51 protein-coding genes and 1 pseudogene (1 of these 52 running past the window's edge) are annotated in these 57,671 nt (G+C 43.0%); 41 read left to right on the top strand and 11 right to left on the bottom strand.

Annotation, left to right across the window (positions count from 1 at the left end; all coding sequences use genetic code 11):
• Positions 1-123 precede the first annotated feature (123 nt).
• The 8 genes and pseudogenes from SWH54_06530 to SWH54_06565 all read left to right on the top strand — a co-directional run bounded on the left by SWH54_06530 (position 124) and on the right by SWH54_06565 (position 6,466).
• Positions 124-1,020 carry a diaminopropionate ammonia-lyase gene (locus SWH54_06530; GenBank protein ID MDY6790908.1) on the top strand — a complete coding sequence of 299 codons (897 nt, stop codon included), beginning with the start codon at positions 124-126 and terminating at the stop codon, positions 1,018-1,020.
• Positions 1,021-1,086: 66 nt separating this feature from the next.
• On the top strand, positions 1,087-1,476 hold the full coding sequence (locus tag SWH54_06535) for a YajD family HNH nuclease (GenBank protein ID MDY6790909.1): 390 nt from the start codon (positions 1,087-1,089) through the stop codon (positions 1,474-1,476).
• Between the two features lie 30 nt (positions 1,477-1,506).
• Positions 1,507-2,256: a lysophospholipid acyltransferase family protein gene (locus SWH54_06540; GenBank protein ID MDY6790910.1), complete on the top strand. Its 750-nt coding sequence runs from the start codon at positions 1,507-1,509 to the stop codon at positions 2,254-2,256.
• 17 nt (positions 2,257-2,273) lie between these two features.
• Positions 2,274-2,411: pseudogene (locus tag SWH54_06545) on the top strand (zinc ribbon domain-containing protein).
• Between the two features lie 30 nt (positions 2,412-2,441).
• A complete protein-coding gene (locus tag SWH54_06550) occupies positions 2,442-2,768 on the top strand; it encodes a hypothetical protein (protein MDY6790911.1) in 327 nt (108 codons plus the stop codon).
• A 38-nt stretch (positions 2,769-2,806) separates the two neighbouring features.
• Positions 2,807-3,328 carry an O-acetyl-ADP-ribose deacetylase gene (locus SWH54_06555; GenBank protein MDY6790912.1) on the top strand — a complete coding sequence of 174 codons (522 nt, stop codon included), beginning with the start codon at positions 2,807-2,809 and terminating at the stop codon, positions 3,326-3,328.
• Positions 3,329-3,443: 115 nt separating this feature from the next.
• A complete protein-coding gene (locus SWH54_06560) occupies positions 3,444-3,758 on the top strand; it encodes an IscA/HesB family protein (GenBank protein MDY6790913.1) in 315 nt (104 codons plus the stop codon).
• Between the two features lie 377 nt (positions 3,759-4,135).
• Positions 4,136-6,466, top strand: coding sequence for a DUF294 nucleotidyltransferase-like domain-containing protein (locus SWH54_06565; protein ID MDY6790914.1), 2,331 nt, complete (start codon positions 4,136-4,138; stop codon positions 6,464-6,466).
• A 131-nt stretch (positions 6,467-6,597) separates the two neighbouring features.
• Here the strand turns inward: SWH54_06565 and SWH54_06570 are convergent, their stop codons facing one another.
• Both SWH54_06570 and SWH54_06575 read right to left on the bottom strand, forming a co-directional pair.
• A complete protein-coding gene (locus SWH54_06570; GenBank protein MDY6790915.1) occupies positions 6,598-7,752 on the bottom strand; it encodes a diadenylate cyclase in 1,155 nt (384 codons plus the stop codon).
• A 175-nt stretch (positions 7,753-7,927) separates the two neighbouring features.
• Positions 7,928-8,272, bottom strand: a complete 345-nt coding sequence (locus SWH54_06575; GenBank protein MDY6790916.1) for a hypothetical protein — start codon at positions 8,270-8,272, stop codon at positions 7,928-7,930.
• A 257-nt stretch (positions 8,273-8,529) separates the two neighbouring features.
• Here SWH54_06575 and SWH54_06580 point away from each other — a divergent pair, with 257 nt between their 5' ends.
• The 6 genes from SWH54_06580 (at position 8,530) to SWH54_06605 (ending at position 14,290) form a co-directional block, all read left to right on the top strand.
• Positions 8,530-8,745 (top strand): hypothetical protein, encoded by a 216-nt coding sequence (locus SWH54_06580; protein MDY6790917.1) that lies wholly within the window; start codon positions 8,530-8,532, stop codon positions 8,743-8,745.
• Between the two features lie 82 nt (positions 8,746-8,827).
• On the top strand, positions 8,828-9,697 hold the full coding sequence (locus SWH54_06585; GenBank protein ID MDY6790918.1) for a radical SAM protein: 870 nt from the start codon (positions 8,828-8,830) through the stop codon (positions 9,695-9,697).
• 179 nt (positions 9,698-9,876) lie between these two features.
• Positions 9,877-11,901: a transketolase gene (gene tkt / locus SWH54_06590; GenBank protein ID MDY6790919.1), complete on the top strand. Its 2,025-nt coding sequence runs from the start codon at positions 9,877-9,879 to the stop codon at positions 11,899-11,901.
• A 264-nt stretch (positions 11,902-12,165) separates the two neighbouring features.
• The gene (locus SWH54_06595; GenBank protein ID MDY6790920.1) at positions 12,166-12,453 is read left to right on the top strand and encodes a TMEM165/GDT1 family protein; all 288 of its coding nucleotides are present in this window, start codon (positions 12,166-12,168) and stop codon (positions 12,451-12,453) included.
• Positions 12,454-12,890: 437 nt separating this feature from the next.
• Complete coding sequence (locus SWH54_06600) at positions 12,891-14,006, top strand: transglycosylase SLT domain-containing protein (protein MDY6790921.1); 1,116 nt, start codon at positions 12,891-12,893, stop codon at positions 14,004-14,006.
• A complete protein-coding gene (locus SWH54_06605; GenBank protein ID MDY6790922.1) occupies positions 14,006-14,290 on the top strand; it encodes an HNH endonuclease in 285 nt (94 codons plus the stop codon). The genes SWH54_06600 and SWH54_06605 overlap by 1 nt, the downstream gene beginning before the upstream one ends.
• Before the next feature lie 408 nt (positions 14,291-14,698).
• Here SWH54_06605 and SWH54_06610 read toward each other — a convergent pair whose 3' ends face one another.
• The 5 genes from SWH54_06610 to SWH54_06630 form a co-directional block, all read right to left on the bottom strand.
• Positions 14,699-15,475 carry an enoyl-CoA hydratase gene (locus SWH54_06610; protein MDY6790923.1) on the bottom strand — a complete coding sequence of 259 codons (777 nt, stop codon included), beginning with the start codon at positions 15,473-15,475 and terminating at the stop codon, positions 14,699-14,701.
• A gap of 845 nt (positions 15,476-16,320) precedes the next feature.
• Positions 16,321-17,409, bottom strand: a complete 1,089-nt coding sequence (locus tag SWH54_06615) for a hypothetical protein (protein ID MDY6790924.1) — start codon at positions 17,407-17,409, stop codon at positions 16,321-16,323.
• A gap of 245 nt (positions 17,410-17,654) precedes the next feature.
• Positions 17,655-18,320: a lysoplasmalogenase gene (locus SWH54_06620; protein ID MDY6790925.1), complete on the bottom strand. Its 666-nt coding sequence runs from the start codon at positions 18,318-18,320 to the stop codon at positions 17,655-17,657.
• A 90-nt stretch (positions 18,321-18,410) separates the two neighbouring features.
• Positions 18,411-20,366 (bottom strand): ASKHA domain-containing protein, encoded by a 1,956-nt coding sequence (locus SWH54_06625; GenBank protein ID MDY6790926.1) that lies wholly within the window; start codon positions 20,364-20,366, stop codon positions 18,411-18,413.
• Between the two features lie 40 nt (positions 20,367-20,406).
• The gene (locus SWH54_06630; protein MDY6790927.1) at positions 20,407-21,156 is read right to left on the bottom strand and encodes a lysophospholipid acyltransferase family protein; all 750 of its coding nucleotides are present in this window, start codon (positions 21,154-21,156) and stop codon (positions 20,407-20,409) included.
• Between the two features lie 417 nt (positions 21,157-21,573).
• On the opposite strand from SWH54_06630, the gene SWH54_06635 reads away from it, so the two are divergent.
• Together SWH54_06635 and SWH54_06640 are read left to right on the top strand one after the other, a co-directional pair.
• Entirely contained in the window at positions 21,574-22,917 is a 1,344-nt protein-coding gene (locus tag SWH54_06635; protein MDY6790928.1) for a glycosyltransferase family 4 protein, read from the top strand.
• 173 nt (positions 22,918-23,090) lie between these two features.
• Positions 23,091-23,870 carry an EcsC family protein gene (locus SWH54_06640; protein ID MDY6790929.1) on the top strand — a complete coding sequence of 260 codons (780 nt, stop codon included), beginning with the start codon at positions 23,091-23,093 and terminating at the stop codon, positions 23,868-23,870.
• A 35-nt stretch (positions 23,871-23,905) separates the two neighbouring features.
• On the opposite strand, the gene SWH54_06645 is transcribed toward SWH54_06640, so the two are convergent.
• Positions 23,906-25,588: an ATP-binding protein gene (locus SWH54_06645; protein ID MDY6790930.1), complete on the bottom strand. Its 1,683-nt coding sequence runs from the start codon at positions 25,586-25,588 to the stop codon at positions 23,906-23,908.
• Between the two features lie 680 nt (positions 25,589-26,268).
• Here SWH54_06645 and SWH54_06650 point away from each other — a divergent pair.
• Positions 26,269-26,877, top strand: coding sequence for a hypothetical protein (locus tag SWH54_06650; protein MDY6790931.1), 609 nt, complete (start codon positions 26,269-26,271; stop codon positions 26,875-26,877).
• A gap of 174 nt (positions 26,878-27,051) precedes the next feature.
• On the opposite strand, the gene SWH54_06655 is transcribed toward SWH54_06650, so the two are convergent.
• Genes SWH54_06655 through SWH54_06665 form a run of 3 tightly spaced genes read right to left on the bottom strand, consistent with a single transcriptional unit; the run spans position 27,052 to position 28,650 of the window.
• The gene (locus tag SWH54_06655; GenBank protein MDY6790932.1) at positions 27,052-27,732 is read right to left on the bottom strand and encodes a hypothetical protein; all 681 of its coding nucleotides are present in this window, start codon (positions 27,730-27,732) and stop codon (positions 27,052-27,054) included.
• A 5-nt stretch (positions 27,733-27,737) separates the two neighbouring features.
• The gene (locus SWH54_06660; GenBank protein MDY6790933.1) at positions 27,738-28,403 is read right to left on the bottom strand and encodes an HD domain-containing protein; all 666 of its coding nucleotides are present in this window, start codon (positions 28,401-28,403) and stop codon (positions 27,738-27,740) included.
• Positions 28,372-28,650 carry a cupin domain-containing protein gene (locus SWH54_06665; protein MDY6790934.1) on the bottom strand — a complete coding sequence of 93 codons (279 nt, stop codon included), beginning with the start codon at positions 28,648-28,650 and terminating at the stop codon, positions 28,372-28,374. Before SWH54_06665 ends, SWH54_06660 begins: the two co-directional genes overlap by 32 nt.
• A gap of 412 nt (positions 28,651-29,062) precedes the next feature.
• Between SWH54_06665 and mraZ the strand changes: the two genes are divergently transcribed.
• The 24 genes from mraZ to SWH54_06785 form a co-directional block, all read left to right on the top strand.
• A complete protein-coding gene (mraZ, locus tag SWH54_06670; GenBank protein MDY6790935.1) occupies positions 29,063-29,509 on the top strand; it encodes a division/cell wall cluster transcriptional repressor MraZ in 447 nt (148 codons plus the stop codon).
• A 4-nt stretch (positions 29,510-29,513) separates the two neighbouring features.
• Positions 29,514-30,452: a 16S rRNA (cytosine(1402)-N(4))-methyltransferase RsmH gene (gene rsmH / locus SWH54_06675; protein MDY6790936.1), complete on the top strand. Its 939-nt coding sequence runs from the start codon at positions 29,514-29,516 to the stop codon at positions 30,450-30,452.
• A 15-nt stretch (positions 30,453-30,467) separates the two neighbouring features.
• Positions 30,468-30,752 (top strand): cell division protein FtsL, encoded by a 285-nt coding sequence (ftsL, locus tag SWH54_06680; GenBank protein MDY6790937.1) that lies wholly within the window; start codon positions 30,468-30,470, stop codon positions 30,750-30,752.
• Complete coding sequence (locus tag SWH54_06685) at positions 30,749-32,503, top strand: penicillin-binding protein 2 (GenBank protein ID MDY6790938.1); 1,755 nt, start codon at positions 30,749-30,751, stop codon at positions 32,501-32,503. Before ftsL ends, SWH54_06685 begins: the two co-directional genes overlap by 4 nt.
• Complete coding sequence (locus SWH54_06690) at positions 32,481-34,079, top strand: UDP-N-acetylmuramoyl-L-alanyl-D-glutamate--2,6-diaminopimelate ligase (protein MDY6790939.1); 1,599 nt, start codon at positions 32,481-32,483, stop codon at positions 34,077-34,079. The genes SWH54_06685 and SWH54_06690 overlap by 23 nt, the downstream gene beginning before the upstream one ends.
• Complete coding sequence (murF, locus tag SWH54_06695) at positions 34,069-35,544, top strand: UDP-N-acetylmuramoyl-tripeptide--D-alanyl-D-alanine ligase (GenBank protein MDY6790940.1); 1,476 nt, start codon at positions 34,069-34,071, stop codon at positions 35,542-35,544. Before SWH54_06690 ends, murF begins: the two co-directional genes overlap by 11 nt.
• An 84-nt stretch (positions 35,545-35,628) precedes the next feature.
• Complete coding sequence (mraY, locus tag SWH54_06700) at positions 35,629-36,708, top strand: phospho-N-acetylmuramoyl-pentapeptide-transferase (GenBank protein MDY6790941.1); 1,080 nt, start codon at positions 35,629-35,631, stop codon at positions 36,706-36,708.
• A complete protein-coding gene (murD, locus tag SWH54_06705; GenBank protein MDY6790942.1) occupies positions 36,708-38,099 on the top strand; it encodes a UDP-N-acetylmuramoyl-L-alanine--D-glutamate ligase in 1,392 nt (463 codons plus the stop codon). The genes mraY and murD overlap by 1 nt, the downstream gene beginning before the upstream one ends.
• Positions 38,086-39,204, top strand: coding sequence for a putative lipid II flippase FtsW (gene ftsW, locus SWH54_06710; GenBank protein ID MDY6790943.1), 1,119 nt, complete (start codon positions 38,086-38,088; stop codon positions 39,202-39,204). The genes murD and ftsW overlap by 14 nt, the downstream gene beginning before the upstream one ends.
• A gap of 176 nt (positions 39,205-39,380) precedes the next feature.
• Positions 39,381-40,526 carry an undecaprenyldiphospho-muramoylpentapeptide beta-N-acetylglucosaminyltransferase gene (murG, locus tag SWH54_06715; GenBank protein MDY6790944.1) on the top strand — a complete coding sequence of 382 codons (1,146 nt, stop codon included), beginning with the start codon at positions 39,381-39,383 and terminating at the stop codon, positions 40,524-40,526.
• 148 nt (positions 40,527-40,674) lie between these two features.
• Positions 40,675-42,042, top strand: coding sequence for a UDP-N-acetylmuramate--L-alanine ligase (murC, locus tag SWH54_06720; protein ID MDY6790945.1), 1,368 nt, complete (start codon positions 40,675-40,677; stop codon positions 42,040-42,042).
• Between the two features lie 83 nt (positions 42,043-42,125).
• The gene (murB, locus tag SWH54_06725) at positions 42,126-43,073 is read left to right on the top strand and encodes a UDP-N-acetylmuramate dehydrogenase (GenBank protein MDY6790946.1); all 948 of its coding nucleotides are present in this window, start codon (positions 42,126-42,128) and stop codon (positions 43,071-43,073) included.
• Positions 43,063-43,929 carry an FtsQ-type POTRA domain-containing protein gene (locus SWH54_06730; GenBank protein MDY6790947.1) on the top strand — a complete coding sequence of 289 codons (867 nt, stop codon included), beginning with the start codon at positions 43,063-43,065 and terminating at the stop codon, positions 43,927-43,929. The genes murB and SWH54_06730 overlap by 11 nt, the downstream gene beginning before the upstream one ends.
• 67 nt (positions 43,930-43,996) lie before the next feature.
• Positions 43,997-45,223, top strand: a complete 1,227-nt coding sequence (ftsA, locus tag SWH54_06735) for a cell division protein FtsA (protein MDY6790948.1) — start codon at positions 43,997-43,999, stop codon at positions 45,221-45,223.
• Between the two features lie 263 nt (positions 45,224-45,486).
• Positions 45,487-46,665, top strand: coding sequence for a cell division protein FtsZ (gene ftsZ / locus SWH54_06740; GenBank protein ID MDY6790949.1), 1,179 nt, complete (start codon positions 45,487-45,489; stop codon positions 46,663-46,665).
• An 88-nt stretch (positions 46,666-46,753) separates the two neighbouring features.
• Positions 46,754-48,490, top strand: a complete 1,737-nt coding sequence (locus SWH54_06745) for a TIGR03960 family B12-binding radical SAM protein (protein MDY6790950.1) — start codon at positions 46,754-46,756, stop codon at positions 48,488-48,490.
• Positions 48,491-48,776: 286 nt separating this feature from the next.
• Positions 48,777-51,785, top strand: coding sequence for a response regulator (locus SWH54_06750; GenBank protein ID MDY6790951.1), 3,009 nt, complete (start codon positions 48,777-48,779; stop codon positions 51,783-51,785).
• Between the two features lie 38 nt (positions 51,786-51,823).
• The gene (locus SWH54_06755) at positions 51,824-52,153 is read left to right on the top strand and encodes an Hpt domain-containing protein (protein MDY6790952.1); all 330 of its coding nucleotides are present in this window, start codon (positions 51,824-51,826) and stop codon (positions 52,151-52,153) included.
• Between the two features lie 48 nt (positions 52,154-52,201).
• Positions 52,202-53,407 (top strand): response regulator, encoded by a 1,206-nt coding sequence (locus tag SWH54_06760; GenBank protein MDY6790953.1) that lies wholly within the window; start codon positions 52,202-52,204, stop codon positions 53,405-53,407.
• A 54-nt stretch (positions 53,408-53,461) separates the two neighbouring features.
• A complete protein-coding gene (locus SWH54_06765) occupies positions 53,462-54,322 on the top strand; it encodes an HDOD domain-containing protein (GenBank protein MDY6790954.1) in 861 nt (286 codons plus the stop codon).
• A 23-nt stretch (positions 54,323-54,345) separates the two neighbouring features.
• Positions 54,346-55,176 (top strand): response regulator, encoded by an 831-nt coding sequence (locus SWH54_06770; protein MDY6790955.1) that lies wholly within the window; start codon positions 54,346-54,348, stop codon positions 55,174-55,176.
• A gap of 110 nt (positions 55,177-55,286) precedes the next feature.
• The gene (locus tag SWH54_06775) at positions 55,287-55,655 is read left to right on the top strand and encodes a hypothetical protein (protein MDY6790956.1); all 369 of its coding nucleotides are present in this window, start codon (positions 55,287-55,289) and stop codon (positions 55,653-55,655) included.
• 411 nt (positions 55,656-56,066) lie between these two features.
• Positions 56,067-56,507 carry a cytochrome c3 family protein gene (locus SWH54_06780; protein MDY6790957.1) on the top strand — a complete coding sequence of 147 codons (441 nt, stop codon included), beginning with the start codon at positions 56,067-56,069 and terminating at the stop codon, positions 56,505-56,507.
• Between the two features lie 82 nt (positions 56,508-56,589).
• Positions 56,590-57,671 carry the 5' portion of a 4Fe-4S dicluster domain-containing protein gene (locus SWH54_06785; GenBank protein ID MDY6790958.1) on the top strand. 202 nt of this gene lie beyond the right edge of the window, so only the first 1,082 of its 1,284 coding nucleotides appear in the window; the start codon lies at positions 56,590-56,592; its stop codon lies beyond the right edge, outside the window.

The raw sequence follows: 57,671 nt of genomic DNA on the forward strand, positions 1-57,671 counted from the left end.
CTTGGATTTTGGTCACAGAATCAGCGCTGTTACCTTTAATCCAAAAGGAGCATTTTTTAAATACTCAGCATAGCTTTTGCCATTCTCCCCAGCTTAGCTGGGGGTTTAGCTCTGTAATTAGGGTTGGATGCACATAAATTTGCCTTTGAACAAATCGCATCACAGTCCTCAAAGTTCCGAAATTTGACCTTGGTTACAGCTACCGATGGCAATCACGGACGGGCAGTTGCCTGGACTGCCAACAGGCTGGGCTGTCACGCAGTTATTTATCTGCCGAAAGGTTCATCAACAATACGCCTTGAAGCCATACGTCACTATGGAGCGAAAGCATCCATCATTGAGGGTAATTATGATGATGCGGTGAAATTAGCTGCAAAACAGTCCAATGAAAAAGGCTGGATTTTAATTCAGGACACATCCTGGCCGGGAAATGAGAAAATCCCCATTAATATTATGCAGGGCTATATTACTTTGCTCACAGAAGCGTTTGATCAATTGGATGAAAGATGGCCTTCCCATATTTTTGTGCAGGCCGGAGTTGGATCCCTTGCCGCAGCACTTCAAGCATTTTTATGCAATTGTCATGATAAACCCAGGCCTTTTTTTACGGTGGTTGAACCGACGGAAGCACCCTGTTTTTATAAATCCATGGACATAGGTAACGGAAAACCGCATATTGTTCATGGAGATCTGGACACAATCATGGCGGGCCTGGCATGTGGTGAACCGAGTAAAATTGCCTGGGACATCCTAAGTCAAAATGCAGATGCATTTATCGCCTGCTCGGATCATGTCGCCATAAAAGGCATGCGTATACTCGGCAACCCGCTTCAAGGAGATGAGCGTGTCGTATCCGGTGAGTCCGGAGCCGTAACCACCGGTCTTGTTTATGAAATCATGAGCAATTCCAGGTGGAATAAATTGACTGAGCAACTTGGATTGGGAGAGGATTCCAGGGTATTGTTAATTTCCACTGAAGGTGATACAGATCCTGAATATTATCGTAAAGTTGTATGGTAATCACTCTGTTGGATTATTTATGAGTTTATCAGTCGCTTATCCTAAACCGGAATAGAGACCAAACACATGTCATCGAAGAAGGCAAAAACAGAGATTAGCAGGGTGGATCAGGTGGTTGCCGCTGCCCGACGCGATCAGGAACGTTTGGAAAAGACCTATCGTGAGAAAGCACTTAAGATGTTCCCCTGGATCTGTGCACGGTGTGGGAGGGAATTCACCTGGAAGAAACTTCGGGAGCTCACGGTTCATCACAAAGATCACAATCACAACTACAATCCCCCTGACGGAAGCAACTGGGAACTGCTGTGCATCTACTGTCATGACAATGAACACTCGCGACATCTGGATGAACAATGTCATGGTATGTCGACACCGGAGGACGATCAAAAACTGTCTTCCACCCACCGGCCGTTCGCTGGTCTGGATGCCCTGCTAAAAGGCAAAAACAACAGCTGATCAGTCCGGGGTAAGGTAGGTTATAAATTTATGATCAATCGTATCATTGCCGCCAGTTTACTTGTATTCATAGCATTAAGTTCAGTTTTATTTTATGTAATGGCCGTTTTACTATGGCTTTGTACGGTCTGGTTTGACCGACGTCTGGTTGCCCTGCACTTTTTTACATCGTTCTGGGCATCTGTATATTTATGGGTAATGCCAGCCTGGTCGGTTTCGGCCAAAGGTCGAAAAAAAGTTAAAAAGGGGAAAACATATATGGTGGTATCCAACCATCAGTCCCAGCTTGATATCCTGATCGCCTTCAGATTGTTTTTTCCTTTTAAATGGGTTTCTAAGGCCGAAGTGTTCAAGCTTCCCCTTATCGGATGGAACATGGTTCTTAACCGATATATTAAATTGAAACGGGGTAATAAGGAGAGCGTTGAGCAAATGATGATTGACTGTGAGAAAAACCTTTCAAATGGGAGCTCGGTCTATTTTTTCCCTGAAGGAACCCGGTCATATAACGGAATAGTAAAAGAATTCAAGACAGGGGCCTTTATCCTGGCTCACAAAATGAAAATACCTATTTTGCCAATTGTAATCAATGGGTCTAAAAATGCGCTTCCCAAGCACAGCCTGAACTTTCATGGCAAGCATCGTATCAGGATCGAAGTTTTGGATGAGCTACCCTATGAATCTTTTGCGCAACTATCGGTGGAAAAAACCGCACGGAAAGTCAGAAAAATAATTACTCAGCATGTTTATGAGCACAGAGAAGCGCCTCTGTCCGCATAATAATAAAAGGACCACCCATGCCCATATATGAATTTTATTGCAAAAATTGTAACACCATATTTAACTTTTTCTCTAAAACCATCAATACCCATAAAAGGCCGAAATGTCCTAAATGTAAAACTGCCACGCTTTCAAGGCAGATGTCGGCTTTTGCCTTCACCGGGAAAGCGACTGAGGACAGCGATATGGAAGACCTGCCTTTTGACGAAAGTAAAATGGAACAAGCAATGAATATGCTTGCCGGTGAAGCTGATAAAATCAATGAAGATGATCCCGGACAGGCTGCAAATCTTATGCGGAAACTTACCGATATGACGGGAATGCAACTCGGACCTGGAATGGAAGAGGCGCTCAGCCGAATGGAAAAAGGCGAGGACTCTGAAAAAATCGAAGCGGAAATGGGCGATATCTTGGAAGGGGAAGAACCCTTCTTGTTTCCAGGTAAAACAGGTTCTGGGAAAAAGAAAAAACATCTCAAACCACTTGTAGATGAGACGCTTTATGACCTGTAACCGAACAGGGAAGATTATCGATTAACGGATGGAAACCTTTGAAAAAAGAACTTTTACAAAAAATAGAGGTCAAACAAGGAGATATCACTAAACTCAAGGTCGATGCCATTGTGAACGCCGCTAACCAATCTCTTCTTGGAGGCGGCGGTGTCGATGGAGCAATCCATCGAGCGGCAGGGCCTGAGCTGCTGAAAGAATGCAGGATTATTGGAAGATGCCCAATAGGAGAGGCAAGGATAACGAGCGGGTATGATCTTTTTGCCAGATATGTGATCCATACCGTTGGCCCGGTTTACAGCGGAAAGCCTAAAGACAGCCGCCTGCTGGCACAATGCTACCTAAACAGTTTGAAGCTTGGAGTAGATCATCATGTTAGATCCATTGCATTTCCGGCCATCAGTTGTGGAGTATATGGCTATCCGGTAAAAGATGCATGCCGGATTGCAGTGGATACCACATCCGGCTTTCTCGATAAAAACAGGTCCATTGAAAAGGTCATGTTTGTCCTTTTTTCCGCGGAAAATTTAAAAATTTATGAGGCTTACCTGTCGAAAGCCTAAAAACGACGTATTTTCTTTATTGACAAACACGACGCCCGCCATTACCTTTAGCGAAACCCAAATAAACCGAAGACAGCTTTCATGATGGAGGGCTTATCTTAAAAAGGAGGATAAAATGGTTGAGGTAACAGAATCGGCTACGAAACAGATTGCCGAGTATTTTGATGGGAAGGAAATATCCCCCATACGGATTTTCTTGAACGAAGGCGGTTGAGGGGGGCCTTCTCTGGCAATGGCTCTGGATGAGCCAAAAGACAGTGATGAAGTTTATGAAATTGAAGGATTCAAATATATTGCTGATAAAGATTTCATGGAAAAAGCAAAACCGGTAAAAATTGATTTTACCTCATACGGCTTTAAACTTTCCAGCAATATCGATTTTGGTTCAAGCTGTTCAGGCTGTTCTACTAGCGGTTCCTGCTGCAGCTAGAGCATAGATTTATTTAATTTCGATGAAGACGTAAAAAAATATCATCGATGTCACCAATAAAATACAAAGGGCAATACTCACAGGGTATTGCCCTTTGTTGTTGTTGACTGTTTTTCTCAGTAATGTTAGTGAGTGATTTGGTAAAAATTTAAACCTCCCGCTAAAAAGCTGATAGACCGGAAAGACATACAAAATGTTTATTGTTACGGCTTTATCGTATGTTGACTAGGTACGAAATGCATCACCAAATCCCGCTGTACTGAAACGGGAATGTTGTTACCAAACCACCATATTTGAAATGATGCCACTGGCAACCCTCCATAAATGAAGCGTGTAAGCCCAACCATACTGAATAGACCGATACTTAAGGTGAACCTATGAATGAGCAAGCTTTTAATTATCTGTCAGGTATGCCCCATTTTTCTTTTTTGCCTAAAAGTGAATTAAAAAAAATTTCCGATAAGTCATCCTTCCAAAGCTATCCCAAAGATACTCTCTATGCAGTTCAAAATAAGACAAAGATAGACAGTATCTTTGTGGTGGAAAAGGGTTCCTTCTCTCTTTATGAAGAAAAACAGGGAGAAAAAAAATTAATCGGTCATATTAAGCCGGGAGAAGTGTTTGGAGGAATTACCCTGTTGATGAATGGAGGAATATCCTTAAGAACGGTCATCGTTGACAATGACTGCTCCGGCTACTTGATTCCCCAAGAGGATTTTATAGATCATTGCACCCGCAACAAAGACTTCTACGAATATTTTGTTAAAAACTTCAGTAAACACATTTTTGATGACTCCCTAAGTTCAATTATTGAAACAGGTCAGGCAAAACATTTCCTGTCACGCCTGGATCCGTTTTCCTTTCTTCCCTCAGAAGAAACTGCTCAACTAGCCGAAAAACTTACCATGGTACAGCATCCTAAAAATACGGTTTTATTCGTTCAGGAACGATCCAGAGTGGGATATCTGTATATTCTCCAAAAAGGTTCGGCGGAAAGATATTACGAAGAAAACTATAACAAAACCATGCGTGAGATGTTAAGCGAGGGAGACACTTACGGCGGGATATCCATGCTGGTAAATGACGGCATCTCGGTTAGAACTTTCAGGGTTATCGAAAAATCGTATTTTTATCTTCTGCCCAAAAAGATCTTTTTAGACATTTGCTCACGCTACAAAGCATTCACCGAATATTTTACCGATACTTTCGGTAAACGGATGCTGGAAAAATCGTATGCTTGCATTATTGCAAAAACAATGCAGCCTGAAGAAGAAGGCCTGCAATTTTTCAATCGCACTGTGGCAAGCCTTCATATGAAAAAGCCTGTTTTTGGGAACACAACTTTGTCGATTCGCGATGCAGCTGAAATGATGAGCCGGAATAAAATCAGTTCTCTTTTTATCAATACACCGAATGGCGATTGCACTGGAGTACTCACTGAAAAAGACCTGGCAAAAAAGGTGGTTGCCACTGGATATGATACCTCAAAGCCTGTTTCAGATATCATGTCCACCCCAGTGCGAACAATACCGGACCAGTCGCTTATTTTTGAAGCCCTTATGAAGATGATGCAGGAAGATATTCGGCATCTTGCGGTTACCGATGCTGATGAAAAAGTTACCGGAATTATTACCAACCGTGACCTGTTGACCGCCCAGGGCCAATCTCCTGTTTTCCTTATCCGGGAAATTTCAGCAGCAGGCAGCATGGAGGAAATCATCAACAGGCATAACAAGCTTCCCCAGCAAATCCGGAGCCTGATTACCGGAGGAGCGAAGGCGGAAAACTTAACCCGATTTATCACCACAGTGTCCAGCACAATTCTCGACAAACTGATAGAATTCACCATCGATGCACTGGGACCGCCGCCTGTTGAATTTGTGTTTATGATTTTAGGAAGCGAGGGCAGAAGGGAACAAACCCTTAAAACCGATCAGGATAACGCGATTATTTATGAAGATGTTCCCCAAAAGAATGAACAGGAGGTAAAACAGTATTTTCTTAAATTCGGTGAAAAAGTATGTGGTCTGCTCGACCAGGCGGGATATGCATTTTGCCTGGGTGGTGTAATGGCAAAAAACCCCAAATGGTGCCAGCCTTTGTCTACCTGGAAAAATTATTTTTCAAACTGGATCCATGCTGCCGAAGCTGAAGATTTGCTCCAGGCCAGTATTTTTTTTGACTTTCGCACAGGATACGGAAATAAGTACTTCATCGATTCGTTACACCGGCATCTTTTTGATTCTTTAGAGGGATGGTCGGGGTTTTTTCGCCATCTGACGGAGAACGCATTATTCTTCAAACCACCGCTTGGTTTTTTTAAAAGCTTTGTCGTTGAATCTAAAGGAAAACACCGCAATGCGTTGGATATTAAAAGCGCCATGACGCCCATCGTCGACTTTGCCAGAATTTATGCATTGAAAAATAAGATCGAAGAAACAAATACTTTTGAAAGACTGCGTCAGCTATACATGAAAAAGATTCTATCCAGGGAGGAATATGAAGAACTTGAAAGGGCGTACAGTTTTCTCCTGCAGCTCCGGTTAGCCCGCCAGATCACATCGGTCATTGATGAAAAGGCTGAACCCGACAACTATATAAAACCGAAAGCCCTAACCCATATTGAACAGAAGATGTTAAAGGAAATCTTCGTAAGAATCGAAAAATTTCAGTCAAAGCTGAATTTTGAGTTCATCGGCATTGCCTAAGGATAATTTCAAATGTCAATAATTATGAATATCCGGCATACGGTTAAATTTTTTCAACATAGCCAGGCGGGATGCACCGATAAGAGAGAGGTGAAATCGTTTTCTGCATCTATTTTTATTTGGGTAAGCCATTAATGAATTTTCTCTTGCTGGCGATTTAAAATAACCCTGATATTTTTAGGCGTTACATGATTAATATTCACACCCAGAGGCAAATCAATATTTTTTGCAAACAACCTGATCTGGTGAGTCCCGGAAGATAATTTTTTAAGATCTACATAAACCCGGACATCCTGTTCCTTAAGCGACTTTATGCTGTTCCTGCTTCCGGAAAGACCCAGGCTGACTGTTTTAGCAGAGTGTTTATCCAGAACAAGTTCAGAAGGGATATTCACATGCTTTACCTGAGCGGTAATACTGATTTTAACTTCCTGCTGACTTGCAAGAATCAGCCATGCGATTGACACCATAGCCATGGCGCCAAGTTTCGCCCTCCAGTTTTTGATAAAAACCGCACTTAAAATTTCTTTTGGCGTCACCGAGGGGCTTTTAGTAATCCCCAGCCAATCTTTAAGCTTTTCAGCCAAAAGCTCCGGCTTTTGCCAAGTTTGGATTTCACCATCCGCCACTGTAGACACTTCGGACCGTTCTTCGGACACCACCAGGCAAACCACATCTGTCTTTTCTGAAAGGCCCAGCGCAGCTCGATGACGGGTGCCATATTGTTCCGGAATCCCCTTTTTTTCCGACAAGGGAAGAATACAGCCCATTTTTGTAAGTCGATCTTGAGAAATGACCGCAGCGCCATCATGTGCGGGAGAAAGATGGCTGAAGATACTTTTAATTAATGAAGGCTCTGGAAGAGCCATTATGGTATGGCCCGCATGAAGAAATTCATCAGGGTTGTCATTCCTGACCAGCACGATCAGGGCACCTGTTTTTTCATCGGCCAGTTCAAAAACTGTTCCAACAAGATCCTTTAAAAAAACACCGTGAAAGTTGCGTTTTCTGGATCTAAGATAACGAAGGGGGCTGACCTTTTCTAATACCTGCCTAATTTCGGACTGAAACAGTATCAGTAAAAGGATTAACAGTACCTGCCATAGAACTTGAAAAACACGGGTGGTGAGAAAAAACCCCCACATCTTTGCCAGGGAATAAATCGCTCCAAGTACCAAGAGACCGATAAGGACTCGAAGTGCACGAGTTTCTTTAAACCAGATATACAGATGGTAAGCAACAAAGGTAAGAAAAAGAATGTCTGCGAAATCACGTAACGTTGGCACTGGAATTAAATCTAACAAAAACATGATTATTTTATCGGATTATTAATACGAAACTTGAGTAACTAATACATATGTATTCATTCAGTTCAATGCAAACTAGGCCCAAATGAGTCCGGTCCTCAGGATAAGCTTAAGATCGAACAGCTTTGCAAAATTCTAAAATGTGACACGCATATTACTCGCTTTCAAATGGTTTACCACACTCTTTGCAGCGCCCGTCAGGACCAATAACTCCGATACAACTCCCGTCACTGCACAGCCTGCGGTTCTCCCATTCTATATCCGCCGGTGATTTTTCTTCTTCATTATTTCCTGATTGCATGGAGACGTCATCATCTTCTTTTGCCACAGGTTCTTCGTCAAAATCCGCTTTCAGATTTGAAATCTCTTTGGGCAGCTCACCTTCATAAGGCTTGCCGCATTCCTTGCAGCGCCCGTCAGAACCAATGACTCCGATACAATTTCCGTCACTGCACAGTCTGCGGTTCTCCCATTCTATATCTGCTCGACTTTTACTCATTTATCATGCTCCATAACATTGATGAACTCGAAAAAATTCGAATTCATAAAATTTTAATTGCTATACTCCTGCAGAACAGTTGATGGAAAAGGTTCGAGGATTTCACTCGAACCCTGAATCCCTAACTCCGTATGATCCTAAAAGATTCATTTCCAAATATCATCATAAACGAATAAACTCAACACCATTTTTTGTTTGCATATTTAAAAAAAGCCATTAATTTAGATAATACATCAATTAAAAAAAGGAGAAGCTCAATGAAATTTTTTATTGAAGAAGGAAATATAGGCAATGACGCAACCAAAGAACAGACATTGGAATTGATAAAGATGTTAAAAAAAATGGGTTGGGATGTTGAGTATGGAAGGGGAAAAAACAAAGCAACCGATATTTCTGAGTTTGGTCAGGAGGAAACTGTTTCGGATTCCTTTTCCAAAGATTTTATGGACTGTATTGCCAAACTTGGGCTATGAAATCCCTTGTGTTCTTTGCTGCTTTATGTTTGAAGGAAGAACTACGGTTTAAAATTTACTTTTAGAGGAAATCTAACAAACCATGCATTATGAAGGAAACATTATAAGGCCGCCCAGCGAGGCAAACAGCATTTTGTTGCAGGTGACTGTGGGGTGCTCACGTAATAAGTGTACATTTTGCGGAACCTACAGAGGTGAACGCTTTAAAATAAAACCCGACTCTCTTATTATGCAAGATATTGCTTTTGCGGCCAATTATTCCAAGCGTCAACGCAGGGTCTTTCTGTGCGATGGAGATGTGCTGATCATCCCCCAAAAAAGACTGATTAAAATTCTTAAGGAAATTGAAAAGCAGCTTCCCTGGGTCACCCGGGTCGGTGTTTATGCCAATGCAAAAAGCTTGAATATGAAAAGCCCTGATGAACTAAAGGAGCTTAAAGCACACGGGCTTGGTATCGCTTATATGGGTCTTGAAACAGGCGATGACGTCACCTTAAAAAATATAAACAAAGGTGCGACCTCACAGCATATGATTGATATGGGGAAAAAGGCCAGAGCAGCCGGAATCAAGCTTTCAATTACAGTTCTTCTGGGAATTGCAGGGAAAGAGCGCTCTAAGGTACATGCCAGAGAAACCGGAAGGGTTCTTTCAGCCATAGATCCTGAATATGTGGGTGCCTTAAGTTTAATGCTCATACCCGGCACCCCTTTATGCAATGACTATGAATCCGGCAAGTTTTTACTCCCTGATCCCGATCAAATGCTTGAAGAGCTGAGAATCATGATTGCGCATACCAACCTTTCAAGGGGACTATTCCATGCGAACCACGCTTCGAATTACCTTCCCATACGGGCGAGACTGCCAAAGGATAAAGAAGCTACGTTGGAACTGATCGACGAAGCCCTTGCAGGCAGGATAGAGCTGAAACCCGAATATTTAAGAGCGCTTTAATCCTGATGACATGCTAAACAGGCTCATCTAATGCATGGGTAAGGTTATACAGAAAATCGACATGATTATATGCATAGCTTTTCCCTGAAAAATCGTTACGCCTTACTTATGAGCCTTTTTGTACGACCATCAGGTACTTATTAACCATTTTAACATCTTAACAAAAGGAGATTTAAATCATGAATGAAGGCTTGTCAGCCGGCCAGGAAAAAATAGACCAACTCTGCATAAATACGATCCGTACCCTTTCCATTGATGCGGTACAAACAGCCAACTCCGGACATCCCGGAGCGCCAATGGGGCTTGCTCCTGCTGCGTATGTCCTGTGGACCAAGATTTTAAGGCACAATCCACAAAATCCCGACTGGCCGGACAGGGATCGATTTGTCCTCTCAGGGGGGCATGCCTCCATGCTTCTTTACAGCCTTCTGCATCTTACCGGATATGATCTCAACCTTGATGATTTGAAAAATTTCAGGCAATGGGAAAGCAAAACCCCGGGACACCCGGAATATGCGCATACTCCAGGAGTGGAAACCACCACCGGACCCCTTGGACAGGGATTTGCCAATGCGGTGGGTATGGCGTTGGCCGAACAGTACCTTGCAACCTTTTTCAACCGAGAAGATGCTGAAATCATAGACCACTATACCTATATGTTTTGTGGAGACGGAGATATGATGGAAGGAATCTCATCCGAGGCCGCATCCCTGGCCGGACACCTGGGGCTGTCCAAGCTGATTTGTATTTACGATAACAATAAGATTTCCATTGAAGGTGGTACGAACATCGCCTTTACGGAAGATGTGGCCCTTCGATTTAAAGCTTACAACTGGCATGTGCTAAAGGTCGATGACGGCAATGACATTGTTTCCATTAAAAATGCTCTCGAAGAATCAAAGGCGGAAACAAAAAGGCCTTCCCTAATTTTGCTTAGCACCCAGATCGCTTTTGGCAGTCCCAACAAACAGGGCTCGGCCGATGCCCACGGCGCTCCGCTGGGTGAAGAAGAGGTCCGTCTGACTAAGGAACGCCTGGGATTTCCCGTTGATGATTCTTTCCATGTGCCAGAGGAAGTTTACGCTTTCTGTCGAAAGAGTGTAGAAAGGGGAAAGGCGACCCAGGCACAATGGCAGAAGAAATTTAATGCCTATCAAACCGAGTATCCCGACCTTGCCGCCCAATGGACCCATGCAATAAAAGGTAACCTCCCTGCGCAATGGGACTCTGTTTTGCCTCAATTTAAACCTGCTGACGGCCCAATTGCCACCCGAGCTGCATCGGGCAAAGTATTAAATGCAATTGCCGAAAAAATGCCTCTCCTTTTGGGAGGCTCAGCTGATCTCGCCCCGTCTAACAAGACCGTTATCGATTCTTCCTCCGATTTTCAAAAAAATAACTACAATGGACGAAACATCCGCTTTGGTGTACGTGAACATGCAATGGGCGGAATCATGAACGGTATCAGCCTTCATGGGAGCCTTAAGCCTTACGGGGGTACTTTTCTCGTCTTTGCCGATTACATGCGTTCTCCCATACGCCTTGCCGCGCTTATGAAGCTTCCCGTGATCTATGTATTTACCCACGACAGTATCGCAGTGGGGGAAGACGGGCCGACCCACCAACCAGTTGAACAGATAGCCTCCCTGCGTGCCATACCGGGACTGACGGTTATCCGCCCGGCAGATGCTCCTGAAACAGCCGAAGCCTGGCGGCTGGCTGTCAAAAATTCGGACGGCCCCGTTGCACTGATCTTAAGTCGTCAAAAACTTCCCATACTGGACAGAAGCAAATATGCTGCTGCTGACGGGCTGGCAAAAGGCGCCTATATTCTGACCGATTCGGCCCAAAAACCTGAAATTATCCTCCTCGCCACCGGATCAGAAGTGTCGATCACCCTTGAAGCAGGGAAGGAGCTTATGGGAAAGGGCATTCAGACCCGGGTGGTGAGTATGCCAAGCTGGGAATTGTTTGAAAAAACATCGCAGGAATACAAAGACATGGTTCTCCTGCCCGATGTCACTGCTCGAATTGGTGTAGAAGCAGGTATTTCCATGGGATGGGAACGATATGTCACCGGCGCAGGGAAAACCATCGATATGGCTGGATTTGGCGCTTCAGCACCCGGAGGAACTCTGTTGGAAAAATTCGGCTTTACATCAGAAAATATCGTGCAAACAGCTAGGAAACTTTTGGATCGCTAAATATCGCAGTCAGGATGACCGCTCAGGTGAATAGCCTGAAGGTTGAAGACTTTTAGGGGCAAACCATGCACAATCATTATTTGTCTCCACTTGAAGCAAAGATTATCGAAACAGAGAAAATCTTGAATGGTTTAATTCGATCATTGCAAAATGATTGATATACTTCAGCCTTCAACCTAAACACCTGAACGATTACCTCTTTTCAACAACATAATTTCAATTTTTGAAATTTGGTGCAGCTGAATAATAAAACGGAGATATACCATGGATTATAAAATAATGTTAACCACCTTCGGTATGGTCTTTTTAGCCGAACTGGGAGATAAAACTCAGCTTGCCACCTTCTGTCTTTCAGCAGATCACAGTGCAAAATTTTCAGTGTTTTTTGGTTCTGCGGGTGCACTGGTTTTAAGCTCTCTTATTGCTGTGCTTTGCGGTGTAGCGTTCCGCAGTTTTGCGCCAACAACTTACATCAAAATTGGCGCCGGCCTCTTTTTTATAACTGTTGGGATATGGACACTCTATTCTGCGGTTAAAGCTTGTTCAGTATAAATATAACTCAGGAACCGGGGAGTTTTTCAATCTCCACACTGGCTATCAGGTGAATCATCCCATAGCGACTGTAGGCTTTAACAATATTCTGGAAAATTTTTCGTTCGGCAGCTATCTCGCTGAGATTGGATTTGAACCAGCCCCAGCAAATAAGTTCCCACGGCGAAAATGATCGTCTCTGCCGGTATGGATATAACTGAGAAGATAGGGGCGCGTACAGAGTGTTGGACTTATTTGTTAAGGCTGATACGGGCAAATGACCGCTTCTCCGGATGAACCACTAACAAATATTAAAGCTCAAACGGTTCACAAAAAAGGCTATTGATAAGAAACTTCCCGATAACTCATATAACTGTGGTTTATTGATTTAGTAAAAAGTTAACCCCTGAATCTTGTATAAAAATGAATAAGAAACTATACTTACTATGGAGTGCTCTATGCGAAAAGTAATACTTGTTTTTTCTGTTTTCCTTATCAGTACTTCCTTTGTGCTTGCCGAAACGAGCCTTGAACCCTCTTATTTTCCTTCACTGATTTCCAGTATCCGAATCAAGACCCCTTTATCTTTCTGCGATGAAGAGGTTCCGCTGGATAACAGGGAGGTCCTGGAGCGACTTGAAAAAGAAATTTTAATTACACTTTCCGACCGGACTCAGGTCATTCTTTGGATAAAGCGATCCAACAGATATATGCCGTATATCGAAGAAATATTGAAGGAAAATAATTTGCCTGGCGATCTTAAATATGTCGCTATTATTGAGAGCGCCTTAAGACCCCATGCCGGTTCACGGAAAGGGGCTATCGGATTCTGGCAGTTTATGAAGGAAACGGGTCTCAACTACGGTTTGATCATTGACAAATACAAGGATGAACGCAGAAACATTTTTGCTTCCACAAAAGCGGCCGTTAACTACTTCAGGGCACTTTATGCCGATCTTGGTTCATGGACACTATCTGCCGCAGCTTATAACATGGGTGAGGATAAACTAAAATCGGAAATACAGGAGCAAAAAGTCAGTAACTATTACAAGCTATACCTTTCCATCGAAACCCAAAGGTATATTCTCAGGATCATTGCTGCCAAGCTAATCTTATCCGATCTTGAAAAATACGGGTTTATATTAAATGAGAGCGATCTTTACCCCCCGCTGCAATTCGATCGTATTGACCTGACATTATCCCAAAGAGTTCCCATCCATATCATTGCCCAGTCCGCAGGAACATATTTTAAAGCCATAAAGGATCTAAACCCTGAACTCAGGGGACATTATATCTGCGAAGGCGCTCACTCAATTCTGGTGCCTAAAGGCAGCGCGGTGGATTTTCATCCAAGATTTGAAAAAAATTTTGCAGCGTGGTCATCAGAAAATAACGAACGTACTTATTTAGTAAAAAAGGGTGATCATCTGACTGCAATTGCCGAGCGATTTAACGTTTCTTTGCAAGACCTTCTTATATGGAATAATCTGAAACTTAAAAATCACATACATCCGGGAGATCGGCTGACTGTTTACCTGGATGAAAAACAGCAGGGTAAAGAGATTAAAAAATAATGAAACCTTTTGCATTCGACCTTGATGAAGCGGACATAAAAAGGCAGCGCCATAAAGCAAGACAGCTCAGAGAGTCCCAGTGGTGGAAGCGGTGTCTGGCAAAAGGTATATGCCATTACTGCAAACGCCCGACCCCTGCCAAAGAATTGACCATGGACCATATCGTTCCTGTTTCACGCGGTGGGAAAAGTACCAAGGGTAATGTGGTCCCTGCCTGTAAAGAATGTAACAATAAAAAAAAGCAGCTCCTTCCCATAGAGTGGGATGAATACCTGAAAAGCTGATTTAAAGCCAAATAAGGGATAGGGGGGAATCTCTACTCAGTTCGTCCTGGGAAGCGCCCATTTGCCCGTACAAGCGTTAACAAAAATATCGAGAAACTGACGTACGGCAGCTATCTCGCTGAGACTGGATTTGAACCAGCCCCAATAAACAGATTCCCACGGCGGCAATGATCGTCTCTGCCTGTATGGGTTTAACTGAAAAGATAGGGGGCGTGTACGGAGTGTTGTACTATTTGTTAACGCTTGTACGGGCAAATGGGCGCTTCCCCGGACGAACTTAAAGTTTCATGCATCGTTGGGTCCAGTTGGGTATGAAAATTCATGAAAAACAGTATCACAATCATTAAATCCCAAGGGGTTCATAAAAAAGGCCATTGATGAGAACCTCCCCGATTCTTTAGCTAAATACTACCGATTTTTCCACCTCGGTACATTTTTTTCAATAAAGGCTTTAATACCGTTTTGGGCATCCTCGGCCATTAAATTCATGGTGATGGTATGTTTGGCATAATCAAGGGCTTTATCATCCGTCTGGTCTGCCTGCGCATAAAAACCCTGCTTGCCGATTGCTAACACAAACCTGCTTGATTCGGCAATCTGACCTGCCATCTTTCGAGTCTCTTGGTCTAAGTCCTGGTAGCTGACCACTTTGTTAATCAAACCCAGTTCTTTTGCTTCCTGTGCTGAAAAATAACGCCCGGTCAAAAGCATTTCCATTGCTGCTTTTCTGCCGATTGCCCGTGTAATTGCCACCATGGGCGTGGTACAAAAAAGACCAATTTTTACCCCTGGAGTGGAAAACTTGGCCCCCTCCTCGGCTACAATAAGATCACACCAGGCTGCCAGCTGGCACCCGGCAGCAGTGGCCACTCCCTGCACCTGGGCAATCACGGGCTGTGGAATTTCATGAATCATCTGCATCATCTTGGTACATTGATCAAAGATAAACTTGTATTCCTTTATGCCGTCACTGATCATTTCTTTCATATAATGCCCGGCGCAAAAATGCCTTCCAGCAGCTTTAAGAATAATGACTTTAACGGATTCATCTGCAGATACCGCAGATAAAGCATGTATTATTTCCCCAATCATTTGCTTAGATAATGCATTGATTTTTTCAGGGCGGTTTAATGTTAAAAATGCTATTTCTCCTTCAGTAGCAAACAGAATTTCTTTATATTTCATGCGCCGTCGCCTCCCTCGCAAAGATAAAAGTCTTCGCTGCTGCTGCAATCCAGGATACATATCTTATGGAAATTTATGCCTATGTGTTTACCAACAAAAAATTGACAATTTGCGCCAAAAATTGACAATTTTCGTCATAAGAATGACGCTTTTTGTCTCTTTTGTAAAACATATTTTTGGCTATGCGATGTAACTATTTGTTAATACAGCTAATAAAAATTTTTATCACTTTGGCACGAATATTGAATGTACTCACTGTAACTGTTTAAATTTTTACTATTTTTTGAATATGTCGTTCTTTGATTAGAAAATCCATTTTAAGGCTTCTCATGTGTGCGTGCATCTTTTCAGACGGGTGTCAAAATAAGAAAATAATTAGACATGCACCGAACGAGAATAACGGCATTACGGGAAGCCGACTTTTTATATATTGAATGTCGCCATGATAACGGGTCAGAGTTTTTCACCATTTTTTTAGTATGTCGCTCTTTGATTAGAAAATTCATTTTAAGACTTCTCATGTGTGCGTGCATCTTTTCAGACGGATGTCAATAATAAGAATAAAATTAGACATGCACCGAACGAGAATAACGGCATTACGGGAAGTCGACTTTTTTACATAGGGAAATATCAATCCCGGGTATTCTACAAATACGGATAGAACATTTCTTCAATTGGCTGTGTTTGATTGACTCCACCCCGAATGGGGATGACGGCTCAACGGACATAAAAAAGCGCTGAAACAAACTTTTAAATCCTCAGAAAAAGGGCAGAGCCTTAAAAGGCTCTGCCCTTTTTTATTATTTGAAATTTGTATAAACGGAAGACCTTATTGAAACAGTCTGTTATCTATTTTTCATCCAAGATCCGGGTATTAACCCTCCAATCACTGCACACTCCAGACCGAACGGAAGATATCCTGCATACCCCAGTATCGGCATCTCAAAAATTGGAAAACGATGAACGAATGAAATGCTGTACTCCCATTTTGCCAGACTGAAATAATTCCACGTCTCCCAGAAACATCCGCATATAAGAGCCGCCAAGGCAGAAGATATCACCATGCGCCAGTCACCGGCAGCAATTCCAGATAAAGCATGATTTTCTTCAAACAGTGTCATGACTGAAATAATGATAACAAAAGGAGAAATCCAGACAAGGGGAAAAAGATAATCCGGCCACACCCCAACCCCGAAAAGCCCGATCCCTGACAAAACAAGGCTGACTGTGGCCACCGGCTTGGATTTAGCCTTTTTAATTTTTAAAAAATTTACAAAGCCTGTCTCAAGCCATGAAGAAGTAAAAATCAAATCCCTGGTTCCCAACACGGCTGGAAGAACCGTTGAAAATGAAAGGGTTGCATACAAAAAATATTCCCCGGGACTAAAATCAACCCCCACATAATACCAGTTTTGCACAAACCGGTTTAAGTATTCAAAAAACCACCAGAATATTGCACTGACAGGAAAAAGCAAAACAAAATATCCAGCCCGGTTGATCATCATACAATACCCGGTTCTTCCATAGCAAAGTGCATTGACGACCAGGATAAAGGAAATCCATAGGGGAAAAAATGTATGTGGCTGAAAACAGGCAAACCATGAAAACCGTGTCCATGCAAAAAGCCAGGCAACAATGCCGGTGAAAACGCCAACCCAGCCCCACCAGGGAAAAGAAAATTTAGTTAAATAACCGGTGCGGTCGGATTTGAAACCCTTAAAGCCTCTGACTATCAGGGGGAAAACTGTTGCGATAATGAAAAGAGCGTAAGCGGCAAAAACAATCCACGAAAAGGATGCATGGCTGATATGTTGCGATTTTGGAGGAAATTCAAAATATGGCGTAAGCGAATACCCGGCCAGTATTACTCCTAAAAGGGGCAGCATAATCAGCATCCCGGCCAGAATAAAAAATTTTAGTAAAATACCTTTCATATCACCATGGCTTTCTTATTCATATGTTTACCCCATTTTGCTAACCGCCTGTTTAACTTCATCCACATGCCATCTCGCTTTAATCACTTTGGTCCCTTTTCTTACGGAAAGTATCCTTGGTGCTATCCCCGTTTCGGCTATGGTCCGCCCCTCGAATAGGCCCGCTTCCGCCATATAAAAGTGGCTAAGGAGCAATTCCAAATGCTTTTTTCTATCTATGGCATTTGGCTAATATACCTCCGATGTTACCTCTCCGATCTTTTTACCAGTCCCACTGAAAATGCCAGTAAAAATTGGGCGGTGTAATATAACGGAAGCCCGATGAGGCGATTATAAAAATGCTCCATGACGAATCGCTGATGCGCCACGAATATATCTGAAACATAGAAAGACATTGCGCCCGCCAAGATAAGCCAGGCGCCCAACCTTGGAACTTCGGGGTTGCGAAACACCGCCCACGCACCGGCCACCATCAGGGAAATCACCACAATATAGAATGTAACCGGCACGAGCATATTTCCCAAATGGGGTAAAAGCCACAGGTAAATGCATCCACTGATCGCGGTGACCAGGATGTTAACCGGATTGATCCAGTACACGCACCGGGTAAGGATAGTAAACGCACCAATATATAGTACATGACCCGCAAGAAAGGCCACCAGCCCGACTCTGAAAGCGGTCAACCCTGGCAAAGCCAGACACACATCTCCCATAAGTCCGAAAATAAGTCCTATAAGAACCAATTTGAAATATCTGGGTAAGCTCTTGGGTTGGGTCACCGCGATGATTACGAATAGAATAGAAAGTGGCGTCTTGAACATCAACACCAACCAGTTGTTTCCGGTACTCTCCGCCCCCACAAGGGCAACCAGAAGGCTGACCGCGACAAAGATCAACAGATTCCTAAGCATTTGCCCTCCTTTACTGCCCGTTTCTCTTTACAAGGGTATGGCTATTCTTAGGCCTGGTTTTATCCAGTGAAGAAAATACAGATTGAAAAACTAGTTCGATTTTTCCATCAAGCGCCTCTGTTCCAAACGCGATTTGAGTTTGGAAAACTTATTCATGTCGGTATGGGGCAGGAACAAAGCCGCCACATAATGATCCATATAGGAAGCCGTTTCCGATAACTCAAAATTGGTCATCTTTTTGGTCACCTCTCCCACATCCATACGAATGTGGTTGGACAGCGCGCTCATTCTTGCACCCATCAGTGAGCTGTTTCCAATAAAGGTAATCTTACCCGGATCCATTTCTGGCAGCAGACCGATGGTCATCGCTTTTTCCAAATCCACATAGCTGCCAAATCCTCCGGCCAGGATAATATGTTCTATCATTTCCATATCCATTCCCACTTCATCCAGAAGGGTCTGAGCTCCGCTGTATATGGCCCCTTTGGCCCGAATGAGGTTTTCAATGTCGATTTCCGTCAAAACAATATCTCTGTCAATCTGGGTATCCTCTTTCCAGGCAACCACATATTCCCATACACCATCGGTCTCACGGATACGCTGTGTTTTCAAGTCCCGGTTGAATTTTCCCTGATTGTCAATAATCCCCATTTCAAACATGGTCGCCACCATGATGATCAGCCCGGAACCGCATATACCCTTGGGCCTTGTATTTCCGATGGTGATATTCATCGGTTCCAGGGTTATGGGGTTTACCGAAAAATCTTCAATTGCCCCTTTGGCCGCACGCATGCCGAACTGTATCCCCCCACCCTCAAATGCCGGACCGGCGGAACAGGCGGCGCAGGCAAGCCAGTCTTGGTTGCCGATCACAATTTCGGCATTGGTGCCAATATCCATGAAAAGGGTTAATTCTTCACTTCGGTAAATACCGGAACCCATCACACCGGCAACAATATCTCCTCCCACATAGCTTGAAATTTGCGGGTAGACCAGGGCTTCAACATGATCCCCCAGGTCAAGACCCAAACTTACTGCGTTTATCGGTGGATAAATGGTCGCCGCCGGCACATAGGGGCCACGCCGGATGTACCTTGGATTCACTTTTAAAAACAGCTGGCTCATGGTGGTGTTCCCGGCCAGGGTAATGGTCGACACCTCGTCACGCTCAATCTTGCCCTGCTTAATAATTTTACCAATGATATGATTAATCGATTTAATAACCACTTCGTGGAGCTTTTCCAGGCCGCCGGGCTTTTCCGCATACACAATCCGAGTGATCACATCCTCTCCATAGCTGATCTGTCGGTTAAAATCACCGGCCTGAGCGATGATGTTGCCGTTGGTAAGATCGATTAGTTCACCATAAACCGTTGTTGTTCCGATATCCACGGCAATGGCAAAACTCCGGTTGGTGGTATCTCCCGGCTCCACATGAATGATGTTTGATTTCCTGCCTTTCTGGACAGGCCGGGAAAGGGTCGCCGTCACTTTAAAATTATCTTCCCTGAGCACATCCGGCAGTTTTCGAATCACCGGAAGACTGACTACCAGGCGGTGCTCATCATGGTTCAGTTTCAAAAATCCGATCAGCCGGGTGGTGTCCGGGAGGTTATCCTGTTTGGAAGGTTCCGGCAGTTCAAGATATTTCTTCTCCACCGGCGGTACGAAAAGCCCCTCTTCTTTTAATGCCTCAAAATCCGGCTGCTTTATAAGTGCCGTTCGCCTGGCGGTGCTTTGCATATTCAGCACCTTTGCATCCACCTCTGACTCCACAGGGACGCGAACCGTCACATTTCCTCGAATGATGGATTTACAGGCCAGACGATACCCTTTTTCTATATCAGCCTTACTCAGCTTCTCGCTAATTCCCCCCTCTATATTTCCCTGTTCTATAATGACACGGCATTTCCCACAGACCCCCTCCCCTCCACAGGAGGCATTTATATGGACTCCGGCTTCCATGGCCGCCCGTATCAGACGCTCACCGTCCTCAACCCTGATCTCCTTGTTGTGTGGAAGAAATAATACTTTGTAATCACTCATTGATATGACTCCTTTTTATCTGGTGCATTAACAAATAGGGTTAGCCATTGTTTTTTCTTTTATTGGGTGGATGATACGGGGTGGGAGCCGGTTGCGGAACCGGAATCTTCCTGGGATCAGGATATTGATCACGAAGTTTAAACCATTGGTCAACCTGATAAGTTAAATGAAGTAAACGAGCATTTATAATTTTTCGATACTTTTCCAATTGTTCCTTGCTATCACTTGCAGGAACATAAATCGGTTCTCGATCAATGATCATAACCAATTTAGAAAAGGGTGTTGGGATAATGGTACGATCCCAGCTATTCACTCGAATATTCGATTCGGCATACCATATATGCAGAAGAATCGGTGCACCGGTTCTGGCTGCAGCCTTAACTATTCCGTGTTTAGAAACATAAGGTGGACCTTTGGGGCCGTCAATAGCAAGCCCGCCTACATTTCCTCTTTTAACATGTTCAATAAATATCTCTAAAGCCTCCTGCCCTCCTTTACCAATACCGCTGCTCCCCCGTGGTGTAACATATCCAAAAAACCGCAAAAGAGAGGTTAATAACTCACCATCCCGGCTGCGGCTTGTCATCAACGCTCCGTTTAAATTTCTAAAATAGTATACCGTAAAGAGCATCGACCGGTGCCAACTGGCACTAAGTGCTCTGCCTTGATTTTCACGGATACATTTTGTTAATTCCCTGTGGCCAAAAATATACTTCCTACAGGAAATAAATAATAAGTACATCAATATCCAAACAAAAAAACTTCCGCAAAACGCTGCCAATTTATTCATTAAAAAATGCTTCGAATTATTTTTTTTGCTAAAAGGTTATTCTACACGTCTTTCAATCAGTTGGGTCTATATTGAGATAATCCAATAAAGGAATGCGTTATATTTGTCAAGGTTAAGACCACGGATTGAGGCGGAAAAACTCCGGCAGAAGCTGGATCTTTGATAACCGGTAAGAGTTGTTAACTTTTTATCAAATTGTTAATTAAAATTAGGTAAACTTTTTCCCTTACAGACTTAATTTAGGCATTTTATTCCCACAGTTTTAGATCAGGAAAGGAAGACTTCTTTATAACTACTTGAAAATCAAACACATAATACAATGCAGGCAATTTGGTATAAATTTTGCTCACAACTAGTTTTAAACCAGCTTGATACTCACATTCTTCCAACTTCAAATATTATATCAAAGGATTAGAGATGCGTAAAAACATAGGTTTTATTTCCACTCGCTTTTCCGGAACTGACGGAGTTTCCTTGGAGTCGAGCAAATGGGCCGAAGTTTTTGAAAATAGCGGACACTGCTGTTTCTGGTTCGCAGGAAAACTGGATAGAGAAAAGGAAAAAAGTTTTCTTGTCCCTGAAGCACATTTTCAGCATAAACAAAATGTATGGATTAACCAAAGGGTTTTGGGCGAAAAAAAAAGAGAATCTTCCGTAACTGAATCGATTCACGCTTTAAGATCGTATTTAAAATTTAAACTTGAAACATTTATCGCTCGGTTTAACATCGAGCTTTTAGTCGTTGAAAACGCCCTGACTATCCCGATGAACATTCCCCTGGGCATCGCTTTGGCGGAATACATTTCTGAAACACAAATTCCCACCATTGCCCATCACCATGATTTTTACTGGGAAAGGACCCGGTTTTCCGTCAATGCCGTTGGCGAATATCTTACCATGGCGTTCCCTCCTAACCTTCCCAATATTCAACATGTGGTGATTAATTCTGCCGCACAAAAAGAACTGGCCCATCGCCGGGGAATTTCGGCTACAATTATTCCCAATGTTCTGGATTTTGAAAATCCTCCTTTAATGAATGGAAAACGTACCAAGGATTTTGACAAAAAATTTGGATTGAAAGTGGATCACACCATGATTTTACAACCGACCCGGATGATAAGGAGAAAAGGGATCGAACTTGCCATAGAACTGGTCAAGGCGTTGGATAGTAAGCGCTGCAAACTGATTATATCCCATGAATACGGAGACGAGGGACTGGAATACGTGGAATGGATTAAAGAACACGCATCCGATCATGGGGTAGATCTTCGTATTGCGGAAAGCGATATTGCAAGCCCGTGGAACAATAACGGAGACCATCAACAGAATTGTTCTCTGTGGAACGTCTATCGCCATGCAGATTTTATTACCTTCCCCAGTCTTGCGGAGGGATTCGGCAATGCCTTTCTTGAAGCCATTTATTTTAAGAAACCGATACTGATCAACCGCTACGATACTTATGTCACGGATATCGAGCCCAAAGGGTTTGACCTGGTTGCCATTGACGGATTTTTAACCAGAAAGGCAGTTCAAAGCGTGAGGGATATATTAAGCTCGCCCATACGAAGAAAAAGAATGGTGGATAAAAATTATGAAATTGCCTCTGCCTGCTATTCCTACTCCGTGCTTCGAAAGCACCTCAATACCATGATACAGAGTATCTTCGGCGACAGCGCCCCCCGGATATGCTTTGAACCGACCTGTCGACAGCACAAGCCATGCTTAAAGGAAAAGAAGTATCCTGCCCAGGTATCTGGATAAAAGCTGTCTGCATTTATCACCTGCATACCTTTCACAAAAAGTATGTTTTATTAATTCGATTATATTGGTATAGTCTTTCCCATAAACATTTTCCGTTTTAAATGATGAAAAACTCGTATAGAAGAAATCGTATAGAAAGAACAGTTTAACCATTTTATAATTAAAGGAAAATCATGAATTTTCAGCAAGCAGATTTGAATGATTTAATAAAAGCAAAGACGTTACTGGAGCACCCGGGTATTGCAGCAAAAATCACCCATTTACTTGGTACCCCAATCGAGAAAGGATTTGGCCTTCTGCCGGAAAATTGGAACGTAAAAATCGGGGAAGTAACCCAGGAAGCACTATCCAAGGCAATTCATGCAGCAGTTTTTACCATGAAAGATTCGCAGGGTAAAGACGCATCAAATATCTGGCATAAAATAGCGGTGGCAACCACAGGTGGCCTGGGAGGTTTCTTTGGACTGCCGGCATTGGCAGTAGAACTGCCCATATCTACCACCATCATGCTTCGATCCATCGCTGATATTGCGAGAAGCGAAGGTGAAACAATCAGTAGCATTGAGTCTCAACTGGCGTGTATCGAGGTATTTGCTTTAGGTGGGTCCAGCCAAGCTGATGATGCTGCTGAATCGGGTTATTTCGCCGTTCGTGCAGCATTGGCACGATCGGTGACAAAGGCGGCTGAATATCTAACAGAAAAAGGTCTGGCTGAAGAAGGCGCCCCTGCTCTTGTTCGGCTGATCATGCAGATTGCAGAGCGCTTCAGTATTCAAGTATCGGAAAAAGCTGCAGCGCAAGCAGTTCCTGCCATAGGAGCGGCAGGAGGAGCCATTATCAATACATTATTTATTGATCATTTTCAGGATATGGCCCGTGGTCATTTTATCATACGTCGCCTGGAAAGAAAATATGGGAAAGCAACCGTGGAAGCGACATACAAGAGTGTTTAGAAGCGGTCGGTGGCCGGTAAAATAATATGCGGCTCTTATTGATTATCTTCAATCCACGGAAAGTTTAAATTAAAAGTTGACCCTACACCCACTTTGGATTTCGCTGTGAGTGTTCCCCCCAATCTTTCCGCAAATCTCTGCACTATGGGCAACCCGAGACCTGAGCCTTTGGTGCCTTTGGTGGTAAAAAAGAGCTGAAATACTGCATTCATCCGGTCTGGTTCGATCCCGCAACCATTGTCGCTGACAGCGATGTTGAGATGATTTTGTTCGTCAATACTTGTCGAAATAGTAATGATACTTTTGTTTTTCTCTTTAACCGCATCATTGGCGTTGACCAACAGGTTGAGCAGGGCGCGCTGCAAACCGGATTCATCCATCATCCATTTCCTGAGATTTGGATCAAGGTCCACCACCAATTTATTTCCCTTGTCGTTAAGATCGTCTTGAAAAACACGACGATAATTGAGCACTAGCGAATTAATATCAAGCAACTCCAATTTAACTGGATGCACACGTGTAAAATCGAGCATATCGGTGGATAGTTTGTTTATCTGATCAAGGTATCGGCTTAAAACCTGCCAGATTTTTTGCAGCTTTTTATCCGCCTTACCGTTTACATACGTACTCATCAATTCTTCAGCGCCCTGATTGATATGCTGCAAATTTTTGATATTATGAGCCATATTTGTGATGGTCAGGCCCACGGCCGCCATTTTTTCGTTCTGTAAAGCCTCTTTCTGTAAACGATGATTCTCTATGGTGAAGGCCATTTCATTTGCTACAGCGGCGGTAAATTCCAGATCGTTTTGGGTAAAAGCATCCATTATCTGGCTGGTATCCAGATGAAACACGCCGATTACTCTCTCTCTGACCATGAGCGGGACACACAAAATGGAATTAAGATCATGCACCATGATGGATTCCCCCGTTTCAAAACGGGAATCATCCATGGCATCCCGGCTGACCAATGCAAGTTTTTCTTTAACCACCTTGTTAATGATTGTTTTGCTGACCGGAATAACCTCTCCATCGGGATTTTTATCACGATATTTAACCACACGTGCTTCAAGAGGATCTTTTGGAGTTGATCTAAGCATAGCCACCACCCGTTCCGCTGAAGGAAGGGCGTTGAATATGAAATCGGTCCCCATATTCAAAATTTCATTCACATTTTTTGCATATCTTAATTTGTCGTTCAACCGGTACAGCAGTAACAGTCGGTTGCGATCACTCAGCGCTTGTGCTGTACTGACGTCTTCTTCGTCTTTTGGATCAAGAAATGTCTGAGCCGCGGATTCTGCCTTGTGTGCGATCATATCAGGCAGCTGGACATCATCCTCTTGGAGAGAAACGGTATCTTCAGTGGATGCATAGGTTAAATCAGAATCAACATGCGCCGGGTCTTTGAGTGCAAATATAAAAGACCGGTCACCGAACATAATCTGGTCATTATGCTTAAGAACAATATTTTTGATTCGTTTTTTGTTTACGTACGTACCGTTATATGATTCTAAATCAGACAGAAGATACTTGCCATCGATTAATGATATCTTTGCATGATTGCGGGATACCGATCCCTGGGCAAGATAGATGGTGTTTGATCGATTTCGCCCTATCGTTATGACACCCGGATCAAGACGAATTGGTCTGGAAAATGTTTCTTCCGGCAGGGGAATAAGATAGACGTATGGAATATCAGGAAGATTATCCGTCATAATAACACGATCCCCGGTGTTTTCCGGTCATAACGAAAGGCGCTGCCGGAATTTTTATCAATCAATATCATCTTTGAGTCCGATTTTTGAAAAATCCTGTTCGGCGAAAACGGATTGGGTTGAAATCTCGATATGGGTACCATGATCGTATAAATCACCATGCTTGGTATTCTTCGTTATGAAATGCCCCTTCTCATCCAAATACTAAAAAGTTATATTTTATCAGATTGAGCATATATTGTCAACAAACCGTAATTCCTAGACTGACTGTTTGTTGGGATTAAAACTGAGAGGGCAATCTTTAAAAACCCAAAGGTTTAAAGGTGCCCGGTAGTTGTAAAAATATCGGCACTCACGCCAAACTCTTTTATATACAATCATCTTGTCAAAATTAAAGATACATGATAGTTTAAGATAACTATAGTCATTCCCCTAAATTTGTTCCGTTTTGAATGAAGAAACTGTCTGAGTGTATGAGTCTGAAGCGGACAAGTATAAGGGTTTTTCATCGTTTAAAACGGAATATATTCATTAGAAACAAACATTCGTTTTTCCATCTTAGTTTGGTTCGTCCGTGAAATCGCCTGTTTGCCCGGACAAACCTTAGGTTTCATGCATCGTTGTGCCCGGTCGGCCATGAAAAATTATGACAAACAGTATCACATGAAAGGAGACAGGCAGTGAAACACAGATTATTAATGATTCCCATCTTATTAATGGTTATTATCAGTTGCAGTTATCATGTCCCATTAAGCCACCAGCTGGTTGTACCCAATTCTCCCCAACCAAAGTATGATCAAAAAATACTGGTGGTGATGTCCAGAGCACAGGCTCAGAAGGTAATAGAGTATTCTCCCCAGCTGGGTGACACCTATGTATTTAAGGGGGGACCCGCATTAAAAGACCTGGTTATTGATATATTGGGTCAACTTTATAAAAAAGTCGCTTATGCCGAATCCAGAGATATGGCGAACACCAGCTATGATCTGGCTGTTGAAGTAAGTTTAAAAAGCCATGAGATATCAATGAATATATACAAGGGCAATACCGTAAAACTTGGCATTGATTATACCATCTATGATCCCAAAGGAACGCTTATAAAAAACATACCCACTCACACCTCTTCAATGGATAAATACAGTGGCGGTGAGCTGGTTACAACCTTTGTGGTTGGGGCTTTTTATAATATTGGTAAAATGAAAGAAAAAACAGGTGCCGCCTGGGACAAGGCGGCAATAAACTCCATTGGAAAATTAATAGACCACCTGTTGATCATCACCAAGCCTTAGCATTGATCCAATGGTAGATTGAATGAATACCGGGCCAAACAAAAAACCGTGCCTTTTTTTCATCTTTACGGTCAATTTTGAGACAGCCTGAAAATCTTTATGATACCGGGTTGTATTCCATTTGGCCAAAAGCCCGGGTGGCTCGGTGATTTCTGCTAGATTAAAAAGGCCTGATTAGGCACTTTCATAGCAACTTTCAACATCACCATAGCTTTTGGCGCCCAAAAAATCGGCAATTGCTCTGTCATAAGCGGCGGTGTGTTCAAACGCCTTTTGTGCCAGACCGTATCTGAGCTTAAGTGATATCGATCCGTTATTTGCCTGCATATGGGATAAAATGGTTGCATAATCCAAAGGATCAACAACCGATGCAACCCTGATGAAGTTTTTGGCACTGGCTCTGATCATGCAGGGCCCGCCGATATCTATATTGCCCCTGGCCTGTTCAGTCGTCACATCGGGTTTTGCAATCGTCTCTTTAAATGGATAAAGATTGACAATCACCATGTCAATGGGCACACTGTCTGTTCTTTTCAGGTCTTGACTGTGAGAGTCATTATAGGTTTCGGTTAAAAGACCCAGATAGATTTTAAAATCGAGCGTCTTTACCAGGCCTCCCTGAGTTTCCGGCTGACCGGTGTAGTCTGAAACCTGCATCAGATACGATCCGAAACCTTCTCCAAGAATTTCTTTGATCCGGTTAAAAGTCCCCCCGGTTGAAAACAGTTTTATCTGTGGATTTATCCTGATAAGCTGTGGAACCAATTCGTCCAAGCCGTTTTTATCCGATACGCTCACAAGTACATTTTTTACCTTTACCAGATCATCTATTTTTTGAACCACATTAATGCCCATAACGTTTACCTTTCTCCTTTATACTCTTTTAAAAACTGATTAAAAAAATGATCCATGAATGCATGACGTTCATCTGCCAGTTTCCTGCCCTCTCTGGTCAATATTCGATCCCGAATTTTACAAAGCTTTACCTTATACTCTCTGTAACCCGTGTCATCCACTGAATATGGCTTTGTATTTTCTATATTCACCTGAGGATTATGAAGCCTGGCACCTACCTCCCCGGCAAAGAGAAATGCCCTTGCCACTCCCACGGCACCGATTGCATCAAGTTTGTCCGCATCGAACAATACCTTGGCTTCTTTTGTCTCCGGGATATGGTTCCCCCTGAATCGATGGGATCTGATGCAGTGAATAATATTTTGTTTTTGTTTTTTTGAAAGGGAAAGTCTATCTACGATGGGTTCTGCCATCTGAGCACCCTTTTGTGCGTGACACACCACACCGTTTGAAGCATCCTGGGTTGACCGGCCGATATCGTGCAAATATGCGGCAATGAGTAGCACATCCATATCAACGCCTTCAGCCCTGCCGATTTGTTCACACAGCCGGCAGACCCGAAGTGTATGCTCCCAGTCATGGCTGCCGCGGGCCCCACTAAAATGCCCCTTTGCTACTTCCCGAATATCATGAAGCACATTATCCACCCAGTTTGTAGTGTTTTTTGACATTATGGCGAATACTCCAGGTGCATGACATTCCTTCAGGGAAAGAGACCAGATCTCCCTTTTTCATTTCAACCGGATCCCCGCCATCAGGGGTGACCACCACCTCACCTTCAAGGAAATAACAAGTTTCATCCTCACTATAAGTCCAGGGAAATTCCGACACTTCCTTTGTCCAAATCGGCCAATCATAAATTCCATCCCTCTGCAACCGATTTTCATCGAGATTTCGTTCAACTTTGATTTTACTCATGCTGACCTCCTAACCAGAACAAACCTGAAAAAAAGATTTTTTATCACCAAAAGGCAAAAGGCCCTCGATACGATCTGTGGAGACTAAGGCTTAGGCGAAAACACGTAACAGAATCCGGCAACGCAACCACACCTTGTTGGCAGAAAGCCACCATCAATGGCCTATACAATGTTGCTACGCGTTTTGTTTTTATTACTATTTTCATGGCACAAATTCAAGCGACTTTATTATCCACATTACTCCACCAGTATTTAAATGCTCTTGACAGTGTTAACATTAATGAATTATTATAAAAACTATATACAAATGATATTTTTTTCTTGACATCTATTGATAAATGTAGTTTTATTGATACAAAGTGGATAAAAGTGGCTATATATGGAGAATTTTTAACCATCTCGCAGGGTGATTTATGTTTAGAGGCAGCTCGGTTCATACCATAGATTCCAAAGGAAGGATTATCATTCCGGCACGATTTCGTAACCTGATCAAAGCCGAAAACTCTAACAGTCTCATGGTTTCAAAGCTGGATAAATGCCTGGTGGCCTATCCGATTGAAGAATGGCATAGAGTCGAGTCAAAGATTTTGTCCCTGGCTGAAAAAAGTGACACCATGCGGCGTTTCAGAAGAGTTTTTATCGGCGGCGCTTCTGAATGCCCCTGTGATAAACAGGATAGAATTCTGATACCACCTTTATTAAGACAGTACGCCGATTTCAAAAAGGAAATTACCCTTGTTGGCGTACTTACCCATTTTGAAATCTGGTGCCGGGAACAATGGGAAAAAGAAAATTTGGCTATGGAAAAAGATATGAAAAACGAAGAGGTAAGAAAAGAAATTGCAGGATTAGGACTTTGATTTCATGCAATATCATCATATTCCTGCAATGCCTGTGGAAGTAGCCGGTTACCTTAATTGCAGGCCGGGAAAAACCTATGTAGACTGCACCCTGGGAGGCTGCGGCCATGCGGTGGATATTTGCAAAAGAATTATTCCCGACGGTCTGTTGATAGGCATAGATCAGGATATGGATGCCATTAAAAATGCAAAAATAAAACTGAGGCCGTATGAACACTGTATCCACCTCTTTAATGACAACTTTACAAATCTGAAAACTATTCTTTCACATCTGAATATCTCTTCAGCAGATGGCATTCTGCTCGACCTCGGGCTTTCACTTTATCAACTCGAATCAAGCGGACGCGGGTTCAGTTTCCAAAGGGATGAACCTTTAGATATGCGGATGAATATCCAGTCGGCGATTACTGCTGAAGAAATTATCAACAAATCGAGTGAAGAGCGCCTTAGAAAAATTTTTTCAGATTACGGCGAAGAACACCGTGCAAAACAGATTGCACACAAACTAGTAAAAATAAGAAAACACAAACCGATCAAAACCAGCGAACAACTGGCCGGAATCGTCGCCGGTGCCGCCACCAAAGGAAAACCTGTATATCAAAAAATTCATCCGGCTACCAGAGTCTTTATGGCGCTCAGGATTGCGGTGAACAAAGAATTAGAAAGACTGGAATCGTTCATGGAAAATGTGGCTGATTATTTAAATCCCGGTGGGCGACTATGCGTACTGTCATTTCATTCTCTTGAAGACCGGATAGTAAAACGCAAAATAAAAATCCTTGAAAAAGGATGTATCTGCCCACCACAGTTTCCAAAATGTGTTTGCAACAAAAAAAGTGTGCTGCGCTCTTTGACCAAAAGGGTCATTCGTCCGACTAAAGAAGAAATCGCAAAAAATCCCATGGCCAGAAGTGCGAGGCTAAGAGCGGCAGAAAAAATATAAATTTTACAGAATATTATGGAAAAAGATATTCGTCACATTAAAAATATCAGAACCTGGATAATTTTTTTATTTGTTTTTATCGCACTGCTTCTTATTTACACATGGTGCAGGATTCAGTGTGTCCAGACAGGCTATGAAATATCAAAAGCAGTAAAAATAAATGAACAGCGCATGGCTCGTAATAACAACCTGAAAATCGAACATGCGTGGTTGAAATCTCCGGAGCGTATCGCAACAAAAGCAAAAGAAGAGCTCGGCTTAATCATGCCGACAGCCAAGCAAATAATTGTAATTCCATGAAATCAATCAAAAAAAGACATATAAATTTTCGCCTGGCTTTGGTCATTTTTCTTTTTATAATTTTATTTACTGCCATAGGTGCCAGAGCTGTATATCTGCAAGTTTATTGTGGCCCGTGGCTTGCCCAAAAAGCAGCCGATCAGTATGAAAGATCCTTTGAACTGGCAGGGAACCGCGGAACCATTTACGATACTAACTTTGCCAAGATGGCTGTAAGTAATCTGGCAACCTCCATTGCCGCGTATCCCAAACAAATAAAAAATGCAGGGGAGTCGGCAAAAGTACTTTCACCCATATTGAAGGTGAACAGGAAAATCCTGAAAGAAAAACTTATCAGTGAAAAGCCATTTGTATGGATCAAGCGTCAGTCTTCACCGAATGAAACAAAAGCAGTAAAAAAACTCAAGCTCGAAGGAATCGCTTTTATTCCCGAATACAACCGCTTTTATCCTCTAAAAACACTGGCTGCCCAGGTGATTGGCTTTACCGGTACAGACGGTAATGGCCTGGAAGGAATCGAATTTTATTACGATTCATATTTAAGAGGCACCAAGGGCAACTTTACTATCTTAAAAGATGCGTTTGGCAATGGATTTGTCTCAGGAGAAGGAAATGTTCCTGATCATAGCGGAAAGAATATTATACTTACAATAGACAAAACCATTCAATACATCACCGAAAATGCCCTGGAAAGAACCGTAACATCTTTTTCAGCCAAATCCGGAATGGCCATTGTAATGGTGCCAAAAACAGGGGCCATGCTGGCCATTGCGCACTACCCTTTTTTTAATCCGAATTCTTTTAAATACTTCCGAAGGGAGCTGTGGAGAAACAGGGCAATCACCGATCCGTTTGAGCCTGGATCAACCATGAAAATTTTCAGTGCTGCCGCGGCAATACAATCCGGCGGGTCATCACCGAATACCATCTATTTCTGTGAAAACGGCGCGTACAAGATAGGAAGGAAGACAATCCATGACAACGCATCACATGGATGGCTTTCCTTGCAGCAGATTGTCAAATACTCCAGCAATATCGGTGCGGTAAAAATCAGTGAAAAAATAGGACCCGAACGTCTATACAGTACCCTGCGTCATTTTGGTTTCGGGACAAAAACCGGAATCGACTGCCCAGGTGAAACTGCCGGTAGTTTGGCCCTTTATAAGCAATGGACCAAATTAGATACCGGGGCAATTTCCTTTGGCCACGGTATTTCAGTATCTGCCGTTCAACTGGTCGAAGCGGTTTCAGCCATCGCAAACGATGGGATTCTCATGAAGCCTTACCTGGTAAAGGCTATTACAGATAAGAATGGTCAGTATATCCATCGCTTCAAACCGCGAAAAATGAGGAGGGTCATTTCAACCCGTACGGCAAAAGAGATCGCAAAAATAATGAAAACCGTAATTACCAGAAACGGTACAGGGACGCTGGCCGCTCTTGAGGGATATTCTGTTTGTGGAAAGACAGGAACCTCTCAGAAAATCGGTAAAGACGGAACTTACTCCGAAGATAAATATATCGCATCTTTTACCGGGTTTACTCCTGCAGAAAATCCTGAAATTGCTGTTTTGGTAGTCATTGATGAACCTGTGGAAAAGTATTACGGCGGGATTGTTGCTGCCCCTGCATTTAAGAAAATTGCCCATGAAACGCTTAATCACCTGAACATATCTCCCACAGTTGAGTTGAACAAATTGACTTTTTCATTAAAAAAGAGGCCAGAGGGTGAAACTTTCCAGGATACTTAAGGCAGTCAAAGTAAATAGTATTTACCGTACAGGTAAACAGACTGCACCAAAAGATGGTTTTAAGCAAAATTTAAATCATGATCCTGATATTGGTTCGCTGCACTACAGAGCACAGGAAGTTCATCCCGGGGGGTTATTTGTAGCCATACCAGGGCTTGTTTCAGATGGTCATGATTTTATTGACCAGGCCCGTATCAGAGGCGCTTTGGCTGTTGTATCACAAAAACCGGTTCAATCTGATCACTCACTTATCCAAAACACCAGGCTGAACGAAGATGATTTAACAGTCATTGAAGTTGATAACTCCAGGAAAGCTCTGGCAGAAATATCGGCAGCCTTTTTCGGAAACCCGTCGCAACAACTGAATTTAACGGGAATAACCGGAACAAACGGGAAGACAACAACCGCATATCTTATTGAAAGTATACTGGTTGCCGCTGGAATAAACACAGGGGTTATCGGTACCATAAACTACCGATATAATGGTAAGGTTTTCGAAAACCCGGTAACCACACCGGAATCACTCGATTTGCAGAAAATCCTGGCGGGAATGCTGAAAGAAGGGGTCACTCACGTTGTGCTGGAGGTGTCTTCCCACGCCATTGATCTCTACAGGATAGAAAACTGCTGGATGGATACGGGCGTGTTTACAAATTTAACCCAAGACCACCTCGATTATCATGGTGATATGAATTCCTACTGGCTTTGCAAGAAAAAAATGTTTATCGAGCATCTGCCTTCAGGGATTAAAAAAGACCGTGCGCTCGCTGTAATCAATCGTGATAATTCGAAAGGAAGAGAACTTTTCAATATACTTCCTGTTGGTGGCATTTCCACCGGGCATTCAACAGATAACATGATATGGCCGAAAATGATTACACATAACTTAAATGGTATTACGGGAAAGATTTCAACACCTGCCGGAAGCTTCGATTTCAAGTCGTCGCTGGTGGGAAAACATAATATAGAAAATATTCTCTCTGCCACGGGTGTGGGAATCGCTCTCGATCTTTCTTTAGACACTATTAAGAAAGGCCTAGAAAATGTTTTCTTTATACCCGGACGCCTTGAAAGAATTGCCGGAAATAATGGACGTTTTGTATATGTAGATTATGCGCATACACCTGATGCTCTGGGCAATGTATTGGCTTCTTTAAAAGCAGTTTCGCCGAAAAAAATAATATGTGTATTTGGATGTGGAGGAGACAGGGACAGAGGCAAACGGCCGATTATGGGCGAGGTAGTCGGAAAACTTTGCGACCTGGCAATAGTCACTTCTGACAATCCTCGAACTGAGAATCCAGATAAAATTATAGATCAGATTATTTCCGGATTAAAAAAATCATGCCACCATCAATACAGCCGGTCAAGCCTTAAAACTGGTTTGAAAGAAAAGGGTTATGTGATCGAACCGGACCGTAGAAGTGCAATAAAACTTGGCATCGATGTTTCCCGCCAGGGGGATACTGTACTTATCGCCGGAAAGGGTCATGAAACCTATCAGATCATGGGCAAAGATATAATCGCCTTTGATGATAGAAAAGAAGCAAAACAGGCACTTATGAATGAAGCTTAAATCACCAAAAACAAGACGGCGTCACACCAAAAAATCAAAATCCGAATTCAAAAATCGGATACTGTGGACTGCTGCCGACGTTATTGAAGCAACAGGTGGAAAGCTTATCTGCGGTAATCCACATGACAGATTTACAGGCATCAGCATTGACTCCCGCAGTGTTATAGCAAACGAACTGTTTGTCGCAATCAAAGGGGAGACTCATGATGGTCACAGTTTTGCTGCAGATGTGATCCGCCAGGGGATATCAGGACTGGTTATAAATAAAGATAAGGCAAACGATCTTCCCGTTGAAGAATGGAAGAAAAATAAGATTGTATGCCTTGCAACAAATAATACCACCAAAGCTCTTGGCGATCTGGCCTCTTTTCATAGGAAGCGAACGAATGTGACGGTTGTCGCCATCACCGGATCAAACGGTAAAACCACTACCAGAGAAATGACTGCTTCCGTTGTTGGGCAGTGTTTTGAAACACTTTCAAGCAGAGGAAATTTTAACAATGAAATAGGCCTCCCCCTCACCCTCCTCAAGCTTGACCACGGCCATAAATTGGCCGTGGTTGAGCTTGGCATGAATGCTCCGGGAGAAATAGCAAGGCTCGGTGCAATGTGCATGCCTGACATTGGTGTGATCACCAATATCGGTCCTGCGCACCTTAAAGGGGTTGGCTCCATCGAAGGGGTGATGCATGCAAAAGGAGAACTTTTAGATAAAATCAAAACCGGCGGCACTGCTGTTCTCAATGCAGATGATCACAGGGTTTTGCACCTGGCAAGCAATGCCCCCGTAAATGTAATTTTTTTCGGCATGTCTGATGAGGCCACCAGCCGCGCTGAACGAATTACGGAGACAGGCCGTGGTATATCATTTACCCTTGTTTTACCGGAAGAAACAGGTCCCATAGATCTTAAAACTCCCGGCATTTTTATGGTGTCAAACGCCCTGGCTGCAGCCGCCGTTGGATATAAACTGGGATTGTCGGCAAAAGAGATAAAAACAGGTCTTGAGGATTTCAAACCGGTCCACGGAAGAATGAATATTCTCCATACGGACAGAGGGATCAATCTGATAGACGATACTTATAATGCCAATCCGGGTTCCATGAAACAAGCATTAAAAACGCTAACCATGCTTAAAAAAAATAATAGAGGGATATTCATTGCCGGAGACATGTTTGAGCTCGGAAGACATGCCGTACAGATGCATAAAGAAATTGGTGCTGTGGCTGCCGACTCCGGTATTAGTATGCTTTATGTCACGGGAGAATATTCAAAAGATGTCGTATCTGGTGCTTCCGCCGGTGGCATGATAGCAGAAAATATTTTTACCGGAAGTAAAAAAGAAATTATTGATGATCTAACTGGACGCCTCCGGGCAAATGACTGGGTCCTGGTAAAAGGTTCAAGAGCGATGAAAATGGAAGAAGTTGTGGCAGGATTGATGAATATCCAACCGCATAAGTAAGGATAGCTACTTTGAAATTCGACATTCCATATGCGGTTAAATAATCACTTAATTCAATGATACTGAAGAACGGCTGTTAAAATTATGCTTTACCACCTACTCTATCCGTTACACACGACGTTTTCGGCATTTAATGTATTCAAATACATAACCTTTCGGGCTATTTATGCAAGCCTGACGGCCTTTTTAATCTGTTTTCTTCTGGGTCCATGGGTCATCAAAAAATTGGGCCGAATGCAAGTGGGCCAGTATATACAAAAAGACGGTCCCGAAGCCCACCACAAAAAAGCAGGCACACCCACGATGGGAGGGACGCTTATCATTTCGTCAATTGTATTATCAACACTCCTGTGGACCCAGTTAACTAATTTTTATATATGGATAATACTTTTTGTAATTGTGGGTTATGGCCTTATCGGGTTTGTGGATGACTACCTCATGCAGGTTAAGAAGCGCAACAAGGGGCTGAGCGTCCGCAAAAAGTTTATACTTCAGAGTGTCATAGCCGTAGTTGCCGGTTTCCTGGTTTGCTCCCATCCTGGCTTTAATACCCAGGTAACCATTCCCTTTTTCAAAAACATTTCACCGGACCTGGGATGGGGGTATGTCCTGTTTGCCACACTGGTTATTGTTGGCGCTTCAAATGCAGTAAACCTGACAGACGGTCTTGATGGCCTTGCCATAGGGCCGGTTATTATTGCTTCAGTGACCTATATGTTTTTTGCTTATATTGCCGGTCATATAAAAATTTCCGACTATCTCCAAATTAACTATGTGGCGGGTTGTGGTGAAGCGGCCATATTCTGTGGGGCCCTGGCCGGAGCAGGCATGGGATTTTTATGGTTCAACACATACCCTGCTCAAGTTTTCATGGGGGATGTAGGCTCTCTCCCACTAGGAGCCTCTCTCGGAACGGTGGCGGTGGTGACCAAACAGGAAATACTTCTGGTGCTGGTGGGTGGGCTTTTTGTGGTAGAAGCTCTTTCAGTGATTTTCCAGGTCGGTTTTTTTAAAATGACCAACGGCAGAAGAATCTTTAAAATGGCGCCGCTACACCATCATTTTGAATTAAAAGGATGGCCCGAACCAAAAGTCATTGTTCGATTCTGGATCATTGCAATTGCGCTTGCACTTATATCAATGAGTACGCTTAAGCTAAGATAATGAATCTGTTTAAAAAAAAAGTTTTGGTGGTGGGCCTCGGAATAACCGGGGTAGCGACCGCACGCTTTCTTAATAAAATGGGTGCGGTGGTGACAGTAACCGACATGGCAGAAGAAGATGAGCTTGGCCAGCATGTGGCAACCATTCGCGAACTCGGTATAAATATGAAACTCGGTAGCCATGAAAACCGCACCTTTGAGAATGTAGATATGATTGTGCTGAGCCCTGGAGTCCCTCATGACATTCCTCAGATTCAACAGGCTAAAAATAAAGGAGTCAACGTACTTGGTGAAATTGAACTTGCATCAAAATTTATTGACCAGCCTGTGATTGCCATCACAGGCACCAACGGGAAAACGACCACCACTACTCTTCTGGGCGAAATGCTGAAAAGTTCCGGTTTTAATGTTTTTGTCGGCGGAAATATCGGTAGTCCACTTATCGGGTATGTTGACAGTGAGAAAAAGGCTGAAATTATTGTGCTGGAGGTAAGTAGTTTTCAGCTCGATACCATAGAAAGTTTCAGACCCAAACTAAGTGTGTTGTTAAACATAACTGAAGATCATCTGGATCGGTATCCTGATTTTACCGCCTATGTAAAATCAAAATGTCGGATTTTCGAAAATCAGAAAGCTGGCGATACAGCTGTGTTAAACGGTGGTGATCCTTTAATCCGTAAATATACAAAAAACATAAACAGCAGAAAACTGTTTTTTACGGCAAGAAAGAATAGTGAGGCAGGCGCAACCATAAATGGACAAAATATCAACATATATTTCGATGGCAGTTGTACATCTCCAATTCCTTTAAGTATCGATCTCTCCCGGACCCGTATTCGGGGGAAGCACAATATTGAAAACGTCTCCGCAGCGTGTCTTGCAGCTCTATCAGAAGGCGGAACCATTGAGGGGATACAAACTGCGCTAAATCGCTTCAAGGGGCTCCCGCACCGACTTGAATATGTTGCCACGGTGAATGGCGTAAAGTATTTCAACGATTCAAAGGCGACCAATGTTGATGCAGTCACCCGGGCTCTGGAGTGCTTCAACGATCGGGTCATCCTGATAATGGGAGGTCGCAACAAGGGGGCCGATTTTGATTTGTTTAGAGATACTATTCGGCGTATGACCAAAAAAATTATCGCTATCGGAGAAGCAAAAGAAAATATAATATCTTCTTTTAATAAGGTTGTCCCTGTAAATACTGCCTTAACAATGGAAGATGCCGTTCTTAAGGCGCGGGACACCGCACAACCGGGAGATGTTGTTCTCTTATCTCCCGCTTGTTCAAGCTTTGACATGTATCACGATTATGGCCATAGGGGCAAAGTCTTTTGCCAGGCGGTTGAACGACTGGAAAAGGGCGGAGGAAAAACCGGTGACCAGCCATAAACAAAAACCGCAGGGTGCTGCATACGATATAAAACTTCTGTTTCCAGTTCTTTTTCTGGTCGGCATTGGTATTGTCATGGTTTACAGCGCCAGTTCCGCTGTTGCGCTAAAAAAATTTTCCAACGACTATTTTTTTTTAAAAAAACAGGCATTTTTTGCCCTGACCGGCATTATTGCACTGGTTGCCTGCAGGCATTTTCCATACAAATATTTTCGCTCTTTGACATATCCGTTTTTGATTGTTGCCATACTTCTCCTTGTCGCCATTAAACTTTTCGGCCTTGGATATTCTGCCGGAGGTTCTATGCGCTGGTTAAGGATCGGCAGTTTCACGTTTCAACCCTCGGAATTTGCCAGGTTTGCATTAATCATCTACCTCGCCTATTCCATGGATAAAAAAAAAGAACATATTAAAGATTTTTCCGTTGGCTTTCTGCCGCATCTTTTGGTGCTTGGCATATTTACTGCGCTTATACTAATGCAACCGGATTTTGGCAGCGTGGTTATCGTGGGCCTTATCACCTGGCTCATGTTGTTTGTTGGCGGCGCACGGATTTCTCATCTTTTGTTATCCTTGGTCTTTATTATGCCTGCCGCATATATTTTTATGATCAGTGCCGAATATAGAATTAAACGTATAATAAGCTTTTTGGATCCATGGCAATACCCGACAGATGAGGGATACCAGATTATCCACTCTCTCATGGCGTTTGGTACGGGAGGAATTTGGGGAACAGGTATCGGCAAAGGGTATCAAAAACTATTCTATCTTCCCGAACCCCATACCGATTTCATTTTTTCCGTCATTGGTGAGGAACTCGGTCTTATCGGTATTTTTTTTATTTTAGCACTTTACGTGCTGATTTTCTGGAGAGGAATCTATATCGCCAGAAATGCTGAAGATACCTTCGGCACCTTTATTGCGGCGGGGCTCACCACCGCCATTGTGCTTCAGGTCTGCGTCAACATGGGGGTTAGCTTGGGTCTTCTCCCCACCAAGGGGTTGACCTTACCCTTTTTAAGTTATGGCGGCACATCACTTTTGATAAACATGGCATCCATCGGAATACTGTTAAATATTGGAGCGTCTAAAAAAAATGCATAACAATTGGACCACATTGATAAACAAATCTAAAGGTTGGTAGTGTTAACTGATTTTTTAAATATCGAAAGCGGAATTCATTTTTCCTTGTTCGCTATTTTGCGGTTCAAAACAGATGGGCAAAACTGTCGTTATCATAAATTTACTGATCATTTTACATAAGTCAGGCATATTTTTTCATGTTCAGGGGAACAAAAAATCGGCGCAAAGAACAAAGTGATAACGCTATTCGTATAATAATAGCGGGTGGCGGCACAGGCGGTCATCTTTTTCCGGCAATTGCAATTGCCCAAGAGTTTATGGCAACGGATTCCAAAAACAAAGTTATGTTTGTATCCACCGGCAACCCTTTTGAATCATCTGTGGTGAAAAAGGCAGGCTTCACCCTTAAACCGGTTACGGCTGAAGGTATCAAAGGACGGGGCCGGTGGAGCCAGTTGAGATCAATATGGAAAATTCCCCTTGGAATATTTGAATCAATGCGAATTATAAAAAATTTTAAACCGGACGTGGTGATTGGCGTCGGCAGTTATGCATCAGGACCGGTGGCCATTGGAGCCTGGTGTATGAGGAAAAAACTTGTTCTTCATGAGCAAAATATTTTGCCGGGCATTACAAACCGCATTTTGTCTCGTTTTGCCCACAGGATTTATGTTTCGTTTAAAAACACCAGCGCAAACTTTAATCCCGAAAAAGTGGTTTATACAGGAAATCCTTTGCGAACAGAGTTTTTGCATAAATTTAAAGAAAGAAACAATAACGCCCCATCCGAGCAAAAGCATCCGTTTACTGTTCTGATCCTTGGTGGCAGTCAGGGTGCTCACAGTATTAATGAGGCTGTAATCAACGCCCTTGGGTATTTAAAAGGAAACCCCGACTTTTATTTCATCCACCAGACCGGAAAACAGGATAAAGAAACAGTGAAGAAGGCTTATAAAGATCAAAGCGTTTCCAGCATGGTCAAATCGTTTTTCCATGATATGCCAAAGCAATACCAAAGGGCTGACCTTATCATATGCAGGGCCGGTGCAACCACTGTGGCTGAACTTGCTTCTGTTGGAAAGGGAGTAATTTTTATACCATATCCCTTTGCTGCGGACAATCACCAGGTCTTAAACGCCCGCACGTTCACAGAATCCGGTGCAGCCGAAATGATCCTGCAAAAGGATCTCTCCGGTCAAATACTTGTGGAAAGAATTAAATACTATGCGTCAAATAAAAAGGCGCTTGAAGTAATGTCAATTAGAGCCAAAAGTCTCGCTAAGCCCGATGCTGCAAAAGCTATTGTTAAAGATTGTTACAGGTTACTCAGCTCAAGTGGATAAACTGAAAACTGTGAGATTACTTCAAGCTACAACCCAAATACTTTAGTCGTTACCTAATTTATAGGCAACACTGTGAGCAGTTAAAAATAATGGAGTCGTATTTTCCCTAATTCGCCGTTTTGCATCATGACGGAGATAAAAACCAATTATGTATCTTAAAAAATATCATATACACTTTGTTGGAATCGGCGGGATCGGAATGAGTGGTATTGCGGAGCTGCTGATTAATCTCGGCTACAAGGTTTCCGGTTCCGATGTGAAATCATCAGATATTACCAGGCGGCTAAAAAAGCTTGGTGGAATTATTTTTAAAGGTCACCGGAAAAATCATATCAGCGACTCAGATGTAGTGGTGGTATCTTCTGCAATTAATGAAAAAAATGCGGAAGTAATGGCTGCAAAAGAAATGTCTATACCTGTCATACCAAGAGCAGAAATGCTGGCAGAACTTATGCGCCTGAAATACAGTGTGGCTGTTGCCGGTGCTCACGGCAAAACATCGACCACATCTATTGTCTCTACTGTTCTCGAAAAAGGTGGGCTTGACCCGACTGTTGTTATCGGAGGAAAGCTGAAAAGCATCGGTTCCAATGCACTATTAGGACATGGGGATTTCATTGTGGCCGAAGCAGATGAGAGTGACGGGTCGTTTCTGAAAATGTCTCCCACCATCGCAGTCGTGACAAACATAGACAGAGAACATCTCGATTTCTATGCAGATCTGGACGACATCAAAAATGCATTTTTAAGCTTCATTGACCGGATACCCTTTTATGGTCTTGCCGTACTTTGTCTTGATAATGAGCCGGTACAGAGGCTTATCCCGGAAATCAAAAAACGCTTTACTACCTATGGGATGAGTACCCAGGCAGACTTCCAGGCAAAAAATGTTGAATTTGACGGGTTGAAAAGCAGGTTTTCAATCCATCACAATGGAAAATTACTTGGTGACATAACGCTGAACCTTCCAGGCATTCATAATGTGTATAATTCAATGGCAGGCATTGCCGTCGGAACTGAACTTGATATTGATTTTGAAGTGATTAAAAATGCTCTGGAGAAAGTTGAAGGTGTTCAACGCCGTCTTGAAATCAAGGGAGAAAAAAATGGAGTGATCATTGTTGACGACTATGGTCATCACCCCACTGAAATCAAAGTAACGCTTCAGGCTGCTAAGGAAAGCTGGCCGGATAGGAGAAAGGTCGTCGTATTTCAACCCCATCGTTATACCAGAACCAGGGCTCTGTTTGATGATTTCACCCGTGCTTTTTACCAGTCGGATGTATTGGTTGTTCTTCCTGTTTATTCAGCAGGAGAGAAAAAACTCGAAGGGGTGGAGAGTGATCTTATGTGTGAAAAAATCAGGGCACATGGCCACAAGCTGGTTATCGGCAAAAAAAGCATCAACGGAGCAGTTTCCCATTTGAAGAAGGTTTTAAAGCCGGGAGATATCCTTCTTACTCTGGGGGCTGGAGATGTCTGGAAAGTTGGAGAAGAAGTATTAAAAACAATATAGGCTGGCAGGCCGGGATGATAGGAGACTTATGTAATCATGGTTTCCCAGCTGTTTGACCTATTAATCCGAGTCAGGGCTAAAATATGCCATTGGAATCTGATGCAATAAATTGGCTGGCAAGCCGTTTCAAAGACCGCGCCAAATTTGACGAACCGATGTCCAGGCATACTCATTTTAAGGTGGGAGGACCGGCCGATGCATTCGTTGCTCCTGAAAACAGAGAAGACCTTGCACAGCTTGTTGTTTGGGCCGGCAGCAAGGGAATCCCTTGGCTTATAGTTGGAGACGGGACCAACCTACTTGTTAAGGATCATGGAATTCGCGGAATTGTCGTGGTTTTAACAAAGTGTACTGAAAAAATATCTAAAAAAGCAGAAAATAAGCGGGAAGTATTTATAACCGCGCCGGCAGGTGTAAAATTGCAGGAGCTATGCTCATTTGCCATAAAAAGAGGTCTCGGAGGGATGAAATATGCCGTAGGCATTCCAGGCTCAGTGGGTGGCGCTATTAGCATGAATGCAGGAACGGCATATGGCTCAACAGCGGATGTTCTGGATGACGTCTTGATCATGCTTCCCGATGGTCAAACCAGAGGAATAAATAAGATTGAAATTGATTTTTCTTACAGAAATCTTTCTTTTAGAAAAAACATCGGTACCGATAAAGACCGAGCCATTATCCTTGAGGGCTCTTTTCGTCTTTATCCTTTTGATTCAGCAACGCTGGAAAAAGAAGCCCAAGAGATTCTGCGAATGAGAAAAAAAAAGCAGCCCATTAACCTTCCCAGCGCAGGAAGTTTTTTTAAAAATCCTCCACAGGGAAAATCTGCCGGCCGGCTTATTGAACAAGCAGGATTAAAAGGAAAAATAATCGGGGGAGCGCAAGTTTCCCCTAAGCATGCAAATTTCATCATAAACACAGAGCGGGCATCTGCTTCAGACATACTTCGACTGATGGAATTTGTTCAGCAAACCGTATTTAAAACTTTCAACATTGAACTTGAACCAGAGGTGAAAATTGTTGGGTCGTAAGCCTATCCGACCGAATCATTACCGGCGGCCTGCAAAAAAGAAGGATAGATATCCTTCGGATTTACTGCGTACGCTTTATAAAGCAACAGCGGGACTAGCTGTTTTATGCGTGATAAGCAGCGTCTTTGTATTCATTTACGATTTCATCATCCAGTGTGACTGTTTTGAAGCAAAAAACCTGACCGTTAGCGGAAATCACATGTTTTCCGACAAACAGATCATCCATCAGGCAAATCTTAAAAACGGAGTCAATATTTTTTGGGTTAACCTGGCAATCGCTAAAAAAAGACTTCTGGCGCACCCTTGGATTGAAGAAGCCGATATCAGCAGAAAACTTCCTGCCGGCATAAATATCAGCATAAAAGAACATCAAGCTGTGGCAATTGTCGACTTTGGACGTCGTTTTCTTATAAATGATAAGGGAAAGATGTTTAAAGAATGGGCTGCCGGAGACCCGGATGCTCTTCCGGTCATTAACGGGCTTAGATATTCTGATATTTCTATTGCTTCTGAACTGTGCTCACATGACAGGAAAAAAAGTAACATATCTTTATACATGAGAGAACGCAGCAACCCGTTTGAGGCTGTAATGGATATTTTACGCCTGGGTCAAAGGGCTGAAAGCGTTCTTCCCAATAAAAGCATCAGACAAATTATGGTGGACAAAGAAATAGGAATTACAATTTATGCGTTCAATAAAATTAAAGAAATAAAGCTGGGATATAAAAATTATGCGGATAAATATGATCTGCTACAAAAAGTACTTCTTTATATAAAAAAAATAAATCGCTTTCAAGATCCGGTTTCAATCGACTTGAATAACTTTAATCGTGTGGTAGTGAATCTGGCGAGATGAAGCATGTAAAACATTTGGTAACCGTTGGACAGTCGCCATCTAGTTTTAATGCCATAAGGAGGTTAAAATGCAGGAACAGGAAAATATTGTTGTCGGGCTTGACATAGGGACAACGAAAATCTGCGCCGTAGTTGGCGAAGTCTCCAAAAATGAAATAAATATTATCGGTATTGGAACACATCCTTCCATCGGGCTTAGAAAGGGCGTGGTGGTAAACATAGAATCAACCGTTGAATCGATAAAAAAGGCAGTGGAAGAGGCGGAACTTATGTCCGGATGTGAAATCTCATCCGTATATGCCGGTATTGCAGGCGGCCATATTACCGGTTTTAACAGCCGTGGAATTGTTGCCATTAAAGGATCGGAAATCACCGAAAATGATGTTGACCGGGTGATCGATGCAGCACGTGCTGTGGCAATTCCCATGGACCGCGAAGTGATACATGTTCTTCCCCAGGAATTCATGGTGGATGATGAGCCGGGCATTCAGAATCCTGTAGGTATGGCAGGTGTCAGGCTTGAAGCAAAGATCCATATCGTCACCGGTGCGGTGACATCTGCCCATAACATTGTCAAATGTGCAAACCGGTCCGGTCTTGATGTGTATGACATTGTCCTCGAATCGCTGGCTTCGGGTGAAGCGGTACTCACCGATGAAGAAAAGGATCTGGGCACGGCCCTTTTAGACCTGGGTGGAGGAACAACAGATCTGGCGATTTTTTCTGCTAAAAATATCAAGCATACATTTGTACTTGGTCTTGGCGGTAATAACCTTACCAACGATATTGCAGTCGGCTTACGTGCGACTCATGCGGATGCGGAAAAGATAAAAATGAAATACGGAACTTGTATTTCCAGTAGTATAAACAGCGAAGAAACCATTGAGGTTCCGGGTATGGGAGGACGTGAATCGAGAAAACTGCCAAGACAGATTCTGGGTGAAATATTAGAGCCGCGTATGGAAGAAATCTTTGCCCTGGTGCAAAGGGAAATATACAGAGCGGGAATGGAGAATCTTATTCCCTCCGGAATGGTTATTACCGGAGGTACGGCACTCCTTGACGGTGTGGTCGATGTAGCCGAATCAATATTTGACCTTCCCACACGCCTTGGGAAGCCAAGGGCGATCAGTGGTCTCGTCGATGTGGTTAATAATCCGATGTATGCCACCGGGGTCGGGCTGGTTTTATATGGTGCCAAAAACAAAACAAAGGATAAATTCAGGATTCGCGATAATAATATTTTCAACCGTATCATCGGACGGATGAAAAAATGGTTTAAGGACGTGGTCTAATAAGTGACTAAAGTGTCTAAAATGAGCTAAAGTGACTGAAGTTAACGTGTTTCATCGTAAACGCCACACGATGTGAGTTACGGGTTTCGTGGTACGAGTTATAAAAAGGGATTATTTCCGATTAACAACTCGCAACCCGCAACTCGTAACATGGGCCAATCAATTCGGCATAGTCGTTTGTCTCTGGCCGGGCCCAAAGGATCAGTTTTTTGAGGTAAAAATAAATGCTTATCATTAACACTCTTTAAACGGGAGGTGGGGAAATGTTTACATATGTAGACAATGAAAAATCAGCTAAAATCAAGGTTATTGGGGTCGGCGGAGCTGGAGGCAATGCCATTAACAACATGATTATGTCCAAGCTCCAGGGGGTGAAATTTATTACAGCCAACACCGATGCACAGTCCCTTGAAATTTCAAATGCACCTGTCAAAATCCAGTTGGGGGAAGAACTCACTCAAGGGCTGGGGGCGGGCGCCAATCCAGAAATCGGGAGGGAAGCAGCCATCGAAAGCCGTGATGCCATCGCCAATGCGCTTGAAGGCAGCCACATGGTGTTTATCACAGCAGGATTCGGCGGCGGCACCGGCACCGGCGCTGCCCCGGTAATTGCAGAAATATGTAAAGATATTGGAGCACTGACAGTTGCCGTGGTGACGAAACCGTTTTCATTTGAAGGGAAAAAACGGGCAAAGCAGGCAGAAGAAGGGATAGATGCATTAAAGCTGGTTGTCGATACAGCCATTACCATTCCGAATGACAGGTTAAGAGGAGTGGCCTCAAAAAATGCAACCATGCTGGAAATGTTCAGGAAAGCGGACGAAGTTTTGCTCCATTCAGTTAAGGGGATCACCGATCTAATCATGATGCCGGGATTGGTAAATCTTGACTTTGCCGATGTAAAGACGACTATGTCCAAGGCCGGTATGGCTATTATGGGTATCGGAATTGCAAGTGGTGATGACCGTGCAACAATGGCCGCTGAACGTGCCATTTCTCATCCTCTTCTTGAAGATATCTCTATTTCGGGCGCACGCGGTGTTTTAATGAACATAACCAGCACCAGTGACTTGACGATGGAAGAAATGACCGAAGCATCCGATCGGATATATAACGAAGTCGGAGATGATGCGGATATTATCTGGGGCGCGGTTGTGGAAGATAGCCTTGGCGATGAAATGAGGGTGACCGTCATTGCCACGGGAATCGGTTCTGAACCTGAGCTATCTCAAAACCACATGGAACTTGCACGCAAAGGTAAAGTCCGGGATATTACTCAGTCTGATCTACAGAATGCACAGAACCTAGATGTCCCTACCTTTATCCGCAGGCAGGAAGCGGTCGGCGAATCCGGAGGTGCAACATACAGGGGCCATAAAGGACTTGTCATCGATAACAACGATCTTGATGTGCCGACCTTTTTAAGAAGGAAAGCGGATTAAGGGCTAAAGCTGAGTGATTGATGATTGATTCATATGGGCAAATAAGGTATCTTTACTCCAGAGATACTTAAAAAAATCATTATCACTGATGGCTAAAAAAACACCTGAAAGATTTGTTGATACAGAGATCGGTACAATACACAAAAACACCGGCGGACGTATCAAGGTAGCACTGGGTTATCCGAACAGATATCATGTCGGCATGTCGAATCTTGGCTTTCAAACAACCTATCGGCTGCTCAACGAAATTGAGCCGGTTGCTTGCGAAAGATTTTTCCAGCCGGAAAACGCCCGCCAGGCAACCGGCCGGATAACAACTATAGAATCCGGAATTCCGGTTTCTGAATTCGATATCATCGCTTTTTCCGTTTCATTTGAAAATGATTATCCAAATATTGCGGCCCTCCTCGCAAAGGCAGGTCTCCCGCTGCAATCGAATGACAGAGGAACCCCCCACCCCCTCGTCATTGCAGGGGGAGTCGCCTGCTTTTTAAATCCGGAACCCATTTCTGAATACATTGACCTCTTTCTCATCGGTGAAGCTGAAGAGATGCTCTTTGACTTTTTCGAGTTTTATCAGCCGGATACAAATAAGAAAATATGCCTTCAAACCATTGCCCAGAATGTGCCGGGCGCATATGTACCTGCATTTTACAAGCCTTCTTATAATAATGACGGTACCCTCGCCTCTGTTAAACCAGTCTGCGATGTTCCGGAAAAAATCACCCGTCCCTTTGTAAAAGATCTTTCTCATGAATCGACTTGCAGCACAATCATCACGCCGAACACAACCTTTGACAGTACTTTTTTAATCGAAGTCAGCAGGGGATGCCCGCATGGATGTCGTTTCTGCAGTGCCGGGTTTATATACAGACCGCCAAGATTCAGACCCATCGGGCTCCTTAAAGAAAATATGAATTGGGGAATGGCCATGACCAATAAAATCGGTCTGGTCGGCGCTTCCGTATCAGACCTTCCGGGTATCGGAAAAATTTGCCAGCAGGCCCTGAAAAAGGATATCAGGATATCATTCAGCTCATTCAGAGCCGATGCACTGTCTTCCGAGCTTCTTTCGGTACTCAGTAAAAGTAAAATTAAAACCGCCACCATTGCCCCAGATGCCGGTTCTGAGCGTTTGCGCAAGGTAATTAACAAAGGAATTACTGAGGAAGATATTCTTGCAGCAACCGAAACCCTGGTTAAAAACGGCATTTTCAATTTAAAGCTATATTTCATGGTAGGACTCCCCACTGAAACCATGGATGATGTCGATGAAATCATGGCACTGTGTAAAAAAATTAAACACCGGTTTTTAAAGTCCAGCCGGCCCCAAAAGCGTATGGGTGAAATAACAGTAAGCCTCAACTGTTTTGTCCCCAAACCCTTTACCCCCTTTCAGTGGTGCGCCATGGAGGAGGTCAGCACCCTGAAAAGGAAAATAAAAAAAATAAAAACCGGTTTAAAAAAAGTCGCCAATGTGCGTGTAAATGCAGATATCCCCCGCTGGGCCTATATTCAGGCGCTGCTTTCCCGTGGTGACCGGAAAGTGGCCCGTATTTTATATTTATTCCAAAAGACCGGCGCTAACTGGGCCCAAACACTCAAGGAATCACCTCTGAACCCGGATTTTTACGTTCTCAGAAAACGCTCTTTTGGCGAGCTTTTCCCCTGGGATTTTATTGACCATGGAATCAAAAAGAATTTTCTTAAAAAAGAGTATAAAAAAGGACTCCAAGCCGAAACATCGCCCCCCTGCCCCATGGAATCCTGCAACATCTGTGGAGTCTGCAATGAAAAAACACAAAAACCGTACCCGCCTATCTGATATACATTCCGGGCAACCTGAGCATAAATCTCACCCCTTTTAAAAAAAATCTAAAGAATTTCTAAAAATAGCCGAAAGTTAACCATAGAGGTATATATTTGAAAAAGATATCAAAATATATCGGGCACTGTTATGGAGAAAAACCATCTTTATGATTTCTTATTTACGAGTTTTTCATCGCTTAAAACGGAATATATTTAGATGAAACAGTATAAATATATCCACAATACAGTTTTTAAGCTGAGGCAACTCCAATTTGAGCGGTGAGTTGGTTGAGGAGACTAAGATGACTATAGGGGACATAATTCATCGATTTTTTGGCAAAAATATGATTGCTATTTGGCTGCGTAAGCAAAAACAAAAGATATTTACCCGGAGTGAACAAAAAGCCAAACAATACCTTGATATTGCCGGTGTAATCATTTTGGCCTTAGACATGGATGGAAATATCACCCTGATCAACGAACTCGGGCTAAAAGTCCTTGGCTATCGAAAGGAAGAAATGCTGGGGAAAAACTGGTTCAGGACCTGCCTGCCAGATCGAATTCAACAAGAGGTTTTAGATGTTCACCGTCAATTAATGCAGGGTGAGATAGCGCAGGCCGAATTCTACGAAAATATAATCCTAAGAAAGGATGGCGGCGAAAGAATCATTTCCTGGCACAACGCCGTTTCTCGAAATTCAAATGGTGAAATCACCGGCACGCTAAGCTCAGGAGAAGACATCACCAAGCGGAAGCAGGTGGAAAAGGCCCTGTTAGAAAGCGAAAAAAAATATCGAAGCATTTTTGAAAATGCCGTCGAAGGATTTTTCCAGAGCACACCGGAAGGTCGTTTTATCAATGTTAACCCAGCCTTTGCCAGGATGCTTGGTTATACATCTCCTGAAGAGCTCATTTCCGCCATTTCCGATATTGCAACACAGGTCTACACAGACCCTAAAGATCGAGACCGGTATCGGCAACTTCTTAAAGAGTCTGGATCCGTAGATATTTTCGAGTCCAAGGTCCAGCGTAAAGACGGTTCGCATATATGGGTATCCGAGAGTGCCCGCGCTATTTTTGATGAAAACGGCAAGATCGTCCGCTACGAAGGCAATATGAGTGACATCACCAAGCGTAGAGAGGCCGAGATGGAGCTCAAAGAAATTAACGATCAGCTTGAACAGGCCATTGCAAGTGCAAACCAGATGGCGATGGAAGCTGAAATGGCAAATATGGCCAAGAGCGCGTTTTTGGCCAACATGAGCCATGAAATACGTACTCCTATGAACGGAATACTCGGCTTTGCAGATTTACTCCTTGAAGAAGAATTGTCCCTGGAGCAGCGGGAAGCTGCTGAAACCATAAAAAAGAGCGGTGAAAATCTTTTAAGTCTGATCAATAACATCCTCGATCTTTCCAAAGTGGAAAGCAAAAAAATAGAACTTGAAACCATTCCCTTTAACCTGGAAAGCCTGATACTTGATGTGGGTGAGCTGGTCAGAACAAATATCGGCGAAAAGCCTGTTGAAATAAACTGTCAAATTGGCGACATCCATACCAACCTGATGGGTGACCCCACCAGGTTAAGGCAAATCATCACCAATCTTACCGGAAATGCGATCAAATTCACCCAAGAGGGAGAGATTGTAATCGGCGTCACCACCTCTAAAGAAGATGGCCAAGAAGTGACACTTACCTTTTATATAAGAGACACCGGTATAGGTATTCCCCCCGATAAGGTGGAGACTATTTTCGAATCATTTACCCAAGCGGATGACAGCACCACCAGGGAATACGGAGGAACCGGCCTGGGACTGACCATTTCTAAAAAGTTTGCCGAATTGATGGGTGGCGAAATGTGGGTCGAAAGTCCGGCGGATTCTCAAACATCATGCGACAGTCATCCAGTCAATGTTGGTCCTGGTGGTGGCCCTGGAAGTGTTTTCTATTTCACCGCCGTATTTAAAAAAGATGTTCGAGCTTCAAAGCAGCCTGTGCCCCTTAACATTGATTCCCTTAAAGGAAAGTCGATACTTATTGTCGATGACAATGAAACCGCCCTTATGGTCGCAGCAGAAATAGTCAAAAGAGCAAAAATGGTGCCGGTATTAGCCAAGAGCGGCGAAGAAGCACTTGATCTCCTGAAAGAAAAGCCCTTGGTCAACGGGCATTCATCATCAGAAACACAAAAAGCAAATGACCATTACCCTGAAGCGGCTCTGATCGATATTGCCCTGCCGGGTATATCCGGCCATGAACTGGCAAGTAAAATATCCGCACGAACCGGCGGCAAAACCAAGATGATCGCCCTGTCAGGCAATCTTTTTTCAGGTGCCTCGGCTGAATCTAAAAAGGCCGGCTTTTCCGGTTTTTTACCCAAACCTGTACGCCCAAAAATTTTGATGGATTTGATTAGAACAATTCTTGGCTCAGGAGAAAAACAGCCTCAAGATATTGTTACCCAACACAGCGTTAAGGAGGCTGTCTCCCACGATATAAGGATCCTCTATGCAGAAGATAATCAGGTCAACCAACTGCTGGGAAAAAAGATGTTCAAGCGTATGGGATATAATAACGTAGAAATCGTTCCTGACGGCCTTATAGCGGTAAATCGAGTCAAAGAAAACAGCCATTATGACATTATCTTTATGGATCTGCAGATGCCGAATATGGGGGGTCTGGAAGCCACAGGCGCCATTAGAAAGTGGGAAACCAAGTCTAGCGATGATCGTTCACCGCTTGCAGAACAAGGCGACAAACCATCAACTCATATACCGATTGTGGCACTTACCGCAAATGCCATGAAAGGAGATCGGGGGATGTGTATTGAGGCCGGCATGGATGACTATATGACCAAGCCGTTTAAACGTGAAGATATTCAAGCAATGATCAGCAAGTGGGTTTCCAAAGTCAAAGCAGAGCCGCTGGTTCCTAAAAAAGCAAAAATACTCCTGGTTGAAGATGATGAGAAGATGCGAAATTCCATCATCCGTCTTCTGCGAAAAGAAATGCCGGCCACCACAGTAATGACCGCCGAAGACGGCATCGATGCCTCCGCCAAACTGGGTAGTTTTGCGCCGGACCTAATACTTACAGATATTATGATGCCGCGCATGGATGGAGCGGAATTCGTCAGGTACGTCCGCAAAACCGACCGATACGCAAAAACAAAAATAATCGCATTGACCGTGCTGCATCAGGATGATTCACGGGTTTTGGATATTATAGATGTCGGGGTTGAAAATGTCATTTATAAAACCAACACAAATGAGGATATTGTTTTAGCTCTAAAGAATGCTCTTGGGGCTTAATCACTCAACCATTTACTTAAATTAAGGGGACACAGACCATGGAACTTGAAAAATTAGCAAAAAATCTGGGCCTTGATCAGGAGGACATCAGAGAACTATTTGAACTTTATGTAGAAACCACCACCACGGATCTTGCTGAACTAAAAGGAGCCATTGAAGCAAATGATGCACAGCTTGCTCATACAAGGGCCCATTCCATAAAAGGTGCATCAGGAAATCTCGGCCTCGATGAAATGTATGATCTGGCAAAACAGATTGATGACCGCGCACGAGTAAACTCTTTAGCTGGACTGGAGGAGCTGACACATACCCTGGAACAAAAATACAACCGCCTGGTAATCGAATTCAAAGAAATCGACCCACCATAAAGTTTTATTCTATTTATCTCATTTAACCGATATCGGAAAAGGTGAATTATGAAGATCCTTATCGTAGAAGATGATCCGGTTTCCCAAAAACTTTTGGAAAAAATAGTCTTGCGTGAAGGCTATGAAGCAATCCTGACAAATAACGGGAAAAGTGCATTCGAGATTGTTAAAAAAGAAGCGGTTGAAATGGTCATTACCGACTGGATGATGCCGAAAATGGATGGACTCAAATTATGCCGGGAGATCAGGCAAGCACACCTTTCCAGATATCTTTATGTTATTTTACTGACAGCCAAAGACCATCCTGAAGATGTCTTAGCAGCGCTTGATGCCGGTGCGGATGACTATATGACAAAGCCGTTTAATCCTGATGAACTAAAAGCCAGGATACTTTCCGGTAAGCGTATTATCGAGCTGGAAGAGAGCCAGAAAAAGACCAACGCCCAACTTCTCCAATCTGAAAAGATGGCTTCGGTGGGCCAGCTTGCCGCAGGTGTGGCCCATGAAATCAACAACCCAACCGGATTTGTAAGCAGTAACCTGAAAACATTGACTGATTATCAACATGATCTTAACAACCTGTTAAAGCATTACAGAAAATTAGTTGTCGATTTAAAGGAAAGCCACCGGGAAAAGCTGTCTTCCACCGTGGAAAAGCAATTAGAGCAGATTTCAAGCCTTGAAGATGGAGCTGATATCGATTTCATCCTGAAAGATATTATGGACCTGATTGGAGATTGCCGAGAAGGAACCGAGCGGATTAAAAAGATCGTCCATGACCTGAAAGACTTTGCTCATCCCGGGGAAGATAAAATTCAATCCGTAAATATAAATGATGGGATTGAAACAACACTGAACGTGGTATGGAACGAGCTTAAATACAAGGCCACTGTTACTAAAAAATTCGGCAAGCTGCCCATGGTCAAATGCTATCCCCAGCAGCTTAACCAGGTTTTTATGAATCTGTTGGTAAATGCTGCACAGGCCATAGAAAAGCAGGGACAAATCAGCATTTCGACCTGGGCCGATAACGGGTTTGTGGAAATAGAAATAAAAGATACCGGATCAGGGATTGACAAAAAACACCTTGGCAGGGTTTTCGATCCGTTTTTTACCACCAAGGATGTGGGTAAAGGAACGGGGCTGGGCTTAAACGTTGCATATAATATTATTAAAAAACATAACGGAACCATTGATGTGAAAAGCCAGGTGGGGAACGGGACTGTTTTTAGAATTAGAATGCCGGTTACCTGAAGTAAAACATCGGCGAAAACCAATAAGATGTATTTGGCCGAAAAGAAATTCATTATGGATTCTAAAGCAATCATGAAAAGGCTGGAGCGGATGGAAGATCTTCCAACCCTCCCACCCATCCTTATCAAGGTAAACCGTCTGCTGGAAGATGTTAACACCTCCGCCAAATCACTGAGTGACACCATAGGAAAAGACCAGTCCATGGTGGTAAAAATATTAAGACTGGTTAATTCCGCTTTTTACGGCTTTAGGTCCAGGATAAGCGATATTTCCAATGCCGTGGTGCTGCTGGGATTTAACACCATCAGAAACGCTGTGATCTCTGTTTCTATCATCAAACCGTTTAGCGGAAAAAATAACCTGGAGGGCTTTGATATAACCGAGTTCTGGAAACATTCGATTGCGGTAGCCGTGACAAGCAAAAGACTTGCCGAAAAGTGCCGTATTGAATCTCCGGATAACTGCTTTGTTGCCGGCCTACTTCATGATATCGGCAAATTGGTTTTATCACAGCATTTTCCAGATCTTTTTGCCAGGATATGGATAACAGCTCAGAAAGAAAACCTCACCTTTTATGAAGCGGAAAAAAGGGAAATTTCGCTAAACCATCCCATAATAGGAAGCTTCCTGGCAAAAAGATGGCAGTTTCCGGATCACCTGGTTGACGCGGTTAAATGTCATCATGCGGTTCGAAAAGACGTTAGCAATTATGAGCTGCTTCTCATTGTTTACGGAGCCGATATGATTGTGAATCACTATGCAGTGACACCCGAAAAAACCATCGACATATCCGCTGTGCACCCTGATGCAGTTGAAATGCTGCAATTTTGCCTGAAAAACACCAGCGAGTGGTATGTCACGCTTAAAGAAGAAATCGAATCTGCTTGTCACTTTTTCCTTAAACAAGAGGAATAAATAAGGCAATTACGGTGAATAAAATGAAACAGAATCGTCACACAGTACTATGTGTGGATGACGATAAGAACATCCTGCGATCATTAATACGCCTGTTAAGAAAAGAAAACTACAGGCTGTTAACCGCATCTTGTGGTGAAGAAGGGCTTAAAGTTCTGGAAAAAAATGAGGTCCACATGGTCATATCCGACCAGAGGATGCCGAACATGAGCGGTACGGAATTTCTGGCTGCTTTAAAGGAAAAGTATCCTGATGTTCTAAGAATAATACTTTCCGGTTATACGGAGGTGGATTCCATTACTGAATCCATAAACAAGGGGCATATTTATAAATTCCTGTTAAAACCCTGGAACGATGAGAATTTAAAACTGGAAATCAAACAGGCCCTTGAACAGTACGATCTTATCCAGGCCAATAAGAAACTTCATGAAAAGGTGGTCCGGCAAAATAATGCACTAAAACAGATTAACCAAAACCTGGAAAAGCTGGTACTAGAAAGAACGAAAACCCTTGAAATTCAAAATCAGGCCCTGGAACTTTCCAGGGCAATACTTGAAGAACTACCTTTTCCGGTAATTGGTATCAGCGCAGAAGGTATGATTGCTTTGGCCAATAAAGCAACGATGGCCCTATCGTTCAACGGCGAACACATCAATGTCGGAGGGAGTCTAGCGGATTTTTTTTCAAATGAGGTGGAACGCACAGTGACCGAAGTGCTCACATCGGGTACACCCTGTTTAATTGAAGGATACCGGCTGGCCGAATTGACATGTGACATTGATTTAATCCCCCTTTCCGGAAGATTTAGCGACAAGGGAATCATTCTTACCTTAAAGGAGTATGAGATAAAGTAGCTGTTCACGGCTTGAATTTTGAAATTCGAAAGCAGCAATTGGTAGCACAAATTTCTAATTTCAACATTTGGTGCACGCTTAGGAAACTTCTAATAGTATAGGAGAAAATCATGAAGAGGCTTAAAATTGTCTCCCCCATTTCAACAAAAAATTCTGACAGCATTGAATTAATTACCATGTCACTTCAAAACCTTGATCATGATCTTTATTTTTTTTTAGATACAAATGAATTGTTTGCCATGAATAAAAAAGATGTTGATATCATTTTGCTTGAACCTGATATGCATTCATGGCAGTGGCTGAATATATCCATTAAGGCGAATCAAATCCTTCCTGGAATTCCGCTGGTACTTTTTTCACTCGAAGCAAATGCTGAAAATGGTTTCTTTCGCCTATCCGACGATGCGCATGTTTTTCTGGCTGATAATGTTAAATCTCTGATGGAGAATTTAGACTATATCGTAAAAACAAAAAAATAATTTCAAAAGAGAGTCCGTGTCAACAAACCGTACATAAAAAACTCTAAAATAAAACATCCGCGCCAAATAAACGTTTTGATCTCTAACAAACTGTTTTTCCTTATTAAAGTGATAAATCGTTACTTATTTCATATCACTCCTTAATCGTTCTTTATTTATTTTATCTTCTGATTTTTATCGTAAAAAACCCTTGAATGATTTTTATGATTGTGCTACGCATGCCTGCATAATGACTCTTTTGTTTTCCCAATAATCAAAACTTGATGGTACTGTAAAAATTGTTTTTTACAAAAGAGCTCGCTTAAATTACAGAGATTATTCTGTTATACTAGTTGGTTATCTCTGTAAGCCCCTCCTTCTGTAATAAATTTAACTTTTTACAAATTCACCCATCTTGAAAGGAAGCGATATATGACTTCAAAAAAAGAACTGCGGGTGGCATATACCCTGGCAATTATTTTATTTGCTGTGGGTGTTTTAAGCTATGCCATTTCCGCCTTTTCCGCCAAAACACCGGACAGCCCGATGAGATTAATGTTCAAAGGTGTGGCGGGAAAAGTTTTATTCGACCACAAAACACATACGGAAGATGCAGGATATGGCATTTCCTGCAACCAATGCCATCACCATCCCGAAGAAGATGAAGCTGCACTTCGTGCATGTGGGGACTGTCATCTTTTTTCAGAAAAAGAAGCTTCTCCTGCCAAGGCATGTGCTGAATGCCATGAGGCCGACGAAATTGAAGACTCGGAGGTCCAAAAAAGAGTAGATGCCTTTCATTCGCAGTGCATTAACTGTCACAAAGAAAATGAAGCCGGCCCTGAAAAATGTGCATCGTGCCATGTCATGTAACCATGCAGTCTATCAATATTTTTCTTCGTATTCTTGTGCCTTTGTTGCGGGAAAAATAATACCATAAATAAAAGGTTCCACTATGATAAAAAGATCATTTTTCGCTTTAGCAACACCCCGTTTTGAATATCAAACTCTCTCGGATGAGTTACCTGAACCTGAAGAAATTTCCGGTTCGCAAAATGTTACCCTTTTATTACGCACTTTCCCGGAACAAAAGGATACAACTTTATCTGCCAAGGAAGGCGATAAAATTAGAACCGGGCAAAAACTGGTATTAAACCGGGATGATCATTATGCAATCTCTTCCGTTACGGGGAATATATCCTCCATCTCTTCTTTTACCGGTGATTTTGGCGCTTATTACACTGCGGTCTCGATTGATGTTTCCGACAATGAAGAGATAGACGAACAATTTGAAAAATATGCCAAAACACCCTCCCTTGATACAGTGAGGAATTTTCTTGCCTGTGTTCCGGGTAATCTGCCGGTAAACTCACTGATTAATCCCGAGAAACCGATCAAAACCATTGTTATTTCAGGGTGTGATGATGATCTTCTGGTTTATACCAACCAGTACATCGTCACAGCCGCCATTGACTCGATAAAATCCGGAATTGGCATATTAAAAAATCTAACCGGTGCAGATGAGGTCATCATCGTTTTGCCCCACGGTTTTAAGCATAAATTCGGTGATATTAACGCCCGAATCCATACTGTTGGTCCCTATTACCCTGCCGCATCTCCCCATTTGATTATGCGGAACATTCTGAGCCGGATCGTACCCGCAGGCAAACATTTTGAAGATTATGGCGTATGCTTTATAACACCGGAAGCTGCGGCTTCCGTGGGTCATGCCTTTACCAGCGGAAAAATACCCACTAAAAAAACAATCACTGTGATCGATAAAAATGAAACCGTTAAGCTTGCAGTTGCAGACATCGGTACTCCCATCCGGGACATTCTAACCGCACTCGACATTACCCTTATTGAAAAAGACAGAATTGTTCTGGGTGGACCAATGACAGGTCACGCTGTATATTCAGATGAACATCCAATCATGCCGGATACCGATGCCATCATGATCCAGGGCTCAGAAAATATTTCACCGGTGTCCGATTACCCCTGTATAAACTGTGGGGACTGTATCAGGATTTGTCCTGC

The sequence above is a fragment of the Thermodesulfobacteriota bacterium genome (genome assembly GCA_034189135.1).
Lineage (GTDB): Bacteria > Desulfobacterota > Desulfobacteria > Desulfobacterales > JAUWMJ01 > JAUWMJ01.

What these genes read in the sequence shown, in the direction of transcription:
- SWH54_06630 (MDY6790927.1), bottom strand. Translation starts at nt 21,156, where the DNA reads ATGAATAAATTGGCAGCGTTTTGCGGAAGTTTTTTTGTTTGGATATTG.
- SWH54_06610 (MDY6790923.1), bottom strand. Translation starts at nt 15,475, where the DNA reads ATGAAATATAAAGAAATTCTGTTTGCTACTGAAGGAGAAATAGCATTT.
- murF (MDY6790940.1), top strand. Translation starts at nt 34,069, where the DNA reads ATGAAGCTTAAATCACCAAAAACAAGACGGCGTCACACCAAAAAATCA.
- SWH54_06595 (MDY6790920.1), top strand. Translation starts at nt 12,166, where the DNA reads ATGGATTATAAAATAATGTTAACCACCTTCGGTATGGTCTTTTTAGCC.
- SWH54_06685 (MDY6790938.1), top strand. Translation starts at nt 30,749, where the DNA reads ATGAAATCAATCAAAAAAAGACATATAAATTTTCGCCTGGCTTTGGTC.
- mraZ (MDY6790935.1), top strand. Translation starts at nt 29,063, where the DNA reads ATGTTTAGAGGCAGCTCGGTTCATACCATAGATTCCAAAGGAAGGATT.
- murC (MDY6790945.1), top strand. Translation starts at nt 40,675, where the DNA reads ATGTATCTTAAAAAATATCATATACACTTTGTTGGAATCGGCGGGATC.
- SWH54_06540 (MDY6790910.1), top strand. Translation starts at nt 1,507, where the DNA reads ATGATCAATCGTATCATTGCCGCCAGTTTACTTGTATTCATAGCATTA.
- ftsZ (MDY6790949.1), top strand. Translation starts at nt 45,487, where the DNA reads ATGTTTACATATGTAGACAATGAAAAATCAGCTAAAATCAAGGTTATT.
- ftsA (MDY6790948.1), top strand. Translation starts at nt 43,997, where the DNA reads ATGCAGGAACAGGAAAATATTGTTGTCGGGCTTGACATAGGGACAACG.
- SWH54_06605 (MDY6790922.1), top strand. Translation starts at nt 14,006, where the DNA reads ATGAAACCTTTTGCATTCGACCTTGATGAAGCGGACATAAAAAGGCAG.
- SWH54_06620 (MDY6790925.1), bottom strand. Translation starts at nt 18,320, where the DNA reads ATGCTTAGGAATCTGTTGATCTTTGTCGCGGTCAGCCTTCTGGTTGCC.
- SWH54_06765 (MDY6790954.1), top strand. Translation starts at nt 53,462, where the DNA reads ATGGATTCTAAAGCAATCATGAAAAGGCTGGAGCGGATGGAAGATCTT.
- ftsL (MDY6790937.1), top strand. Translation starts at nt 30,468, where the DNA reads ATGGAAAAAGATATTCGTCACATTAAAAATATCAGAACCTGGATAATT.
- rsmH (MDY6790936.1), top strand. Translation starts at nt 29,514, where the DNA reads ATGCAATATCATCATATTCCTGCAATGCCTGTGGAAGTAGCCGGTTAC.
- mraY (MDY6790941.1), top strand. Translation starts at nt 35,629, where the DNA reads ATGCTTTACCACCTACTCTATCCGTTACACACGACGTTTTCGGCATTT.
- SWH54_06615 (MDY6790924.1), bottom strand. Translation starts at nt 17,409, where the DNA reads ATGAAAGGTATTTTACTAAAATTTTTTATTCTGGCCGGGATGCTGATT.
- murD (MDY6790942.1), top strand. Translation starts at nt 36,708, where the DNA reads ATGAATCTGTTTAAAAAAAAAGTTTTGGTGGTGGGCCTCGGAATAACC.
- SWH54_06745 (MDY6790950.1), top strand. Translation starts at nt 46,754, where the DNA reads ATGGCTAAAAAAACACCTGAAAGATTTGTTGATACAGAGATCGGTACA.
- SWH54_06575 (MDY6790916.1), bottom strand. Translation starts at nt 8,272, where the DNA reads ATGAGTAAAAGTCGAGCAGATATAGAATGGGAGAACCGCAGACTGTGC.
- SWH54_06600 (MDY6790921.1), top strand. Translation starts at nt 12,891, where the DNA reads ATGCGAAAAGTAATACTTGTTTTTTCTGTTTTCCTTATCAGTACTTCC.
- SWH54_06665 (MDY6790934.1), bottom strand. Translation starts at nt 28,650, where the DNA reads ATGAGTAAAATCAAAGTTGAACGAAATCTCGATGAAAATCGGTTGCAG.
- SWH54_06645 (MDY6790930.1), bottom strand. Translation starts at nt 25,588, where the DNA reads ATGACGGATAATCTTCCTGATATTCCATACGTCTATCTTATTCCCCTG.
- SWH54_06750 (MDY6790951.1), top strand. Translation starts at nt 48,777, where the DNA reads ATGACTATAGGGGACATAATTCATCGATTTTTTGGCAAAAATATGATT.
- SWH54_06580 (MDY6790917.1), top strand. Translation starts at nt 8,530, where the DNA reads ATGAAATTTTTTATTGAAGAAGGAAATATAGGCAATGACGCAACCAAA.
- SWH54_06550 (MDY6790911.1), top strand. Translation starts at nt 2,442, where the DNA reads ATGGAAGACCTGCCTTTTGACGAAAGTAAAATGGAACAAGCAATGAAT.
- tkt (MDY6790919.1), top strand. Translation starts at nt 9,877, where the DNA reads ATGAATGAAGGCTTGTCAGCCGGCCAGGAAAAAATAGACCAACTCTGC.
- SWH54_06625 (MDY6790926.1), bottom strand. Translation starts at nt 20,366, where the DNA reads ATGAGTGATTACAAAGTATTATTTCTTCCACACAACAAGGAGATCAGG.
- SWH54_06565 (MDY6790914.1), top strand. Translation starts at nt 4,136, where the DNA reads ATGAATGAGCAAGCTTTTAATTATCTGTCAGGTATGCCCCATTTTTCT.
- SWH54_06635 (MDY6790928.1), top strand. Translation starts at nt 21,574, where the DNA reads ATGCGTAAAAACATAGGTTTTATTTCCACTCGCTTTTCCGGAACTGAC.
- SWH54_06775 (MDY6790956.1), top strand. Translation starts at nt 55,287, where the DNA reads ATGAAGAGGCTTAAAATTGTCTCCCCCATTTCAACAAAAAATTCTGAC.
- murB (MDY6790946.1), top strand. Translation starts at nt 42,126, where the DNA reads ATGCCATTGGAATCTGATGCAATAAATTGGCTGGCAAGCCGTTTCAAA.
- SWH54_06770 (MDY6790955.1), top strand. Translation starts at nt 54,346, where the DNA reads ATGAAACAGAATCGTCACACAGTACTATGTGTGGATGACGATAAGAAC.
- SWH54_06585 (MDY6790918.1), top strand. Translation starts at nt 8,828, where the DNA reads ATGCATTATGAAGGAAACATTATAAGGCCGCCCAGCGAGGCAAACAGC.
- murG (MDY6790944.1), top strand. Translation starts at nt 39,381, where the DNA reads ATGTTCAGGGGAACAAAAAATCGGCGCAAAGAACAAAGTGATAACGCT.
- SWH54_06780 (MDY6790957.1), top strand. Translation starts at nt 56,067, where the DNA reads ATGACTTCAAAAAAAGAACTGCGGGTGGCATATACCCTGGCAATTATT.
- SWH54_06655 (MDY6790932.1), bottom strand. Translation starts at nt 27,732, where the DNA reads ATGGGCATTAATGTGGTTCAAAAAATAGATGATCTGGTAAAGGTAAAA.
- SWH54_06760 (MDY6790953.1), top strand. Translation starts at nt 52,202, where the DNA reads ATGAAGATCCTTATCGTAGAAGATGATCCGGTTTCCCAAAAACTTTTG.
- SWH54_06640 (MDY6790929.1), top strand. Translation starts at nt 23,091, where the DNA reads ATGAATTTTCAGCAAGCAGATTTGAATGATTTAATAAAAGCAAAGACG.
- SWH54_06755 (MDY6790952.1), top strand. Translation starts at nt 51,824, where the DNA reads ATGGAACTTGAAAAATTAGCAAAAAATCTGGGCCTTGATCAGGAGGAC.
- SWH54_06660 (MDY6790933.1), bottom strand. Translation starts at nt 28,403, where the DNA reads ATGTCAAAAAACACTACAAACTGGGTGGATAATGTGCTTCATGATATT.
- SWH54_06535 (MDY6790909.1), top strand. Translation starts at nt 1,087, where the DNA reads ATGTCATCGAAGAAGGCAAAAACAGAGATTAGCAGGGTGGATCAGGTG.